Source organism: Bilophila sp. 4_1_30, from assembly GCF_000224655.1.
GTDB lineage: Bacteria > Desulfobacterota > Desulfovibrionia > Desulfovibrionales > Desulfovibrionaceae > Bilophila > Bilophila wadsworthia.
Genome location: NZ_JH114231.1, coordinates 365,283 through 406,286, shown reverse-complemented (window position 1 = coordinate 406,286; position 41,004 = coordinate 365,283). Strand labels below are relative to the sequence as shown.

Here is a 41,004-nt window from a genome sequence, read left to right as displayed (position 1 = left end):
GCCCATCTGCCACAGTTCGCCAATGGCATCTTTGAGTCGGGTCGGGATGTCCTCACGCCGCATGGCCTGCCGCTGGAGCGTTTTGATCCTGTCGCGCCATTCCTTGCCCGGATTCTCGCTGCCGCCCCCATAGACGCACCGCCGGAATATCTCTGAGTCCTTGAATCCGTCGAAGTCGTCCAGAAGGTCGCTTATGGCCTCCCGGACGGCTTCCGTGGTGTCTGATGCGCTCTGTGCCCGTATAGGTGACAGGGCAACAAGGAGCACGATAGCAAGGCAGAGTGCAAGAAAACGCATCAATCTCACCTGTGTAAATTAGAGTGCGGCCCCGAACGCCATCACAGTTTCGTCGCTATCACGCCCAGAGACGGCCTTACCCGTCGCCGCTTCAATCATGTCGAGCAACAGGATGGCCCGTTGCCGGATGAAATCGTCAAAGGCGTTTTGACGAAGCTCTTCGACCGGGATGGCATGGGAGCGGAGGCAGGCGTCCAGCGTTTCCGCCGGGACTCCCTTTTTTTCTTCAATACGCTTCAGGTAGAGGCTTGGCGCGTCACCACTGAGGTATTGATTGGTTGTGGTAGAAAGAGGTGTTTTATTGATGACACTATTCCATTTTTCGCGCGGGAGATTCTTTGCCGTACACCATGCTTTGGGAAAAACGTGATGAATATCAACCGGCGTCACGAAGTAGGCGTTGATGGCTATGGGCGTAGCGGAAATAAAATCTTTGCCGCCGCGCTGCATCAGCAAAATGGACAGCCCCTTGTAAGCTGCGGAAATACGGGTCTGTAACGAGAGCAAACGGCGAGGCGCGAAGCTGGCGTCTTTGACGGTGCGGGGAGTGTCTCCGCCGTTCACCCAGTCTACGACATCGGGAAGGTCTTGACTGAACCGCGTTTCATTGGCACCGCCGTACAATTCCCCGAAAACCCCGCACCAGTACCAGCGGAGGACTTTTTCCTTGATGGAGGCGTTATCGATCTGGTTCGAGAGCGCCGCGCAAATGCAGGACAAGGGGATGAGCTGAGTCGCGTAGGGAAGGAAGCGGGGATCAAAGATTTTTTCTTCGGCAAGAAGTTGGGCGGCTTTTTTAAAGCCATACTCCATCTCGTCCGCAAGTCTCTGGTAATCGGCGACGACCAACTCGAGGACATCCTTACGTTTGCAGGTAACTGCGGAGGACTCGGACTGGGCTTTCCGGAAACTCGCGTACAATGTGAGCGCTGTGAGGAACGCCGTGCCGTCAGCCACTTTCAAAAGGCTATGTCGTTCGCGCATCCGTTCTGAGCGTGCCTTCCAGTCTTCCGGCAAGTTGAAATGGCTGGCGGCAAAGGTTGCCGTCACGAGTTCGAATACCGTCAGGGTGACGCCACCTGTGTTGACTTTTTCAAAGACCTTGCAAACGGCTTCACGAGTGGTGTCGATTCCCAGTTCTATGGCAGGCACCTTGAACTGCTGAAAAGAACTCAGCACGTCGTCTTCAAAATCCATCAGGAAGGAGTCTTCCTGCTCGCCGTGGTACCTGCGGTATCCCTTCCGCCATTCTTTTGATTTCACAGGGTCGAAAATGATCGATGCGGGAAACATCTTCTTTTCGTACTGCTGCTCAAGGGTGGAAAGATCCAAGTCGATTTTACGCCCAAAATCGCTGAGAATTTTGAACGTGTCCGGAAGAGAGAGAATGGCTTCTTCCCGATCTGCGCGGGGATCAAGGCATTTCTTCATATCCAAAAAGTAGACGCGGTGAACCACATCATCCTTGTCCGTTTTTGTTTTAACGGGTTTGCCGCTGTACAGAGCGAGATACATGGATGTGAGGCGTTGTTGCCCGTCGAGAACGAGTTTTTTGGGGGCAGGCGCGGGGGACAGCTCGACTCCTTCAAACAAGCGCGTTTGGAACGGGACGCCTCCGGCCTCTAGGAACATGACGGCACCGATGGGGAAGGAGAGTGAGACGCTGGCAATCAGTTCGAGGATATGTCGGTCATCCCACACCCACTCGCGCTGGAAGTCGGGAAGCTGGATGATTCCGCTGTGGATGTCGGCAAGGACGTCTTTCAAGTTGGGTTCGGCGGTGCGGAAGGACATGGCGGCTCCGGTTTCGTGAAATATGATTGGTCCTCTGCATGAAATTCTCGGCATTGTATTATCAGAAAGTTGTTATAGCCTCAACAACCTTATGGAGTCTGTAGGAAAGGATACCCAAACTGGAAGGAGATTTTGGACGTCCCGCAACGGCTGGAAGAAGCTGGAGCAGGACGCCAAAGAAGCGCGGCGGGGCCTGTGGTCCCGAAAGAACCGGACCCCGCCGTGGAAGTGGCGGCAGAAGCGGAAAGGAAGAAAGCCCCCGGATGTTTTGATCTGAGAGCCTTGTTTTACTGGTTGGGCGGTGTCAGGCCGGGCGCGGGTTTCACCACATCTATGAGTTCCTGCGGGACGTCTTCCAACATGCGGTAGGGGAGAGTCACTTTCGAAGTGGGAATTCCCATGCGCTTGCCGATGGCCCTTGAGAGAGCGGCCTCATCCGTCTCACCCGCAGATGTCTGAAAATCTTTGCGCATCTCGCCCCAGAGCTGCTGCATCTCAAGTTCCTGATCGGAAAAGGGCGTTTCGGCAGCCCGCACTCCATTCCATGTCCAGTTTTCTTTGCCTGAAATGCCCTTGCCGTCGGGTACGTAATCCGCAACCGCAAGCTGGCAGGCTGCGCCATCGACATCCGGAAGGGAGTCCAGCACAACGCTGATCGAGGTCGCGCCAGTATCCTTGGCGTAATACTTTGCCGCGGCGATGGCGGTGGCCGCGAGTTGTTCTCGTGATGCAGAGGAAACCGAGGCCAAGATGAGCGTCCCGTCCTTGTCCCGCGCAGCCGGGGTAATGCGGATAAAGAGTTTAAGCCTGTTGATGGTCTTTTTCTGATCCCAGCCCGAACTGTATACGACATAGGGAACTGGCGTCGCCCGCGAAATATCCCATTTTTCACCGGAAGGCTGAGGAGCCTCCTGAACACTGGCAAGAGGGTTGAGCTGCATCCACGGATGCTTTTTCTTGGCCTTTTCCATACAGGCCAAAACGTAGGGCGTCGAATTTTCTCGTGTAACCGGTTTTTGAGCTGACTCGGCGAACTCTTTCATGCAAGCCGCCACCTCTTCCGAAGCGCGCCTGAGCTCTCCTTTCTTCAACGCGGTCAAGGTGCTGGCGTCGGTACTGGCCTTGATGTAGTCGGCAGACGAGGCGAGCATGTTTGCATCTGTGCTCATGGCCCAGCCGATGACCGTCTCATCACGCAGAGTCCCCCCCTCGTCCCAGTTTTTTGCAAACGCGGGAACGCTGATGAACAGGGCCATCAACAATGCCATCATTCGAATCATCTTTTCCCCCTCATTGATACGGCCCTACACACCACAGTCGGTAGCACCACTCGCAGATCTGTCCGAGGTGGCATGTTGAGGATTGTCCCGGCGAGTCTCGGTGGGCGTCACCACGGCGCTCACTGACCCGGCCAAGCGTTTGTTTTCTTCATGCAACGCGATGATTTTGTCTTTAGAGGCTAGGAGTTCGTTTTTGGCCTCAAGAAGTTCTCTAAGTTGTGCATTTTCGCGTTCAAGCTGGATCATTTGGTCTTCTGTGGCTAGCCGCTGTTCGGGTGCAGCCGCGATATGAGAAGGCTCGCTACTGGTAGAGCCGTCCTTGAGCATAGGTTCATCACCCATGTAAAGCCATTCACGTCGAATATTTGGAAAAAGTTCAATAATTTTAGGAAGATGTTCCCATATATTTTTTTGGCTCTTTTCATTGAGCCACTGATTAAACTTAGATGGAGATTCCCCCAAATATTCAGCTATTCTGTATAGAGGGATGCCTTGCGTAGTAGAAATGTATCTAATTCTTTCAAATAATTTCATATTTTTAAAAAACCAAAAAAATTGAAAACAGATTGACATATTCAATTTTTTTGAATATAAAACAAGAAAACTTAATACCAACACCAAACACCAACACCAAACTATCAGGAAGTGAGTATGACTACAATGGTAGATCGGGTCGCGTCCTTAAAGGCTTGGATGGACGAACATAATGTGACTATCCGTTATGTCGCTGAACAGCTTGGGGTGAGCATGACTCTGACTCGCAGGTATCTCGTACTTTGCGAAACTATCCCGACACGTTGGCACCGCCAGCTTGTCCTGCTTGGAATCCCCCCGGAACTCTTGCCCCGCGCTGAGGATAAGAAGCGTGGCCCCTCCCGGAAGATTCCAGTTCTGAACCCGCACCCGGCAGTGTGTGCCTGATTTGAGTTTAACCCGGCATCCCGCCGGAATCACGCAAACGGAAAGGAGAGTTTGGCATGAAAGAAGACACTCCGAACATCGGGGCAGTCTGCCAGCGGCTTGCCAAGCACGCCCCGTCCGGGCTGTCGGCGGAACAGATCGCCTATCGGCTCGGGCGTCCGTACAACACGCTGATGTCCGAGCTTTCGCCCCTGCGGGACACGCACAAGTTCGACGTGAATCTGTTGATACCGCTCATGCGGCTGGCGGGCTCCACGGAGCCGCTGCACGAGATGGCCCGCGCCCTTGGCGGGGTGTACGTCGACTTCCTCCCGGTGTCGGACGCCGCGCATCCGGTACATGGCCAGTGTATGGCCTCGGTGAAGTCGTTCGGGGACATGATGGTCGGCACGGCGAAGGCGCTGGAGGACAACATCATCACCAGCGAGGAAAGAAGGGAACTCGCCCGGCTCGGCTACAGGGCCGTGGGCGACATTTTGGCCCTGCTGTTCCAGATCGACGAAGCGGAGGCTCGGGATCGGGGCAGGGCGTAAAAGAACGCCCCCGGAGTTGCAGGAACAACGCCGAGGGCAAACATCCAGAATGAGGGGAACTCAAATGGATAGACAAGAAATCTACACGGGTAAGGCAAGGCTTGTCAATCGCGGCAACGGTATTGTCCTGCGCTGCGCGACGAAGGGTGAGCTTGCGGCGTTGCTGTCGCTGCTCAGGGCTCTTTTCCCGCATGGGGGACGCATGAAGGATCTCATGGGGAGGGCTGCGGCATGAGGTACGTTATCGGAGACAGCGCCCGCCTCGTGACTCCCTATCGCGGTTACTCGTGGGTGACGATCATCGGCTACGAAGGCGACGGGTATTGCGTGGAACTTACTTCCGGCCTCGAAATCGTCGTCCGGGAAGACGAGTTGGAGGACGTATGAGCCTGAAAATTCGTGAATGCGCCATCCCGAAGTACAAAAAGGACTGGCCCGGCAAGACCCTTTTGATGAAGGCAGCCTGTCCGACGACACGTATGTCTCCCTATGAATATGGCGAGAGGCTCCCCTCGCTGATTGAGGCCGGGGTATTGGTGAAGCTGGAGCGTTTCCTCTCCAAGTCGGAGGCCACTCTGAGCGGACACTCTGATTTGTATCAGTGGGCTGAGAAGGAAGGCCAGCGCGTCATCAAGATCAGCTGGCGCTGTCCGAGATGCGCCGTCTGCCATGAGGATTTCATCCCGGAGTCCTTCATCCGTCAGAAAAAGGCCATTTTCGTTGAAGTCACCGGAACCGGAGAGGAGGAAGCATGAGTGTCGTTGATCAACAGGTTAAAAAAGGCCTTTTCGCTGCGAAGCTGGCATTATCCAATACTCGGTATAACAAGGGATTTGGAGCCGTCTTGTTCGGTTTTGACGATAGCGACAATGCATGTCTTTACGCTTTCGGCGATGGGGATCTCCATCCTGAGGCAACGGGAAAGGTGCTCATTCAGGGAGCGATGGATCTTGTCGAAAAAATTGAGAAACAAAACAAGGTGAAGCAGGGAGCACACGATGGAGCGGCATGAGTTCGACGCGGCCTACGCCCGCATCTGCGAGGTCTGCGGCATGAAGACGCAGACGGAGCTTTCCGCGTATCTCGGTATCCGCCAGAGTTCCATCTCCGACGCCAAGCGGCGCGTGGCCGTCCCCGCAGCATGGCTGCTGACCCTTTTGACCCGCGAAGGCGTGAACCCTACGTGGATTCTGACGGGCGGAGGTTCCAAATTCTTGTTCCGGCCTCGTTGCCTCCGAGCGCGCCCACGCTGCTGCTGGCTCGTCTGGCAGGGCCGGAGCTGGAGCAGCGCATCCGGGCGGGGCTGATGAGCGCGACGGAATGTATCGCCGAGGAAATCCGGGCTCTCGCTGAGGGCAAGGAGGAGAAAGGGGAATGATCGACCTGCTCATTGAGTACCGCCACTGGCTTGCCGGGACGGTCATGGGCGTCGGCTTCGTCGGCCTGTTCATCCGGCAGGAGGTGGCCCGCAAGCGCCGCCTTCTCCGGATGGCGAGGGAATGCCGCCATGAGTCGGGACAGGAAGGATAGCCCCTCCGTCTCGCCGTCCGAATCCCCGGAGGCATGGCTTGAGTCCCATGCCTCCGAACTGGTGGACTGCGCGAGGATGTGTTGCCGGATGCTGGCCCGCCATTGCGGGACGCGGGAAAGCTGTTTTCGCGGCGGGCGGTGCCCGAAGGCTCCGCGAGGCGCAAGGCCCGTCCAGACCGAAAGGGCGTCCATGCCCATGTACTACGCAAACCCGGATTGTTGAGATGAAGCTGTTTCGCAAGGAAAAGAAGCCCGCAGGGGCGTACTGCTGCCCCATCTGCAAGAGGGGCTATCGGCACGCGGGCATGGCCGAACGCTGCACGCCGCGCTGACGGGCGAGGTGGCGGGGATATGGCCTCCGGGCCGTCCCGCCCACCTCGGCCATGTCGGGGACGTGATCCGCTCGGTGATCTGCGACGCGAGGGGCGAGGCCGTGGCCCGCGCCGTGCGGCCGGAGCTGCTGGACGGGATGCGCGACCTGGAGGAGAGGGTGGAAGCGCTCTATGGCGAGATCATCCCCGAAGGTGAAGCCGACTATGAGGAAGACGCCATCGAGGGCATCGTGCGCTTGAGCGATGCCGTCATCGGCCCGAAGCCCGAAGGCCGCAAGCCGTCGCTTTACCTCGTCAACGAGCGGTTTCTCGTCGTCGGGAGGGGCAGGGCGGACGTGCGCCGGGTCATGATGGGGTTCGGGCTCTCGAAGCCCCGCATCCAAGGCATCAGCCCCGGCGAGAAGTTCGAGGACGGGCGCACCGCCGAGGACATCATCAAGACAGCCGTGCGCGTCCCGGCGCTCATCGGACGCATGGAGGATTCATGAGCCGGAACCAGGCCGAAGAACTCGTAGCGGCTATCCGCCGCGCAATGATCCCGGATGACGGGTTGCCTCCCGGAGTCGGCGGGGACATCATCCGGGCCTTACGGACGGAACTGGAGCCGTTCATCCGGCTGGCGTCCGTCCCATACTGCGAGTACATGGACGAGAAGGCCGCCGCGATTTATTGCAGTACCCCTGTAGCAACCTTGCAACGTAAGCGCAGCGAAGGGAAAGGCCCGATATTCATTAAGGACGGAGCCAAAGTGCTGTATGCCCGCCGAGATTTGGACAAGTACATGGAAGCCAGAAAGGTCAGGACGTATGATGAATAGACTTGGCTGTTTTTTCAATGAGCTTCAAGGCATCCCATTTGGCGTCGTCGGTGAGTTTAGCGTACCGTTGCGTCGAGCGCAGGTTTGCATGTCCCACCAGCTTGCCGATGGTGTAAAGGGGGACATTCTGGCTGGCCAGCCACGAACAGAACGTATGGCGAAGCGTGTGGATCACCACTTTGAAGCGGGGATCGGTAACGCCGTCGTTCAGGCCAAGGATGTTTACGGCCTTGGTAAAGGTCTTGCTCAGAGAAGTGGGGTGAGGCGCAGCACCTTGGTTTGTCGTAAAAAAGAAGTCTCCATTTCGGGATGGGACGATGCTCTGCAACAGATTGGAAACCGTTTCGTCCATGAACGCCTCGCGCCTGCCCGTTTTCCCGTCGATGTAGATCAGATGGTGCTCAAAGTCCAAGTCTTGCCCGCGCATACGCAGAATTTCACCGACACGCATACCTGTGTGCAGAGAAATGACCGCAACACGATACACGCGGCAGGAAAGGATTTCGAGTACCCCGAGCAGGCGATCCGCTTCGACAGGCGTAAGAAAGCGTTGTCTCGCATTATCAACCGGGATTTGGCTTATTTTGGGAACCTGCCCCGAATACATACCCCATTCGATCATGCGTCTGAATACGTTGAGCATGTCCATCAAGATGGATTTGATGGTAGAAGGTGCAAGAGTACGCCCCAGAGTATAGCTTTTCCCCCTGTCAGTGCGGTGAATGGTTGTGGTTTTCATCAGCGTCGCCCTGAAGGTTTCAAGTTCAAGGCTCGTGATTTTGTGCAAAGGCGTATTGGCAAAAAAGGGCTCGATATGCATGGCGTAGTGGTATTTAAGTATCCGTTGACTGCCGCTCTTCAAGAATGGGAGGCGTTTTTCGCTGAAAATTTTCCACGCCTGACCGTACGTGAGGATCGGAGTTCTAGCTGTGTTCGGAAACATCTCTGGATGTCGAAACTGGCGAATGCGTTCAGCACGGAGTTCACTGGCAAGTACAGCGGTATAGCCCTCGCTCTTCCAGCCGACTTTTTCCCAGATCAGCTTGCCATCGGCCTTGTAGGTAAACTCGAAACAGGCATCAGGCTTTCCCTGATAGCGTCTCGTTGTGCTTGTGCGGACGTATACGCCGGTGTACTTAGTCTTCTCACGGATGGCCATTTGTGCTTACCTTTTGCTAACCCAAGATCAGAAATGCTAACTGAACAACTAACCAGACGCGCATATCGCAACAAAGCCTGTACAAATTGGAATGCTGTGATTGCAAGAGGTTGTATATTGCAGAAAGAGCTAGAAAAAGGCAATCAATCCTATGTTTGCAAAAAATCCTTTTGCATCCGTGTAGCTCCAGAACAAGGTGAGAGGGAAGGCTCGAAAAAACGGTCCTTTGGTGAGTGACTTTTTTCGTTTTATCCCATGCAAGGGAAGACGACAATACTGACCCCGCAAACAGTTATGACCGAAAAGAGGAGGGCACGGTGGATTCGGATAACTGAGAGTGGGAAAAACCGCAGCTGGCATGTAAGGTGAGCTCCAGCGATGATTCCTCTTGCCTGCGGGGGAAGAGACGCTTATTTAACACCTATGAATACAACCGAAACTCCACTTTTCAAGCTGCGGACCGAATACCTCCCCACAGGCGATCAGCCTGCGGCTATCGAGCAGCTCGCTTCCAACATCGAAGCGGGCGTCAGGGATCAGGTCCTGCTTGGTGTTACTGGATCGGGGAAGACCTTCACCGTGGCCAACGTCATCGCTCAGGTCAATCGGCCCGCGCTGGTGCTTGCCCCGAACAAGACCCTGGCAGCACAGCTTTACAATGAATTCCGCGCGTTGTTTCCGAAAAACGCCGTTGAATATTTCGTCAGCTACTACGACTATTATCAGCCGGAAGCCTATGTTCCCGCGTCCGATACGTATATTGAAAAGGACTCGGCCATCAATGACGATATCGACAAGCTCAGGCACGCGGCTACCCATGCCCTGCTGACGCGCCGGGATGTTATCATTGTCGCGTCCGTGTCCTGTATCTACGGCCTTGGCTCTCCGGAATACTATGCACGTTTGATCATTCCGGTCGAGGTCGGTCAGCGTGTCAGCATGGACGCTATCATCACCAAGCTTGTGGATGTTCAGTACCAACGCAATGATATGGATTTTCACCGGGGAACGTTCCGGGTTCGCGGCGACGTGCTGGAAGTGATTCCGGCGTATGAGCACGAACGCGCCTTGCGTCTGGAATTTTTCGGCGACGAAATTGAAGCCGTCCGGGAGATCGACCCGCTGACAGGTGAAATCTTGGGGAATATCGGGAAAACCGTTATCTATCCGGCAAGCCATTACGTGTCGGACAGGGATAACTTGGAACGGGCCATGTCCGACGTTCGGGACGAGCTTGGGGAGCGGCTGCGCCTGTTCCAGTCCCAGAACAAGCTGGTTGAGGCGCAGCGCCTGGAGCAGCGCACGCAGCTTGATTTGGAAATGATGCAGGAATTGGGCTACTGCACCGGCATCGAGAACTATTCCCGGCATCTGGATGGCCGCAAGGAGGGAGATCCTCCAGCCACCTTGCTCGACTATTTTCCGGATGACTTTGTGCTGTTCGCCGACGAATCCCATATCAGTATTCCGCAGGTCGGCGGCATGTTCAAGGGAGACCGTTCCCGGAAAACGACGCTGGTGGATTTCGGCTTCCGGCTTCCGTCCGCTTTGGATAACAGGCCGTTGGAATTTCATGAATTTTTGGAACGGCTGAACCAGGTAGTCTATGTTTCGGCAACGCCGGGCAAATGGGAACTGGAGCGTTCGCAGGGGATCGTGGCGGAACAGATCATCCGCCCGACAGGCTTGCTTGACCCCGAAGTCGAGGTCCGCCCCGTAAAGGGGCAGATCGATGATCTGCTTGGGGAATGCCGGGCCCGTGTGGAAAAGCATGAGCGCGTGCTGGTCACGACGCTGACCAAGCGCATGGCCGAGGACTTGACCGAATATCTGAATGCGATGGGCGTCGCGGCCCGCTATCTGCATTCGGACATCGACACGATGGAACGCATGGCCATCATCAAAGCCCTGCGGGCGGGTGAGTTCGATGTGCTGGTGGGCATCAATTTGCTGCGCGAAGGCCTGGATATTCCCGAAGTTTCCCTTGTCACTATCCTGGATGCGGATAAGGAAGGTTTTTTGCGGTCCACCGGATCGCTTATCCAGACGTTCGGACGGGCGGCACGTAATGCCGGCGGAAAGGTTTTGCTGTATGCGGACACGGTGACGGCGTCCATGAGTGCGGCTATGGGCGAAACGGCCCGTCGGCGCGCGAAGCAGCAGGACTGGAACGAAACGCACGGCATTACGCCGACGACCATCAGTAAGCCGCTTGCCACGCCTTTTGACTCCCTGTACACCTCCTCAAGTGAAGGAAAGGGAAAGCGGGGACGGGGCAAACAGGCTCAACAGCCTGCGGCGGCTTCCGCATCCGCGGACATCACGGCCCAGAACGTGGCCCGGTATTTGAAGCAGTTTGAGCGCGAGATGCGCGATGCCGCCCGGGATCTGGAATTCGAGAAGGCGGCTGCCTTGCGGGATCGCATCAAGCAGCTTCGGGAACAGTTTTTGATTGCTTAGCCTCGGCAGCGGGGCAACGAAGGATGACGCCATGAATCAAGGGACGCTGCAATCCCTTCTGGTCGAGGATGCAGATAAAAAACGTCTGGAAGAGCTCCGTGCGTTCGTGATTTACCATAATCATCGCTATCATACGCTGGATGCACCGGAAATCACCGACGACGAATACAATGCCGCCTTTCAGGAACTTCTGAGGCTGGAAGAGCGGCATCCCGAATGGAGATCGCCCGATTCTCCGACGAACAGGATCGGCGGACAGGTGTTGTCGTCGCTGGAAACCAAGGCCCATACGCGGCGGATGTACAGCCTGGACAACGTGTTCGATGCGGAGGAGTGGCAGGGCTTTCTCAAGCGCCTGGACAACGCCCAGGAAGGGCTTGAGCATGCTTTTTGGTGTGATCCGAAAATGGACGGCCTCGCCCTTGAGCTTGTGTATGAGAACGGGCGGTTTGTCGAAGCACTGACGCGTGGAGACGGCGAAGTCGGCGAACTCGTGACGGAGGCCATGCAGACGGTGCGCAACTTGCCCAAAGTGCTGCACGGCGATGCCCCTGAGCGTCTGGAAGTGCGGGGGGAAGTCATTTTCCGCAGAAGGGATTTCGCCTTGCTCAATGAGCGGCTGCGGAAGGAAAATCTCAAGACATTTGCCAATCCGCGCAATGCCGCGGCCGGCTCCATACGCCAGCTGGATACCTCGGTTACCGCGTCCCGTCCGTTGCGGTTTTTGGCGTATGGGTTTGGGGACGTCCGGTTCGGTGGGGTACAGCCGTGGAGTACGTATGAGGAGGTCATGGGACGGCTACGTGACTTTGGGTTCGAGACGCCGCCCGGAGGCCGCCTCTGCCGGGGTTCCGAAGAAGTGGAAGCTTATTACGCTTCGTTGAGTGAAAAACGGGAGTCGTTGGCGTACGAGATCGACGGCGTGGTCATGAAGCTCAATGACCTTGAGGCACAAGAGGCGCTGGGTTATACGGCGCGGGCCCCACGGTTTGCCGTTGCGTGGAAGTTTCCGGCGCAGCAGGCGACAACCCTGTTGCTGGATATTACCGTTCAAGTGGGGAGGACGGGGGTTCTGACCCCGGTGGCCGAATTGGAGCCGGTGAACGTCGGCGGTGTGCTTGTCAGTCGGGCAACCCTCCACAATGAGGATGAAATCCGCAATCGGGACGTCAGAATAGGCGATCGTGTGGTGGTCCAGCGCGCCGGGGATGTCATCCCCGAAGTGGTGCGGGCCGTACTTTCGGAACGTGCCCCGGATTCGCAGCCTTTCGTTTTCCCCCATGTATGCCCGTCCTGCGGTCAGGCCGCGTCCCGTCTGGAAGGGGAAGTGGCTTGGCGATGCGTGAATGTTTCCTGTCCCGCCATGATCCGGCAATCGTTGGCGCATTTCGTGTCCAAGGCCGGACTCGACATCGAAGGGCTCGGCCAGCGCTGGATCGAACTGCTTGTCGCTTCGGGACGGGTCAAAACGCCTGCCGATCTCTTTACGCTCAGGGTTGACGAGCTCTTGCATTATGAACGGATGGGTGTAAAACTCGCCACCAAGTTTGTGGATTCGTTGGATCGCGCTAAAAAAGAAGCGACGTTGCAGCGTCTTCTTTGCGCGCTCGGCATCCGGCATGTGGGGGAGCAGACGGCGAAAACATTGGCGGCGACGTACGCTGACATGGACGTGCTGAGAGCGGCGAGCCCTGAAGAATTGCAGAATTTGCCAGACATCGGCCCGGAAGTGGCAAGTTCCATCAAGGCGTTTTTTGACGATGAGCCCAACGTGGCTTTGTTGGCGCGGTTGCGGGAGCTTGGGCTGTGGCCTGTGCGTCAGGAGGCGACGGTGGCCTCCGTGCCTGTGGGACCGCTCGCCGGGCAGAAGATCCTCTTCACCGGATCGTTGTCCATTCCCCGCTCAAAGGCGCAGCATATGGCGGAAAACGCAGGTGCGGAAATCGTGGGCAGCGTTTCCCGCAAGCTGAATCTGCTGGTCGTTGGGGATGAACCGGGTTCCAAACGCGAAAAGGCCCAGGCATTAGGCATCCGCATCGTAGACGAAGCCGGCTTTCTGGCTCTGTTGCAGGCGGACAATGAGGTGACGGCGTCTTCTTCCGAAAACGCGCACAGGATTTTGAATAAGGAAAGAGGGTGGGGAAAATGAGTCTTTCTATTATCGTGATGGGCGCTTCCGGGCGCATGGGTACGACCATTGCCAATCTTGCGAAAGAGCAGGGCATGACGCTTGCGGCCGTACTGGAACGTCCGGAAAGGCTGGACGCGCTGGCCCATTGGGGATGCCTCGCCGGAACGGATCCCGAAGTCGTGTACCCGCAGGTTCCGGGGGCCGTCGTGATCGATTTTACGGCACCGGAAGCGAGCCTTGCCAATGCCCGGTGCGCCGTCAAGAACGGCAACCCTATCGTCATCGGGACGACGGGCTTCACCCCGGAGCAAAAGGCGGAGCTGGATGCAATCGCCCAAAACGGACGGGTGTTTTGGTCCCCGAACATGAGCGTCGGTGTCAATGTCCTTTTGGAACTGTTGCCCGAACTCGTGCAGATGCTCGGCCCGGATTATGACCTGGAAATGGTCGAGCTGCATCACAACCGCAAGAAGGATTCCCCCAGCGGCACGGCGTTGCGCCTCGCCGAGTCTTTGGCTTCGGCCAGGGATTGGGACCTCAAGGATGTTGCCTGCTACCACCGCGAAGGCATCATCGGAGAGCGCCCCAAGAAGGAAATCGGCGTTCAGGCCATCCGCGGCGGTGATGTGGTCGGCGTGCATACCGTCTATTTCATGGGCCCCGGAGAGCGCATTGAGGTGACGCACCACGCGCACTCGCGGGAAAACTTCGCTCAGGGCGCGCTGCGTGCCGCGAGCTGGTTGCCAGGGCAGCCGAGCGGCAAGGTATATGCCATGGGCGATATCTTGAAGTCGAGGTTGAAATAATGTCGAGCATCCCTGCCAAGGATTGGAAATCGGTCTGGGAACTGCTGACCTCCGGTATCCGCGATTATGTTCGGAAGAACGGTTTCACGGATGTCGTTCTCGGCCTTTCCGGGGGCATGGATTCCGCACTTGTCGCGGCGCTTGCCGTCGACGCGCTGGGCAAGGATCACGTGCACGGGGTGATGATGCCGTCCCCGTGGTCGAGTGAGGGAAGCATTACCGATTCCGAGGTACTGGCCGCCAATCTGGGGATGGAAACGTTCACGGTTCCGATTTCGCCGATGATGGAAGCCTTTGAAAAAGCGCTTGCCCCTGCCTTTGCCGGAAGGGAACGGGATGTCACTGAAGAGAACATCCAGTCCCGCATCCGCGGCGTGGTCATGATGTCGTTTTCCAACAAATTCCACTGGATGCTTTTGGCTACGGGGAACAAGTCCGAAGTGGCCGCCGGGTATTGTACGATGTATGGGGATACCTGCGGCGGTCTGGCACCCATTGCCGACTTGTACAAGACGGAAGTGTACCAGCTCGCGCAATGGTTCAATGAGCGCGAAGGGATGTGCGCCATTCCTCAGAACATCTTCGATAAGGCGCCGTCGGCGGAGTTGCGCCCGGGCCAGAAGGATCAGGATTCTTTGCCCGAGTACGATGTGCTGGATTCGATCCTTCATGCGTTGATTGAAGAATCGAAGCGGGCTGAGGATATTGATCTGCCCGGCGTCACGCCTGAAGACGTCAATCGTGTGCAAGCCCTTATGCGCAGGAGTGCCTTCAAGCGCCTTCAACTCCCCCCGCTGCTGCCTGTCGGTAACCATGCCTTCGGCGTGCACGTCCATATGTAACGCATAGATCGTTGATGCAAAAAAAGCCTCTCGAAATCCGGGAGGCTTTTTTTGATCTTATGATCCCAAAAACGGGATGCTCAAGCGCCCTTTTTGGCTTTCGCCGCTTGGCGCAGCCAAGAGTACCATTTTTCGAGCCCTTCGCCCGTGCGGCAAGAAACCTCAAAGAGGGCCAGATCCGCATTGAGGTGGCGGGCATGGCGGGCGGCAACCTCTACATCGAAATCTACATAGGGCAGGAGATCGATCTTGTTGAGGACCATCGCACTGGCACGGTTGAAAAGGAGAGGGTATTTTTCAGGCTTGTCGTCGCCTTCGGTCACGCTGAGCAGGGCGATCTTGGCGTCTTCGCCGCAATCGAATTCGACGGGGCAAACGAGGTTCCCTACGTTTTCGATGAACAGGATATCGATCTCGTTCAGATCGAAAGCACCTAGAGCTTCCATGACAAGGTTGCTGTCGAGGTGGCAGCCGCCGTCCGTATTGATCTGCACGGCCTTGGCTCCGGTGGAGGCGACGCGGCGTGCGTCGTTGTCCGTCTGGAGGTCGCCTTCAATGACGGCCATGCGAAATTCGGAAGCCAGATCCGTAAGCGTACGCTCCAGCAGAGACGTCTTGCCCGCACCGGGAGAGCTTATGAGATTCAGGGCAAGGATGCCGTGTTTGGCGAACTGCTCTTTCAGGCTTGCCGCCAGCTTTCCGTTGGCTTCAAGAACATTACGAATAACAGGTATTTCCACAATAAGCTCCTTTATTCCGCCTCGATATGCTGGACGTACAGCTCGCGGCCCGTTTCCATTGAATGCCCGTATTGCTCGCCGCAGGCTGGACACGGCGCAAAGAAATGCTCTCCCTTGACGGCCGGGAAAGTATGTCCGCATTGGGAACACTTGAGAGTGATGGGAACCTCTTCGGTTTCCAGCACAGCGCCTTCGAAGTCGGTTCCCGCCGTAAGCGCCTCAAAGGCAAAGGAAAGGGCTTCCGGGACGATGTTGGAGAGTGCTCCATATCGTACCCGTACCAGCAGCAGACGATGGACGTCATGCTTTTCCATCTCTTCGCGGACAATGGATAACAGGCTTGTAACGACAGACATTTCGTGCATGGCAGAACTTCTCTGGTTGATTCCCGGGACAAGGCTCGGCAGTTTTTGGACAGAGGCACAGGGAAGAAGTGTAGGCGAAAAAGAGTGGTGAGTCCAGCTGGACGGATGAGAAGGGGAGACTTGCTTGACCGTTGTTCCTGGCGGGCGTAGGTCACATGAAACGCCGTCGGGTGGTATCCTTTTGAGGAGGGCATGATGCAAAAGATCGACGCGCATTCGCATGTGGGCTATTTCGGCGGGTGGGCCGACGTAGGGTATACGGACGAGCAGATGGTCGCCGAGATGGATCGGTACGGTATCGAAAAGTCCGTTGTGAGCTATATGGACAATACGGTGGTGGAGCAGGCTGTGAAACGTTTCCCCGATCGCTTTGTGGGGATTACGTGGGCCAATCCCTACGAAGGGGACAAGGCTGTCGAAACGGTCGTCCGCGAAGTCCGGGAGCACGGTTTTCAGGGGATTAAGCTGCATCCTCTTCTCAATGCCTTTACCGCTAATGACGCCGTGGTGCATCCTCTGATGGAAGTTGCGCAACAGATGGATTTGCCTGTATTCATCCATTCGGGGCATCCACCTTTTTCCCTTCCCCACAGCATCATTCAGCTTGCGGAAGATTTTCCAACAGTACGGATCGTGATGGTGCACATGGGACATGGAAACGGCATCTACATTCAGGCCGCCATTGATCTTTCCAAGAAACACGACAACGTGTACCTCGAAACGTCGGGTATGCCCATGCACACCAAAATCCGCGAGGCCTACAATACGGTCGGCAGCGAACGGGTTTTCTGGGGGAGCGACGCGCCGTTCCATCATTACCGGGTGGAAATGCTGCGGACGGAAGTCTGTGGATTGCCGGAGAGCGCTCTTGAGAATATTTTTTACCGCAATATCAAGCGGTTTTTAGCACTCTAGTCAGAGCTACAAAGAAGAAAAGCCCCGCATGGCGGGGCTTTTTGTCATCTGGAAGAGAAGATAAGCAGGAGCGCCAATGCGGTGAAGATGCAGGCTGTGATCCGATTGAGGATGATCTGCCCCCTGATGGAAGCGTTGAACCATTCGGCAAGCCTGCCGCCAAGGAATGAAACACCTCCGAAGACGACCAGCGTAGCGAGCTGGAAGAGGAGGCCAAGGGTGACGATCTGAAGCGGGACATTCCCGAGTTCCGGCTTGGCAAACTGTGGGAGGAAGGCGAGAAAGAAAAGCGTGACCTTGGGATTGGTAATGTTCATGACCACACCCCGCCGGTACAGGGCCCAGTATCCGGGAAAGGTACTTTGCTCCAGCCATGCCCTGGAGGCACCGCTACGGAAAGAAAGCCATGCCAGATACAGCAGGTAGGCCGCCCCTGCACATTTCAGGACTGTAAAGGCCGTCTCGGATGTTTGAAACAGTGCCGCAACGCCGAGGGCAACGGCTGCCGTATGCCCGAAGAGCCCGGTCATCAGCCCTAACGTGGTCACGATACCGGCCCGAAAGCCATACAGGGCGGACTGGGTTAAAACAAAAATGTTATCGGGTCCGGGGGCCAGCCCCATCACTATGGCGGTAACAAAAAACGCTCCGAGGGTTTCGAGAGGCAGCATGTTCACATTCCCTATGGCATTGATGTGTATGACAGGCCGTATCTCTAATGCCTCGAAGCGGAAAAAGCAAATCCCAAACGAGCGGATCAGCCGAGCTCCATATGCCGATGCTCCACGGAAACAGTATAGTCTTGCCGCTTGAGTGCCCGCATGAGTGCCTCAGTCATCGCCACGGAACGGTGTTTCCCCCCCGTACATCCTAAGGCGATTGTGATGCGGTAGCGCCCCTCAGCATCGTAAAGGGGCAGAAGAAAAGATAAAAAATCAATAAGCCGTTTTTTGAATTCTTTACCCGAAGGTTCACTGAAAACATACTCGGCTATGGCGCTCTCTTTTCCCGTCTGTGGGCGCAGCTCTTCAACGAAGTAGGGATTGGGGAGAAAACGGAGATCAAAGACGAGATCCGCCTCGCGGGGGACGCCGTATTTGAACCCGAAGGAAATGAGATTGACCTTGATGCTACGAAGCCGCTCGTGGGTACTGTTCCATTTGCGCTGAATGATCCGCCGCAAGTCATGGATGGAAAAGGAAGATGTGTCGATGACCTTATCGGCGATTTCCCGGACGGGGGCAAGGCGTTCCATTTCTTCGCGTACGGCTTGTTCCAAACCGACACCCTCCCGTTCAAGCGGATGGGGACGGCGGGTTGTGGCATAGCGCCGCATGATGACGGACGGATCCGCCTCCAGATAAAGGATCTTTGTGCGGAATCCCATGCCGGACAGCCGATGCAGCGCCTGATCAAGTTCGCCCATGAACTCGCTGCGCCGCTGATCGAAACCGAGAGCTATGCCATGAGACGGCTCAACGGAGGAGCTCTGCAGAAGGCGCACCATTTCGGGCATGAGTTCCGGAGGCACCCCGTCCGCGGTGAACAGGCGCATGTCCTCGAAGACATGGAGCACAGTACTTTTGCCCGCGCCGGAGAGGCCGGTGATGATGAAAATCGGCTTATCCGCATTCGGTTTTGGAGATTCAGAAGCGGAGTCCGTCGACTTTTCCGCGGCATGTTCAGGAAGGAGAGGCTGATCCGTCATGGTATTTTCCGTAGTAACAGGAAGCCCGTCCGGTGGAGACTCCCCGGACGGGCTTGTTGAAATCGCTTTGTGTACCGGCACAAGCCCTAGAAGATGGGATCTATCAGTCCAAGGTTACCGTTCTTACGCCGATAGATGACATTGATGCGATCATTTTCCGAATTCAGGAACGTGAGGAATTCAAAGTCATTTGCATCAAGCTGCATGGCCGCCTCGTCGGGGCTCATGGGCTTGGGAGAAAAATGGTCTCGCCCGGTAATCGTTCGTTCTCCATCTTCTTCCGTCACTTCAAACGTATACACATCGATATCGTTAGCGCGTCCCTTACGATGGATTTCCTTGTTACGGGAAACGAACTTCTTGACCTGAGCTTCCAGCTTATCAAGAACGAGGTCGATGGAGGCGTACATATCTTCCGAGACTTCGCTGGCGGCGATGTTGATGCCGTCACCGGTAAGCTGAACTTCCACGCGCTGGCGGAACTTATCGACCGCCATATTCACCTGCGCATCAAGAGCGGGGTTCTTGCCGAAGAATCTTCCCAGCTTCTCCATACGGCGGCGGGCATACTTACGCAAATGTTCAGACGGCTCGAAATTCTTGAAAGTAAAGGAAATGTGCATGAAGCCTCCTTTGGCTGATAACCGGTCCGCACAGCGAATACCGAGATATCCGCAACGGACATTGCTTTGTCAGGCATGGCTTCTTTACAACAACCTTTTAGGGGTCCTGTCAAGGGCTCTCAAACGGCCTCGAACGGCTAAAAATGGGCCTTTCTCCTGGACGATGACGGAATATCCATTGCCATCCGGTACTTGGCTACCGTTCTTCGGGCTATATTCACTTTCAAGTGTTCCTTGAGAATTTCGCCGATGCGTTCATCGGAGAGAGGGTTTTTAGGATCTTCCTCGCTGATGCACTTTTTGATGAGCGCCTTGACGCTCTCCGAACCCACCTGGCTTCCGTCATCCAGCTCCAGCGCGCTGTTGAAAAAGAATTTGAGTTCGTACACGCCGAAGGGTGTTGCCACATATTTGTTGGTCGTGATGCGGCTGACCGTGGATTCGTGCATGTTGATATCATCGGCGATGTCTTTCAGGATAAGCGGTTTGAACTTGCTGATCCCTTCCTCAAAAAAGCCGCGCTGGTGTTTTACAATACTTTCGACGACTTTGTACAATGTCCGCTGCCGCTGGTGCAGGCTTTTGATAAGCCACGCCGCAGAACGGATTTTTTCGTTGAAGTATTCTTTTTCCTTGCTTGACGCGTTTTCCGATGCGTTATCATACACAGGGCTCAAGTGCAGATTCGGCAGGCCGTCCTCATTGAGGACAATGAGGAATTCCCCGTCCACCTTGTAAACAAAGACGTCAGGGCTGACAAAAGTGGACACGCCTTCGCCAAAACTCGCTCCGGGCATGGGATCAAGGGACTGGATGATATCCAAATATTCCTTGAGTTCATCCATATCCAGCCGGAATTTGCGGAGCAGGGGCTTGTATCTGTGGGCTTCCAGATCTTCAAGGTGATCACGCACGAGATCAACAAGCACCTGATCCCTGTCATATCCCAATGCTTTTATCTGGATGAGGAGACATTCTTGCGGGGTTCGGGCTGCAACACCCACCGGATCGAATAGCTGGATGGCCTTAAGGACCGTCGCCACCTCTTCGGCAGTGGGCCATGCTTTATCTTTCGCTTCGGCGGTCGAAGCCCCGTCAGCAAAATCCGCCCGCGCCATCTCTGCCATTTCCTCAAGAGATGCTTGGAGGTAGCCGGAAGAAGAGAGATTTCCGATAATGATTTCACCGAGTTCTTTTTGGTCATCGGAGAGAGAGGAAAGGCGGAGCTGCCACATGAGGTGGCTTTCAAGAGTGGGGCTGGAGGCATATCTGGCCTCCAGAGAACTCATTTCTTCGGGGAGCTCATAGTCTCTGGGCTGGACTTGCTGCGGGGTACTGGCGAATTCTCCGAGATAGTCTTCCCAGTCTTCGGAGCGGGCCACTTCCCGATCGTATGTAGGCTCATCTCGCGGGGATTCGGGACGGACTTCTGCGGGCGGCTCGTTGGATGGCTCATCCTGAATTTCTTCGAGGAACGGGTTTTCCAGCAGCTCGCGCTGGACCGTTTCCACAAGCTCCAAGCGGGATAGCTGCAATAGGCGGATAGCCTGCTGCAATTGTGGTGTCATCACCAGCTGTTGTGAAAGTTTAAGCTGCTGTCTGAGTTCCAATGCCATGCAAATATCCCGTTGTCATAAGAGTCTGTCCAACCCGCAGGTACACCTTGTGAGAGGAGGGGAACCGACGGTAACCGTCAGGCGAAGATCAACCGGGCATCTTTATGCCTTACATGCAGGGATTATGCCACATGCTTAGGGATGTTGCAAGAACAGGGACGCTTTTTTTCTCTGTTCTTTTCTCGGAGATGTTTATTGGATGAAAAAGAAATGAGAAAAAGACTGGTTATCTTATTCAACTCACAAAAAAAGATCGGTACCGGAGCACACGATCTTTTTTTATAATCACAGAGAATGACGGAATATGGTGTCTCAGAGCGAGAAACCTTCTCCAAGATATACGCTCCGGGCCTGTTCGTTATTGACGATGGTTTCCGGTGTCCCGGAAAGAACGACCTGCCCCTGCACCATGAGGTAGGCCCGATCGCAAATCGTCAGTGTTTCACGGACATTGTGGTCAGAGATGAGAACTCCGATCCCGCGATCACGCAAGGCGCGCACCAAACCTTGGATATCACCCACCGCAAGAGGGTCGATGCCAGCAAACGGTTCGTCGAGAAGGACGAATTTCGGTTCCCGGATAAGCGCACGGGCGATTTCCAGACGCCGGCGTTCTCCTCCGGACAGGTGCATGGCGTGGGATTTTTCCAGTCGGGTGAGACCGAAATCTTCAAGCAATACATCCGCCCTTTCTTTCTGCTCCTTACGGGAAAGGCCCGTATGCTCCAGAATAATCTGAAGATTTTGACGTACCGTAAGTTTTCTGAAGACGGAACTCTCCTGCGGGAGGTAGGAAATGCCCACACGTGCGCGCTCATGGAGCGGCCACGTGCCAATATCCTGCTCTTCAAGGAGAACCCGCCCGGAAGACGGTTTGATGATTCCGGTCAGCATATAGAACGAAGTGGTTTTACCCGCCCCGTTCGGGCCGAGCAGACCGACGATTTCCCCTTGGTTCACTTCGGGGGAAACACCGCGTACGACCTCGCGTTGGCCGTACCATTTGCGCAAGTCAACGCCGGACAATCGGGCCATCAGCGGTTCCCCCGGATCGGGCTGGAGTTTTTAGAACCGGAAAAGACAGCTTCGACGCGTTTCTTGGACCCGCCCATGACTTCGCTGCGGTTTTCTTCCGTAAAGTACTTGATGGTTTCCCCGGTAACGGTGTTTTCGCCATCAGTCAGGCGAGGATCGCCTTCCATGAGAAGAACGCCGTCATCCATCGTATAGGTTGCCTTCGCGCAAGTTCCGTTGCGGTTTTCACTTTTCATACGCACATTCCGTTCGGCAACGATGCGATCAACGTCACCGGCTGCCATTCCGGCAGGCATACCGCCTTTTTCGCCTTCTTTCTTCTGAGCGTCGCCTTTGGGTGGCTTCAAGTAAACCGTGATCCTATCGGCCCATATTTCAATGTCGGGACGTACCACATGGACGTTTTTATCAAAGATGACGAGTTGCTTTTCAGCAAGATAGGTCAATTGATCGGATGTGATCCGCGTTTCAACATTCTTGGCGGGTTTTGGGGGCGTCACCGGAGCCGCCCACAACGGGGCGGAGCAGAGCAGGCTTAAACTCAGTGTGGCTATACCTAAAAAAAGTTTTTCATGATGTTTTCCTAGCTGTAAACCGTTGGAGCTATAACGGGCTTATTTCCTTGCAGGCTGAGGCGATTCTTGCTGGGGATTGGCTTGCGGTTCACGTGGAGAAGGTGCGGCATTGGCGTTTGGGGCGTCGGGGCGGGGCTTGAGTACGACCAGCACGCCTCCCGAACCATGCATTTCGTTGGCAGCAAGATCCCAGGTAAAAAAGGCAGCCGTCCCGGATGCCGTGGGGCTTTCAAGCGCAGCGCCCTCGGGGAAGGTCATGAGGCGTTTGTTGGCGTCGTAATTCATGCGCGAACTGGTGATGACGTCATCATAGCGAGTGATGACGACATCATCCCAGAGCGTGAGAAAACGCTGGTTGTCGGTGATTCTCCCCAGCTGGGCCTGCACGTCAAGAACATCGTCGTCGGGGTTGCTTGCGGAGCCTTCGCCAAGCGCATAACGGACGACGGGTTTGTCCACATCGATCGTATCGCCGTTCTGGGACATATGGGCCCAGCTTGCTTTGAGACGCCACAGCTCCAAGCCTTTATTTCCTTGGAACAGATTGATCCCCTTGATGGCCAACCCAGCCACTTCCTCAAGCGGATTTCCGGATTGCGTGGCGTTGCCTTGAAGCTTCGCCCCGTCAAGGGACTTGATGCCGCCCTTGTTGGCGACATCAAGCAATCTGCCGATCAGCGTTGTTTCTCCGCCACGTTTCGCGACGTACCAACCTCCGGCGAGAAGCGCCACCAGCGCGGTAATAAGCAGGATTCGTGAACATTTCATTCCAAGCGCATCCAGTGCTCAAGCAGAGCTTCCCGTTTCCCTTGGCAAGTCAGCAGCAAGTCGACAAATTCCCGGACGGCGCCGCATCCGCCTTCTTTTTGCGTCACGAACTTCGCCAGTTTTTTGACGTCCGGCATGGCATTCGCGACGGCAGCGGGCAGCCCCACGCGAGACATCGGTGCGAGATCGACCCAATCATCTCCAAGGTAGGCGATTTCCTGCCACTCAAGGGACATCCGTTTGCGCATCCCATCCAGAATAGTACATTTGTTGTCGGCCCCGCCATGATACTCGGTCACGCCGAGGACTTCCAGCCGTCTCACGACGCAGGGCACATCCATGCCCGACAGGACGGCGACTTCAATCCCCGCCGTTTTGGCGAGCCGGATGCCGATGCCGTCGAGGACATGGAACCGCTTCATGGCCAGCCCATTGGCGTCATAATAGAGGCCGCCGTCCGTCATGACGCCGTCCACATCCAGGACGAGAAGCCGGATGTGCTTGGCGAGGCTTTCGATCGATTCTCGCCGGGGAGTGGGAGAGTGGCCGGATATCCCGGTCCCATCGGAATAAAGAGTATTACAAGTCATAAGGAATGTTCCATATGGCTGAAAGTTGCTTCAAGAGCGCCGGAAGCTTGGCTAGGGGCCAGCTGTTGGGGCCGTCGCACAGGGCCTTGTCGGGATCCGGGTGGCATTCCATGAAAATGCCGTCCACTCCCGCCCCTGCCGCGGCACGGGCCAGTGTGGGCACGTGATGCCGTTCACCGCCGGAGCAGCTGCCTTGCCCTCCGGGAAGCTGAACGGAATGCGTCGCGTCGAAGATCACCGGGACGCCCAATGCCCGCATGATAGGTATGGAACGGAAATCGACCACGAGGTTATTGTATCCGAAAGAGGAGCCCCGTTCCGTCAGAAGGACGCGGTCATTGCCAGCCGCGACCAGTTTATCGCGTACGGGGCCCATATCCCACGGAGCCACAAACTGGCCTTTCTTGACGTTGACGACGCGGCCCGTCCGCGCCGCCGCCAAGAGCAGGTCCGTCTGGCGGCATAAAAAAGCGGGAATCTGAAGGATATCCGCCACCTCACCTACAGGTCCGGCCTGTTCGGGCAGATGGATGTCCGTCACAACGGGCAACCCCGTTTCCTCTTTAATCCGAGCCAGCCACTCCATGCCTTTGACCAGGCCCGGACCGCGGAAACCTTTCCCTGAGGTCCTGTTGGCCTTATCCCACGAACTCTTGAAGACGGCAAACAATCCGGCTTCCCTGCTGGCTTCGGCTACGGCATGCGCCGTGTCCAGCGCCAATTCGAAACTTTCCAGGGCACAGGGGCCCGCAAAAATAAAGTGGTCCTTCCGAAGCTGACCATAGAGTTCGTCTGATGTCATCATGGGCATTCCTTAGCGTTGAGAAGGAGTTCTCGCTTGGAGACAACCTTGCGGTCATTCCGGTTTTGTCGCCGGAATGACCGCAAAGGAATAAGCATTAGGGAAGGGAAGTCTACTTCTTGCGAGCCAGGCAAGACGCACGGATGAAGTCTTTGAACAACGGATGGGGCTTCATCGGGCGGGACTGGAATTCGGGATGGAACTGGCAGCCCAAGAACCACGGGTGATCGGGGATTTCAACGATTTCCACCAGCGTGCCATCGGGGGACTGGCCGCTGAAAACCATGCCCATATCCGCAAGACGTTCGCGGTAGGCATTGTTGAATTCGTAGCGGTGGCGGTGGCGTTCGTTGATATTGGCCGTTTTGTAGGCTTCGAAAGCGTGCGTCCCTTCCGAAATGGCGCAGGGATACGCGCCGAGGCGCATGGTCCCGCCCTTGTCGCTTTCCGCATCGCGGCGCTCCACGGCCTTTTTGCGGAAATCGTACCATTCGGTCATCAGGTAGATGAGCTTGTCCTTGGCGAACGGGTTGAATTCTTCGGAGTTGGCTTCCTCGATGCCGACGACGTGGCGGGCGAATTCGATGACCGCGCACTGCATACCGAGGCAGATCCCGAAGAAGGGCACATTGTTTTCACGGGCATACCGGATGGATTCGATTTTCCCTTCAACGCCGCGGTACCCGAAGCCGCCGGGAACGAGGATGCCGTCAGCGCCTTTGAACGTCTCTGCGACGTTTTCGGCGGTCACCTCTTCGGAATTCACATAGCGCAGATCCACGGCGACCCTGTTGGCGATGCCGCCATGCACCAAAGCTTCGTGAAGGCTCTTGTAGGCTTCCTTCAGTTCGACATACTTGCCGACGATGGCTATGGTGACCCGGCCCTGCGGATTCTTGACGTTGTGGACCAGCTCTTCCCACGGCTCAAGCTTGGCGTTGCGGGCGGGCAGGCGCAGCATGATGGCGACCTTTTGATCCAACCCTTCCTCATAGAGTTTCAAGGGCAATTCGTAGATGTTGCTCACATCCACGGCGGAAAACACGGCATCCTTGTCCACATTGCAGAACAGGGCGATTTTGGCGCGGAGGTCGGCGGGGACGGGCTCTTCGCAGCGGCAGAGGATGATGTCGGGCTGGATGCCGATCGAACGGAGTTCCTTGACGCTGTGTTGCGTGGGCTTGGTCTTGTGTTCTCCGGCGGAACGGAGATAGGGCACGAGCGTCAGATGGATGTACAGGCAATTGTCGCGGCCCAGTTCGGAGCGGAGCTGGCGGATGGCTTCAAGGAAGGGGAGGCCCTCGATGTCGCCCACCGTGCCACCGATTTCGATGATGGCGACGTCGGGAGCAGGGTTTTCGGGCTCATCCTTGGCGAGGCTGAGGATGGCGCTTTTGATTTCATCGGTGATGTGGGGGATCACCTGCACCGTTCCGCCGAGGTAGTCGCCGTGGCGCTCCTTGGTGATGACCTTATAATAGATGGAACCCGAGGTCGTGTTGTTTTTCTGGGAGAGGGCCGTATTGAGATAGCGTTCGTAGTGCCCCAAATCGAGGTCCGTCTCCGCCCCATCATCCGTAACGTACACTTCACCGTGCTGATAGGGGTTCATGGTTCCGGGGTCCACGTTGATATAGGGATCAAGTTTTTGGATGGTCACGGTCAGCCCACGCGTTTTCAACAGCGCGCCGATGGAAGCCGCCGAAAGCCCTTTGCCGAGAGAGGAAAGGACGCCACCAGTGATGAAGATAAACTTGGTCTTCATGAAAAACCTCGAGTTATGATTTTCCCGCCGTGACGGAGGGGATACAGTGTACGAAACTCGCTCTGAAACAGGATACATCAGAAAAGGAGAGAACGCGAACACAAAAAGCCCGCCTGAGCGGGTCGACATGCGGCTGGTTCTGTAACAAAAACAACGCCTTTGATTGGGAAATGGTGGGGACGCTCCGTCTGTTCCAAAACCGTAATTCCTCTGCTCCTCAGCAGGCCATTCAGATGCACGCAAACAATATCCGCCAACTATAGGCCGTTTTCAGAAAAAAAACAGCCATTGACTGAAAAGAAACACCCGCATAAAGTAAATCCCCCATTCCAGACTGGCTCCCTTTTTTTCTCGGCGAGGGAACCCAACTGGATCATGCAGGCGCGTTATCGCTTTTTCAGTAAGTAAGCTTTTAATTTTTATGCAGGAAAAGGGTGGACAATGAGTCAGGTCAACACGCTGGTCATTACCGGATACGGCACCAACTCGCATCAGGAAACAGCGCATGCCGCACGTCTGGCCGGTGCGGACAGGGCTGATGTGGTGCATTTTTCCGACATTGTGGCTGCGAAGGTCCGCCTGAGCGAGTATCAGTTCCTTGTTTTCCCCGGCGGATTCCTTGATGGCGACGATCTCGGGGCGGCACAGGCCGCGGCACAGCGCTGGCTGCATCTTTCCGACGCGGAAGGCCAGCCTCTGCTGGACAGCTTGAACCGGTTCGTCGATGCGGGCGGCCTCGTGCTGGGAATCTGCAATGGATTCCAGCTGCTCGTCAAGCTCGGCGTACTCCCCGCGCTGGACGGGAAGCGTTTTGAGCGGCAGGTTTCCCTCAGCCATAACGACTCCGCCCGCTATGAGGACAGATGGGTCCAGCTCAAGCCGAACCCCGACAGCCCGTGTATTTTCACCAAAGGACTGGCTGTCCACGGTGTGCTGCCGATGCCTGTCCGTCATGGCGAAGGCAAGCTCGTGGCCCGCGATGCCGCGACCTTGCAGCGGTTGCAGGACGAAAACCTGATTGCTTTGCAGTATACGCATCCTGAAACGGGCGAAGCTACGCAGGAGCATCCTTGGAATCCCAACGGTTCTCCACTGGCCATTGCCGGCCTGACGGACCCGACCGGGCATATCCTCGGCCTGATGCCGCACCCCGAAGCGTTCCACCACGCCACCAACCATCCCGGCTGGACGCGCGGGGAAGTCGCCGTGCCCGGAACCGCACTCTTTGCGAATGCTGTCCGGTATCTGCGCGAGAACCCAGTCAACCACAGCTAGGATGCGCCTGTTTGGCAAGACAGAGGAATTGGAAGCATGAAACAGTCGGAACTCATTGCGCTCATTGAACGGACGGCACCACTAGCGATCGCCGCGCCGTGGGATAAGTCGGGCGTTCAGGTCGCTTCCGCACGGCAGGATATCAACCTCCTCGCCGTGTGCCTTGATCCGACGCCGGAATCCATCCGCATCGCGTTGTCCGGGGGGGCTGAAATGATTTTGGCCCATCACCCGTTGACGATGGAGGGGCGGTTCACCGATCGGCTGGACAGCTACCATGAAGTCCTTTCGCTGTTGTTTCGGGCCAATGTGCCGCTGTATTCGGCGCATACGTCCCTTGATGCGAATCCTTTGGGTCCGGTTTCCTGGCTGGCGGACGAGCTGGGGCTTTGCCGTATTCCTTCTTCTGACACGAAGGATGGCGAGGCAGGGCATGGAATGCCATTGCCGCTGACCGTGCTGGAACAGACGGGGACAATGGAGCGGGGCGGCGGTTCGTATGCCTGCGGCTTCGGCGTCGTCGGCGATTGTGCGGTTGACATGACCCCGGAAGATCTGAAAAAAATGTTGGCCCTATGGCTGGTGGGGAGTTGCCCCCGCTTGGCTGGGACCTTGCCTGAGCGCATCCGCCGCATTGCCATCTGCCCCGGATCGGGAAGCTCGCTTGCGCCTGAGGCCGCTGCATGTGGCGCGGACTTGCTCATTACCGGTGACTTGAAGTATCATACCGCGCTTGATCTTCCCCTTCCAGTGCTGGATGTGGGGCATTTCAGCCTTGAAGAAGAGATGATGCGGCGTTTTGCCCTGCAATTGAAAGAGAATGTGTCTGATGTCGCCGTGCAGTTCGTGCCCGCGCAGGATCCTCTTGCGCCGTTTTCCCCCACAGACTGAGGCGTAATCCGTTATCAGATTTCAGGAGAAGAGTTGTGAGCCTTTATCTCGAACAAATCCGCCAACTCGTGGCCCTTCAGCGCGTGGACGATGCCATCCATTCCGTGGAGATGGAACTCGAACAGGCCCCGAAAGAATTGGAAGATCTCAAAAACCGTTTCGCCGCCACGAACACGCAGCGCGAACGGGTGCTGGAAAAGCTTGCGCATTTGAAGGAACAGGAAAAGCGCATCACTGGCGAGCTTGATGACGACAGCAGCCGCATCAAGAAGAGCAAGAACAAGATGATGCAGGTATCCAACTCCCGGGAATATCAGGCTATGGCCCGGGAAATGGACAATATGGAAAAGGTGAACCGTTCCCGTGAAGAGGAACGCGCCGCCTTGCTGGAAGAAAAGCTGCATCAGGACAACGCGCTGCAGGAAGTCGACGCTATATGGGCCGACCTCAAGGCCGAGTTGGAAGCCAAGCAGATCAGCCTCGAAACGCGGCAGGACGAAGCCCGCAAGCGTTTGGATGAGCTGGCTCAGGTGCGTTCCGAAACTGGTTCCGCTGTGCCGCGTCCCGTCCTTGATCGCTATGAGTTCATCCGTCGCCGTCTGTCCCATCCCGTGATCGTACCCGTGACTGCCGGGGTCTGTTCCGGTTGCCGGATCATGATCCCCCCGCAGACATTCATTGAACTGCAGGGAGGCCATAAGATCATCAACTGCCCCAACTGTCAGCGCTTGATTTACTGGGTGGAGCACTTTAACGAAGAGACCAACCAGACGGCTGATGAAATGGCGCACCACGCCGAATAGTTTTTGGGTTTTCGGGAGCCGGATGGATTGTCGCCGCGTCCGTCGCGTTTCGGCGTGACGGACGGAGAGGAAAGTCCGGGCTTCACAGGGCAGGACGCTGGGTAACGCCCAGGGGGAGTGATCCTCGGAGAGCGCCACAGAAAGCAAACCGCCGCCCTCGGGCGGTAAGGGTGAAACGGTGGGGTAAGAGCCCACCAGTCGGCACGGTGACGTGACGAGCTCGGCAAGCCCCGTTCGAAGCAAGACCAAATAGGGAAGCGGATCGGCCCGATCAACGCTTCCGGGTAGGTTGCTTGAGGGTACAGGTAACTGTGCTCCTAGAGGAATGACAGTCGCCATGCCGCCCGCAAGGGCGGGGTGGTACAGAACCCGGCTTATAGTCCGACTCCCGATTTGAGGCTCCGGTGACGGTTTTTGCATCTGCAGACTTCACCGGGGCTTTCTCGCATTCAGCACACAAGTGAGGTCATTCATGGCGTGGACACTTCTTCTCGCGGCGGGGCAGGGGAACCGGTTGGCTTCGGCCACAGGGGGGCTTGCCAAGCAATTCTTGGATTGGAAAGGCGCTCCGTTGTATTGGGAATCAGCGCTCGTCTTTTCCCGATGCGCACGCGTGGATGGGCTCGTTTTCGTGTTTCCGGAAGCGTGCATTGACGAAGAGCGCGAACGGGTAGCGGGCCTGATGCGGAATGCGTCCCTAGGGATTCCTTGGAAGGTTGTCGCTGGCGGAGCGTTGCGTCAAGACTCCGTCCGAAACGGCTTGGCCGCTTTGCCGGGTGATTGCATGGAGGTCCTGATCCATGATGCGGCAAGGCCGTTTGTTTCGCCCGTGCTGGTCAACCGGATACTGGACGGGCTGCATGGTGAAGCTTCGGGGGAGTGTGTCGCCGCATGTATCCCCGGCATTCCCGTGGTGGATACCATTAAAGTGATGGATGAAGAAAAAAAGGTCGTTGCCACACCTGATCGGAAACATCTGATGGCGGTTCAGACCCCGCAAGGTTTTTCCCTCGCTTTTCTGCGGGTTGCCCATCAGCGTGCGGAAGAGGAAGGCTGGGTTGTCACTGATGACGCCAGTTTGCTTGAACTGTGCGGACACGCCGTGCATGTCGCGGAGGGAGAAGCGGGAAACAAAAAAATCACCACGCCCGAGGATTTGGAAATGTTGCGGATGACAGGAGAGCGTATCCCGTGTGTCGGTTATGGGTATGATGTCCATAAGTATGCTGATGGCAATGAAGCGAGACAGCCTGCCCGGCCTATGCGGTTGGGGGGGGTGCCCATTGCCGGTTCGCCGGATGTGCTGGCCCATTCTGATGGAGATGTCTTGCTGCACGCATTGATGGATGCCTTGCTTGGCTGCATCGGAGCGGGGGATATCGGAACATTCTTCCCTGATTCCGATCCTGCATTCGACAATGTCAATTCGGCTGTGTTGCTGGACACGGTTCTGGAGCACGTCCTGAAGGCCAATGTACATATTACCCATGTCGATCTGGCTGTCATTGCTCAGATTCCCAAAGTCGGCCCGCATAGGGAAATGATTCGGCGGAATGTGGCAAGGCTGCTCGGGTTGGACCTGGGAGCGGTAAATGTGAAGGCGACGACGGAGGAAGGGCTTGGTTTTACAGGTGAACGGCTGGGGATAAAGGCCGTCGCCGTGGTTACGGGGCTTCGTGGTAATAGAGACGCATAATACTTTAAATTATGTAAATTTTAAAATCCCAATAAGTATACTGAAAATAATAGATAACCCTCTGGGTTGAATGAAAGTTCCATGTCGTTCTTGTAAAACTTTGTATGTTGGTGTAACAAGCAGTACGGGCCCTTTCCGTGGGGTAATTCTAACCTTTTTCGCATCGTGAGCCGTTATGAGCGACCTTCAGCAGGGCATGGACTGTCCTTGGTTTTCTTCTTACGACAAAGGTGTGCCGCATGACATAGTCATCCCCGAGGGAGGGCTGCAAAATATTCTCGACACTGCGGCGGAAACATACGGACAGCGTGAAGCCATCGTCTTTCAAAATACGCATATTTCCTATAGGGAATTGAAAGAATTAGCTGAAAAACTGGCCGCTTCGCTCCGGCGGCGCGGGGTCAGGCCGGGAGATCGCGTTTCCATCATGCTCCCGAATCTCCCTCAGACATTCATCGCATTCTGGGGTGTCATGAAGGCCGGAGCGGTCGCCGTCATGACGAATCCTCTCTATATGGAATCCGAGCTGACGCATCAGATTAAGGATTCCGGCGCAAAACATCTCATCACCCTCGATATTTTTTGGCCCAAGATTGCGGCGCTGCGGGAACAGCTCGAACTGGACGTCTGTTATGTGACGCGTGTCCGTGATGCGCTGAAATTCCCCTTGAGCTGGTTGCAGCCGTTTTCGGCCCGACGGCAGGGTACATGGGTTCCTGTTCCGTTTGACGGAAAAGAGGTCGTAGCGTGGAAGGACCTTTTCAAAACGACCGAGCGCCTGAGCGTGGAAGTGACGGATGCTCACGAGACCATCGCCTTGTTGCAGTACACGGGAGGTACCACGGGGCTTTCCAAGGGGGCCATGCTGACCCATGCGAATCTATTGGCCAACCTTACCCAGCTGATGGCGATCATTCAACAGCCCCCGGAAAAGGAGCATGTGTTTCTGGCCCTGTTGCCTTTGTTCCATGTGTTCGGTTTGACGATTACATTGTTGCTACCCGCAAGGATGGCCGCACGAGTGGTCCCCATGCCGCGGTATGTCCCCGCCGACATGCTGGAGGCATTCAAAAAGTACCAGTTCACGGCGTTCATCGGCGCTCCTTCCGTCTATATTTCCCTGTTGCAGCAGAAAAATCTGGCCCAGTACGATCTGCATCATATCATATTCTGTATTTCGGGATCAGCCCCCATGCCTGTCGAATGGCTGAAGAAATTTGAAGAAGTGACGGGCACGCCCATCACGGAAGGCTTTGGGCTGACCGAGGCTTCGCCCGTTACCCATGCCAACCCCGTGTTTGGGAAGCAGAAACCGGGTTCTATAGGTGTGCCGGTTCCCGGAACCCTCGCCCGTATTGTCGACACGGAAGACGGTGAAAGGGTTTTGGCTCACAATGAGATCGGGGAGTTGGTCATCAAGGGGCCGCAGGTTATGAAGGGTTATTGGAACCGCCCGGAAGAAACCGCCCGGACCATCCGCGACGGCTGGCTGTACACCGGCGATATCGCCTACATGGATGAAGAGGGTTATTTCTACATTGTCGACCGTAAGAAGGATTTGATCATCGTTGGTGGTTACAACGTCTATCCGCGTGAAATCGATGAAGTCCTCCACACACACCCCAAAATTCGGGAAGCCGTTACCGTGGGCGTTAATCACCGCTCCCGCGGTGAAACCGTCAAGGCGTATATCGTCCCGGAGGAAGGGGCGAATCTGACCGTACCGGAAGTCGTGGCCTTTTGTCGCCAGAAACTGGCTTCCTTCAAGGTGCCTCGCTTGATCGAATTCCGTGAGGAACTGCCGAAGACGATGGTCGGCAAAGTGTTGCGGCGCATCCTGCGGGAAGAGGAGCTGCACAAGAGCGATACGGAACAGGATAAAGAACAGCTTGTCCCCGAAGAAACCTCGAAGGAAGAGGTTTCCGCTCCGGAGGCTGGAATCGGAGAAAAGGAAGCAAAAACGCAGGGCGAACCCGAGAAGACGGACGGAAACGCATGAGACTGCTTCTTCAACGGGTCCGTGAGGGAAAAGTCGCCATTGAAGGTCAGAACGTGGCATCCATCGGCAAGGGCTTGGTTGTCCTCGTTGGTTTTGGCCCGGAGGATACGCTTGATCTGCGCGGAGGCAAGCTCTGGAATACGCTGATCGAAAAGATGGTGGTTCTCCGCATTTTTCCTGATGATGAGGGGAAGATGAACAGAGGGATAGAGGAAGCCGGTGGAGAAATCATTCTGGTTTCCCAGTTCACGCTCTATGCGGATTCCCGAAAAGGGCGGCGCCCCTCGTTCCACCTGTCGGCCCCTCCGGGCGTGGCGGAACCGTTGTTTCAGCATTTTGTGGAAGATGTGCGAACCAGACTGCCGGGACGAGTCCAGCAGGGCGTGTTCGCTGCGGACATGGATGTTTCCCTCACGAATTGGGGGCCGGTGACGATCTTGCTGGACTCAGCGGATTTTTAGCGGATAACAAATACGATAGACAACCAAAAAGGACGGCTCGTTGAAACGCCGTCCTTTTTGGTTTGAGTGATTGGGAGATTGTCAGCGGTTACGCTTTGAAAAGCTGGGTGGAGAGATAGCGCTCACCGGTGTCGGGCAGAACCGTCACAATGCGCTTTCCTTTCCATTCCGGTCTGTTCGCCAGAAGAAGCGCCGCCGCGACGTTGGCGCCGGATGAAATGCCGCAGGAAATGCCCTCTTCCGTCATGACGCGCCGGGCCATCTTGATGGCTTCCAGGCCGGGGATAGGCAGCACTTCGGTCAGCAGGGAACGATCCAGCAACGCGGGAACGAAACCGGCGCCAATGCCTTGAATAAGGTGCGGCCCAGCGGGATTGCCCGAAAGGACGGCCGATTCCGCAGGCTCGACAGCGAACAGCCCCACCGAGGGAAGGTGTTCGCGCAGGTAGCGCCCTGTCCCCGTGATGGTTCCGCCTGTGCCGACGCCCGCAACAAAGGCATCCACCATTCCGGCGTCCGCGAGAATTTCCGGACCCGTCGTGCGGTAGTGCGCTTCCGCATTATCCGGATTGGAGAACTGATCCAGTAGTACATAGCCTTTCGTGGCGGCCAGCCGCTGGGCTTCCTCAACGGCCCCGCCCATGCCCTTCGCGGCGGGGGTGAGAATGAGTTCCGCCCCAAAACCGCGGAGCAGGGCTTTGCGTTCGTCACTCATGGATTCCGGCATGGTCAGGATGAGCTTGAATCCCATGCATGTGGATACGACCGCCAAGCCGATGCCGGTGTTTCCGCTGGTCGGTTCGACAATGGTTCCGTTCGGCTTGAGAGTGCCCTTTTCGAGAGCCCCCTGAATCATACGGAGGGCGGCACGGTCTTTGATGGAGCCGCCCGGGTTGCGGGATTCGACTTTTACCAGAATCTCCGCGTCAAGACCTTCGGTCAATTTGGTGAGCCGTATCAGCGGCGTTTTTCCGATGCTCTGCAACAGATCCATAACGTTTCCTTTTGCTCCGAGAGCAGGTTACAGGACGGAATGATATATTTTTTCCAATTCGACACATCGCGCTTCGACGGAGTAGCTTTGCCCTCTGCGGGCGCTGTTCGCTCCCCACAGTTTCCGGCGCTCAGGGTCAGAGGCCATTTCCTGTAAGGCTCGCGTTAAGGCTTCCGTATCATCCGGCGGGACAAGCAGCCCATTATTTTGAGCTATTTCAGGAACTCCGCCCACTGTAGCAGCCACTACGGGCAACCCCATGCGGATGGCTTCAAGAAGCGTATTGGGAGCCGAGTCCATATTCTTTGAAGGGAAGACAAATGCATCTCCTATCTGGAGGTAATCGCTGACGCGTTCGGTCTGCCCTATGAGACGGACTTTTTCTCGGATTCCCAGCGTATCGCAGAGAGGAAGCCAGAGATCGGGGTTGGCTCCCACCATGACCAGATGCGCGTCAAGGCAAGCGGAGGAAAAAGCCTTCAGAAGCGGTTCTATCCCCTTGGCAGGATTATTGTTTCCCACATAGGTAAAGATAAGGGCTTGCTCGGGGATGTCCAGTTCCTGTTTTACGGCGGAGGCGGGACGCGTGGGAATCACGCGATCATCGGGAATGCCGTTTGGGATGACGTGGATTTTGTGCTTGGGGCAACACCAGCTGATTGCCCGGGCACAGGCTTCCGAATTGGGAAGAAAGGCCTTCATCGAAGGAGAAAGGTAGGGGAGGGGATTACCCGGGCGGTATATGACGCCGCGATGTGCGACACAGGCCAGCTTCCGGTTCCGCCAAAACAGGCCCCACCATGCAACGCGTTTTACAGCCTTATTGTGAAAGGCGTGAACGATGGTCGACGTATCCGGCGAGGGAAAGAGGCTTTCCACATAGGTACGGTGTTGCGCCGGATCTTCCGGCAACATATGCCAGAGGGGATTGGATGCCGCATTGGGCAATTCCCAGAGCGTCGAATCATGGGGGAGACAGAGCGCCACATCATGGCCCCGTTCGCTCAACCCCTGGGCTTGATAGACTGCTTGGCGTGTACCGCCGCTGCGGTTACTGGACGAGGTAATGATGATTACGCGCATGACGTCCTCTCTTTCGGAGCGCTGTGTGTGAAAACGCGTTTGCTCAGATAAGATGGCGAAAGATATCGGTATAGGTGTTCCGCATGAGCAGGGCCAGCTTGAGCCGCTGTGCCGCAGTGTCTCCCGGCTTGCGCCGGAAGAGGGAAACGATATGCCCGCTTACAGTCGTAAAGTCCGTATCGCCGCGCTCCCCGAATTTGTCGATATACGATCGTACGAGGAGATCAAAGGCGTTGGCCTGTTCCCGTTCTTTATTGGTATGTGCCTGTTCGTATAGCCCAAGCATGAAACGTTCGAAGAGGAATTCGCCATCAGAGGGGAATGAGCGTTTCAGCCCAAGGCGCCAGAGGCCGATGCCCATGGCACGCAGTTCCCGGATGGCCCGTTTTCTCTGGCGAAAATGCAATTTCCGTATGCCCAGGAGCTCAAGCTCCTGGGCAAAATCCATACTTTCCAGTATGGCGGAGAAGTTTCCCAGCACCTCTTCCGTCATATCGGGCAGAGAGCCTTGAGAGACTGTTGACACAATCCGCTCCGGAATCAGTCGGAAGGTTTGTCGGAAGAACGTTTGCGCCCCTTAAAGCCGCGGCCGCCTTCACGCTTGCCTTCCTTGGAGAAGGGCTGGCCTTCGCGTCGGCCACCTTCTCGGCGAGGGCCGTTTTCCCGAGGGCCGCGCCGCCCGCCGCCGGTATGGGACTTGGGGGGCCGCGCTGCACCCTCCGATTCCTTACGCGGCGTACCCGCCGGAAGGAATGCAGTGGGGTTGAGGCTCTTCTGGTAACAATCATCAAGAAGCAACGTCAGCAAATGCCGTTGTTCCGGATCTTCCGCGATGCTTTGCACCAGCGGCTCAAAACGCTTCATGCGTTCACGCTCCAGCCCGTTGAGCTGCCGGAAACGGGCTTCGAGAAGGGCCGTAACCCGCATACCGACCGCATGGGCGACTTCTTCGTCCGTAGGGGCCATGTGTTGGGTGAGCGGTACCTTGAAATACTTGGCGATCCGCTGGAGTTCCATTTTTTCCATGATGTCGACGAGGGAAATGACCACACCGGCGGCTCCGGCGCGCCCGGTGCGTCCCGCCCTGTGGATGTAGGATTCCCTGTCGTCCGGCGGCTCGTAGAGGAACACATGGGAGAGTTCGGGAATGTCAATGCCGCGTGCGGCCACGTCCGTGGCGACGAGGAACCGGATGGTGCCTTTGCGCAGCCGGGAAAGGACATCTTCGCGGCGGCTCTGGGACAGGTCGGCGGACAACTCGTCGGCGTTGAATCCAAAACCTTGCAATACGGCGGTCACGAAGTGCACCGTAGCCTTGGTATTGCAGAAAATGATAGCGGAGGCCGGGTTTTCGACTTCCAGAATCTTGATCAGCGTGCGATCCTTTTCCATGCTCTTGCATTCGCAATAGAGATGCTGGACTTCCGCCACATGGATCTGCGTCGTGGACAGGGAGAGCATCTGGGGATCAGTCAGGAATTCTCCCGCCAGCTTGAGCACATGGGGCGGATAGGTAGCCGAGAACAGCATCGCATGGATGGACGTTTCGGGCAGATACCGCTGTATTTCTTTCATATCCGGATAGAAGCCGATGGAAAGCATCCGGTCGGCTTCGTCAAAAATCAGAGCGGAAATATGATCAAGGTTGAGCGTGCGCCGCAGGAGATGGTCAAGCACACGGCCTGGCGTCCCCACAACAACGCTGACTCCCTGACGGAGTGCCTCCATCTGCTTGCCGTAGCCGACTCCGCCATAGACGGCGGCCACGGTAAAGCCGCTCCCTTTGAAAAGCGTTTTGGCTTCCTGTTCCACCTGAACGGCAAGCTCGCGGGTCGGAACGAGAATGAGCGCCTGTACGGCGGGCATGGCCGGGTTCAGGCGGGCCATGAGCGGAAGCAGATAGGTTCCCGTCTTACCGCTGCCCGTACGGGACTGGACCATGAGATCCCGCCCTTCGAGCAGATAGGGGAGAGCGCGGGACTGCACGGGCATAAGGCTGTTCCACCCGGCCTTGGCGCAGGCTGTCTGAAGCAATTGAGGCAGATCGGCGAGGGAGACTTCCGGGAGGGCGTTTTCGGGTTCGTCGACGGAGATGATTTCAGAAGACGTCTGGATGGTGTTGGAGGAGTGAGACTTGGCTTTGGCCTTCTGGGCAGCCGGGTTGGCCTTGGCCTCTTGCATTTGTTCGGTCATGTGATGTCCAAAAGTGAAAAGGTGAAACAAGAACTCCGGGCTCCGGGAACGTCCCTATTGGAGAGTATCGGAAAGCCGAATCGACATAGCACGATGGTTACCCGGTACGGAGCGGAAATTTTCTCAAACAAAAAAACGGCAAAGGCGTTACGAAGGGTTGTCTCGTACGGTCTCCGGCAAGCAGAGCCGACGGCATGTTGGGCAGCCAGTCGAAAAAAGAAAAAGCCAAACCTCAGCAACGCAAGCGAAGAATGATAACAGACCTGCCACACAAGGCAAGATCTGAGAGAGGCCGTTTCGTGGGTATTTTCCGGAGAGCAGAGCTCATGAACGATCTCGGTTCCTATGACACCGCCTCTTCTAAGGGCTTGTTCCACCGCAACGAAGCATATTCACCCCCAACCCATTGGATGGATGAGGGCTGAATGCCGAGTTTCTCCCAGCGGGGAAGCAGGCTCCCCTTATGGCCAGAGAAAAAGCCTTGGCAATATTGGGGGAAGAAGAGTTCGTCCGGCGGCAGGAAGCCGTTCAAAGCGAAATGCGAACGGACCGTTTCGAACAGCGCTTCACTTTGGATGATACTGCCGAGTGCCGGGTGGCGAGGCCCCACCAATACGGATTCATCCAGTTCACGCTCCGGGGCGAGGCTCAAACGGATGACGGGGATTCTCCGTGCCCATGCAGAGGCAAGAGCTTTCCCAAGGGTGGTTATGGTCGTGTCCAGTTCCCAGGGCGCATATCGGCCCATCCTCCACCGTTCCGCCAGCGGCGTACCGTCCACGACGAGACAGGGATAAAAACGCAAACAGGAAGGAGAAAACGCAAGGGCCTCTTCGACATCTTCAGAGAAGCGTTGCGGAGTGGAGCCGGGCATACCGGGGAGTAGCTGGATGCCCAGTTTGAGGCCGCTTTCTTTGATCAGACGGCAGCCTTCCCGTGCCGTATCGCCATTGTAGCCGCGTTGCACCTCCAACAGGGCTTCGGTATGGAATGACTGTATTCCCAGCTCAACGAGATCCAGTCCCGCATGGCGCAATGCCTGCAACCGATCCGGGCGGAGCGTATCAGGGCGCGTCGAACACCGGACCCGGCATACGATGCCTTTTTCTTTGGCTTGCATGGCCAAGGCCAGACATTCCATCTGGAGGCGTTCGGGGAGAGCGGTGAACGTACCGCCGTAGAAGGCCAACTCGATGGGGCGAGAGGCCGTCCGCTCCATGTGATGCGTCTCTAACTCGGACAAAAGATTGGCAAGAGCTTGTGGGTATGGTAGGCAATCAGAAGGTCGCGTGTGCCCCGTCTGCTTGTCTTGAGCGCAAAAGAGGCAACGATGTGGGCAGCCTGCAAAAGGCAAAAAGAAAGGGACGATGGCGGGACGCTGTCGCGGAGCTGATGCGCCGGGGTTGCCGACCGGAAAAAGGCACTCGCGCGCATGGCGTCCCGTGGAAGAGTTTTTTTTCATACCTGTTGATTTGTTTGGTATTAGACGATAAGTGTTGGTATACCTTGGCGCTTATCGATTTGTACACAGTGTTTGGTTTAGAGACTATTCCACAGTTCACCGTGGAGGTCGAGCCCGAGGTAAGAAAAAGGAGCCGCTATGCCTGCATCGCAACATGAAAATTGTATTTTTTGTAAAATCGCACGTGGGGAGATCCCTTGCACATCCGTCTTTGAATCCGAAGAGCTGATAGCTTTTCTGGATATCAGCCCCGTCAACAAGGGACATACTCTGCTTGTTCCTAAGGCGCATATGGAAACACTGTTCGATATGCCTACTGGTATAGGCGAAACGTTATTTGCTGCTATGAAGCAGGTGGGCTCTGCCGTTATGAAGGCGACGGGTGCTGAAGGTCTGAATGTCGTTCAGAATAACTATTCCGCTGCGGGGCAGCAAGTTCCGCACGTGCACTGGCATCTTATTCCCCGTTTTGCTGATGACGGTTATACGGCGTGGCCGCAGGGAGCATATCAAGATATGCAGGAGATGGCGGCCCTTGCTGACGCTATCCGGGAAAAACTATAACCGACGGTTTCAAGGATGAGCAGAAAAGGGTCATATTCTCCCGCTGTAGGCGTGCAATCTTCTTGAACTATAGATAAATAGAGAGTATACTTAGGGACAGGCAAACCTCGTTTCGAGTGATAGTGCGTCTTTGGGGGAAGATGTGTCCGAAAAGGAGCGAGAAAAGTGGTTTTGCCTGTTTTTCTTTACAAAAAACTGTGTAGGGGCCCGATAGGAGCGACGACGGGCTGCACAGGGCGTTGAGAAAAGCATATTTGGGAGTCGGCAACAACGAAGAGTCTCCAGTTCTCCTCAAGAGAGGCCTTTCGTCAAAGGGCATTGCGACGGAATGTCTCGCGGAGGAAACGATACTTGTGGAATGCTCTGGATGCTCGAACATTTTGGGAAGTATGGAGGAACTATGAACAGAGCACTGACCAAAGCGGATATTGTAGAAGCCATTTATGAGAAGACCGACAGAAATCGCGCTGATGTGAAGAACACGGTGGAAATTCTGCTTGGTCTGATGAAGCAGGCCATCAAGAAGGATGATGCCCTCTTGGTGAGCGGATTCGGGAAATTCGAGGCTTACGACAAGGAAGCGCGCAAGGGCCGCAATCCTCAAACGGATGAGACCATTACGCTCCCTCCCCGCAAGGTGGTCGTGTTCCGTCTGTCTCGCAAGTTCCGTGCGGAATTGAACGGCGAGGAAGTTGAAGCCTAGCCCCTTTTAACGTTGAAAGATATGTATGGAGAAGGGAGGGAAAAGTTTTGAAAAAAGCTTTCCCTCCCTTCTCCCGTTCTGCCTGTGCGGAGCACGTCCCTCCCGTTGAAAGGCTTTTGTGCCTATCCCACCGCAGTTCCCGCTTCCCGGCACAGGTTGCTTTGGAGGAAACAATGAAGCGCCCTCTCATGCATCATGAGCGGGCGCTTTATTGTATAGAAAGAAAACCTCCCGCTAGGCGGGAGGTTCCGAAAAGCTTACAGCTTTGTATATGTTATAAAAACTCCTTTTGATTTGTTAGTAAAGCTTGCGGTCTGGCAACTGCAAGCGGCAACAAATCAAAAGGAGGTCACAATGAGTGACGTTCAAAGTTTAGCCCACACAAAATGGAACTGCAAATACCATGTGGTATTTGCCCCCAAATATCGCAGACAGGTTTTCTATGGGGAAAAGAAGCGTGAGATCGGCGAGATATT

At 56.0% G+C, this 41,004-nt stretch carries 46 protein-coding genes and 1 other RNA gene; 25 read left to right on the top strand and 22 right to left on the bottom strand.

Translation table 11 applies throughout. The features are described 5' to 3' along the window. From HMPREF0178_RS21865 to HMPREF0178_RS01960, 4 genes are all read right to left on the bottom strand, one after another. A partial coding sequence (locus HMPREF0178_RS21865) for a hypothetical protein (protein ID WP_009378595.1) occupies positions 1 to 297 on the bottom strand: 297 nt, incomplete at its 3' end. Positions 298 to 315: 18 nt separating this feature from the next. After that, positions 316 to 2,091 (bottom strand): DUF262 domain-containing protein, encoded by a 1,776-nt coding sequence (locus HMPREF0178_RS01970; RefSeq protein ID WP_009378594.1) that lies wholly within the window; start codon positions 2,089 to 2,091, stop codon positions 316 to 318. A gap of 287 nt (positions 2,092 to 2,378) precedes the next feature. Further along, positions 2,379 to 3,362: a DUF4875 domain-containing protein gene (locus HMPREF0178_RS01965; RefSeq protein ID WP_039958470.1), complete on the bottom strand. Its 984-nt coding sequence runs from the start codon at positions 3,360 to 3,362 to the stop codon at positions 2,379 to 2,381. Positions 3,363 to 3,395: 33 nt separating this feature from the next. Further along, positions 3,396 to 3,944 (bottom strand): hypothetical protein, encoded by a 549-nt coding sequence (locus HMPREF0178_RS01960; protein ID WP_039958468.1) that lies wholly within the window; start codon positions 3,942 to 3,944, stop codon positions 3,396 to 3,398. A 404-nt stretch (positions 3,945 to 4,348) separates the two neighbouring features. Between HMPREF0178_RS01960 and HMPREF0178_RS01950 the strand changes: the two genes are divergently transcribed. The 10 genes from HMPREF0178_RS01950 (at position 4,349) to HMPREF0178_RS01915 (ending at position 7,504) form a co-directional block, all read left to right on the top strand. Then, positions 4,349 to 4,825 (top strand): phage regulatory CII family protein, encoded by a 477-nt coding sequence (locus HMPREF0178_RS01950; protein WP_009378591.1) that lies wholly within the window; start codon positions 4,349 to 4,351, stop codon positions 4,823 to 4,825. Between the two features lie 64 nt (positions 4,826 to 4,889). Next, positions 4,890 to 5,060, top strand: a complete 171-nt coding sequence (locus HMPREF0178_RS21860) for a hypothetical protein (protein WP_009378590.1) — start codon at positions 4,890 to 4,892, stop codon at positions 5,058 to 5,060. Further along, a complete protein-coding gene (locus tag HMPREF0178_RS01940; RefSeq protein WP_005026973.1) occupies positions 5,057 to 5,212 on the top strand; it encodes a hypothetical protein in 156 nt (51 codons plus the stop codon). Before HMPREF0178_RS21860 ends, HMPREF0178_RS01940 begins: the two co-directional genes overlap by 4 nt. Further along, on the top strand, positions 5,209 to 5,580 hold the full coding sequence (locus HMPREF0178_RS01935; RefSeq protein ID WP_009378589.1) for a hypothetical protein: 372 nt from the start codon (positions 5,209 to 5,211) through the stop codon (positions 5,578 to 5,580). Before HMPREF0178_RS01940 ends, HMPREF0178_RS01935 begins: the two co-directional genes overlap by 4 nt. Continuing rightward, positions 5,577 to 5,837, top strand: a complete 261-nt coding sequence (locus tag HMPREF0178_RS01930) for a hypothetical protein (protein ID WP_009378588.1) — start codon at positions 5,577 to 5,579, stop codon at positions 5,835 to 5,837. Before HMPREF0178_RS01935 ends, HMPREF0178_RS01930 begins: the two co-directional genes overlap by 4 nt. Further along, positions 5,824 to 6,132, top strand: a complete 309-nt coding sequence (locus tag HMPREF0178_RS01925; protein WP_009378587.1) for a helix-turn-helix domain-containing protein — start codon at positions 5,824 to 5,826, stop codon at positions 6,130 to 6,132. The genes HMPREF0178_RS01930 and HMPREF0178_RS01925 overlap by 14 nt, the downstream gene beginning before the upstream one ends. A 67-nt stretch (positions 6,133 to 6,199) precedes the next feature. Beyond that, positions 6,200 to 6,355 carry a hypothetical protein gene (locus tag HMPREF0178_RS21855; protein WP_009378586.1) on the top strand — a complete coding sequence of 52 codons (156 nt, stop codon included), beginning with the start codon at positions 6,200 to 6,202 and terminating at the stop codon, positions 6,353 to 6,355. Next, positions 6,333 to 6,578, top strand: a complete 246-nt coding sequence (locus tag HMPREF0178_RS20795) for a hypothetical protein (protein WP_009378585.1) — start codon at positions 6,333 to 6,335, stop codon at positions 6,576 to 6,578. The genes HMPREF0178_RS21855 and HMPREF0178_RS20795 overlap by 23 nt, the downstream gene beginning before the upstream one ends. A 117-nt stretch (positions 6,579 to 6,695) precedes the next feature. After that, entirely contained in the window at positions 6,696 to 7,175 is a 480-nt protein-coding gene (locus HMPREF0178_RS01920) for a hypothetical protein (RefSeq protein ID WP_157134861.1), read from the top strand. After that, positions 7,172 to 7,504, top strand: a complete 333-nt coding sequence (locus tag HMPREF0178_RS01915; protein WP_009378582.1) for a DNA-binding protein — start codon at positions 7,172 to 7,174, stop codon at positions 7,502 to 7,504. Before HMPREF0178_RS01920 ends, HMPREF0178_RS01915 begins: the two co-directional genes overlap by 4 nt. Here the strand turns inward: HMPREF0178_RS01915 and HMPREF0178_RS01910 are convergent. Further along, positions 7,485 to 8,663, bottom strand: coding sequence for a site-specific integrase (locus tag HMPREF0178_RS01910; RefSeq protein WP_009378581.1), 1,179 nt, complete (start codon positions 8,661 to 8,663; stop codon positions 7,485 to 7,487). The two genes, HMPREF0178_RS01915 and HMPREF0178_RS01910, sit on opposite strands and share 20 nt — an antisense overlap. Before the next feature lie 423 nt (positions 8,664 to 9,086). Between HMPREF0178_RS01910 and uvrB the strand changes: the two genes are divergently transcribed. From uvrB to nadE, 4 genes are read left to right on the top strand one after another with little or no spacing between them, the layout of a single operon-like run. Continuing rightward, a complete protein-coding gene (gene uvrB / locus HMPREF0178_RS01905; RefSeq protein ID WP_039958466.1) occupies positions 9,087 to 11,123 on the top strand; it encodes an excinuclease ABC subunit UvrB in 2,037 nt (678 codons plus the stop codon). Between the two features lie 31 nt (positions 11,124 to 11,154). Then, positions 11,155 to 13,272, top strand: a complete 2,118-nt coding sequence (gene ligA, locus HMPREF0178_RS01900; protein WP_009378579.1) for an NAD-dependent DNA ligase LigA — start codon at positions 11,155 to 11,157, stop codon at positions 13,270 to 13,272. Beyond that, complete coding sequence (dapB, locus tag HMPREF0178_RS01895) at positions 13,269 to 14,060, top strand: 4-hydroxy-tetrahydrodipicolinate reductase (protein WP_009378578.1); 792 nt, start codon at positions 13,269 to 13,271, stop codon at positions 14,058 to 14,060. Before ligA ends, dapB begins: the two co-directional genes overlap by 4 nt. Next, the gene (gene nadE / locus HMPREF0178_RS01890; protein WP_009378577.1) at positions 14,060 to 14,902 is read left to right on the top strand and encodes an NAD(+) synthase; all 843 of its coding nucleotides are present in this window, start codon (positions 14,060 to 14,062) and stop codon (positions 14,900 to 14,902) included. The genes dapB and nadE overlap by 1 nt, the downstream gene beginning before the upstream one ends. Before the next feature lie 80 nt (positions 14,903 to 14,982). Here the strand turns inward: nadE and hypB are convergent, their stop codons facing one another. Both hypB and HMPREF0178_RS01880 read right to left on the bottom strand, forming a co-directional pair. Continuing rightward, entirely contained in the window at positions 14,983 to 15,642 is a 660-nt protein-coding gene (hypB, locus tag HMPREF0178_RS01885) for a hydrogenase nickel incorporation protein HypB (RefSeq protein ID WP_009378576.1), read from the bottom strand. 11 nt (positions 15,643 to 15,653) lie between these two features. Then, complete coding sequence (locus tag HMPREF0178_RS01880; protein WP_009378575.1) at positions 15,654 to 16,007, bottom strand: hydrogenase maturation nickel metallochaperone HypA; 354 nt, start codon at positions 16,005 to 16,007, stop codon at positions 15,654 to 15,656. Positions 16,008 to 16,202: 195 nt separating this feature from the next. On the opposite strand from HMPREF0178_RS01880, the gene HMPREF0178_RS01875 reads away from it, so the two are divergent. Further along, positions 16,203 to 16,922 carry an amidohydrolase family protein gene (locus tag HMPREF0178_RS01875; protein WP_009378574.1) on the top strand — a complete coding sequence of 240 codons (720 nt, stop codon included), beginning with the start codon at positions 16,203 to 16,205 and terminating at the stop codon, positions 16,920 to 16,922. A 44-nt stretch (positions 16,923 to 16,966) separates the two neighbouring features. Here the strand turns inward: HMPREF0178_RS01875 and HMPREF0178_RS01870 are convergent, their stop codons facing one another. From HMPREF0178_RS01870 to HMPREF0178_RS01825, 10 genes are all read right to left on the bottom strand, one after another. Then, positions 16,967 to 17,593, bottom strand: coding sequence for a LysE family translocator (locus HMPREF0178_RS01870; RefSeq protein WP_009378573.1), 627 nt, complete (start codon positions 17,591 to 17,593; stop codon positions 16,967 to 16,969). 86 nt (positions 17,594 to 17,679) lie between these two features. Further along, positions 17,680 to 18,630: an RNase adapter RapZ gene (gene rapZ, locus HMPREF0178_RS01865; RefSeq protein WP_009378571.1), complete on the bottom strand. Its 951-nt coding sequence runs from the start codon at positions 18,628 to 18,630 to the stop codon at positions 17,680 to 17,682. An 86-nt stretch (positions 18,631 to 18,716) separates the two neighbouring features. After that, complete coding sequence (gene hpf, locus HMPREF0178_RS01860; RefSeq protein WP_005026779.1) at positions 18,717 to 19,253, bottom strand: ribosome hibernation-promoting factor, HPF/YfiA family; 537 nt, start codon at positions 19,251 to 19,253, stop codon at positions 18,717 to 18,719. Between the two features lie 137 nt (positions 19,254 to 19,390). Continuing rightward, complete coding sequence (gene rpoN, locus HMPREF0178_RS01855; protein ID WP_009378569.1) at positions 19,391 to 20,869, bottom strand: RNA polymerase factor sigma-54; 1,479 nt, start codon at positions 20,867 to 20,869, stop codon at positions 19,391 to 19,393. A gap of 312 nt (positions 20,870 to 21,181) precedes the next feature. Then, complete coding sequence (gene lptB / locus HMPREF0178_RS01850; protein WP_009378567.1) at positions 21,182 to 21,904, bottom strand: LPS export ABC transporter ATP-binding protein; 723 nt, start codon at positions 21,902 to 21,904, stop codon at positions 21,182 to 21,184. After that, positions 21,904 to 22,404 (bottom strand): LptA/OstA family protein, encoded by a 501-nt coding sequence (locus HMPREF0178_RS01845; RefSeq protein WP_009378565.1) that lies wholly within the window; start codon positions 22,402 to 22,404, stop codon positions 21,904 to 21,906. Before HMPREF0178_RS01845 ends, lptB begins: the two co-directional genes overlap by 1 nt. Before the next feature lie 114 nt (positions 22,405 to 22,518). After that, positions 22,519 to 23,247 carry an LPS export ABC transporter periplasmic protein LptC gene (gene lptC / locus HMPREF0178_RS01840; protein ID WP_009378563.1) on the bottom strand — a complete coding sequence of 243 codons (729 nt, stop codon included), beginning with the start codon at positions 23,245 to 23,247 and terminating at the stop codon, positions 22,519 to 22,521. Further along, positions 23,244 to 23,837, bottom strand: coding sequence for an HAD family hydrolase (locus HMPREF0178_RS01835; protein ID WP_009378561.1), 594 nt, complete (start codon positions 23,835 to 23,837; stop codon positions 23,244 to 23,246). Before HMPREF0178_RS01835 ends, lptC begins: the two co-directional genes overlap by 4 nt. After that, positions 23,827 to 24,648 carry a 3-deoxy-8-phosphooctulonate synthase gene (kdsA, locus tag HMPREF0178_RS01830; RefSeq protein ID WP_085962695.1) on the bottom strand — a complete coding sequence of 274 codons (822 nt, stop codon included), beginning with the start codon at positions 24,646 to 24,648 and terminating at the stop codon, positions 23,827 to 23,829. Before kdsA ends, HMPREF0178_RS01835 begins: the two co-directional genes overlap by 11 nt. Positions 24,649 to 24,751: 103 nt before the next feature. After that, complete coding sequence (locus HMPREF0178_RS01825; protein WP_009378557.1) at positions 24,752 to 26,404, bottom strand: CTP synthase; 1,653 nt, start codon at positions 26,402 to 26,404, stop codon at positions 24,752 to 24,754. Between the two features lie 441 nt (positions 26,405 to 26,845). Between HMPREF0178_RS01825 and HMPREF0178_RS01820 the strand changes: the two genes are divergently transcribed. The 7 genes from HMPREF0178_RS01820 to dtd all read left to right on the top strand — a co-directional run bounded on the left by HMPREF0178_RS01820 (position 26,846) and on the right by dtd (position 33,529). Continuing rightward, the gene (locus tag HMPREF0178_RS01820) at positions 26,846 to 27,679 is read left to right on the top strand and encodes a phosphoribosylformylglycinamidine synthase subunit PurQ (protein WP_005026795.1); all 834 of its coding nucleotides are present in this window, start codon (positions 26,846 to 26,848) and stop codon (positions 27,677 to 27,679) included. A gap of 36 nt (positions 27,680 to 27,715) precedes the next feature. Beyond that, complete coding sequence (locus tag HMPREF0178_RS01815) at positions 27,716 to 28,570, top strand: Nif3-like dinuclear metal center hexameric protein (RefSeq protein WP_009378555.1); 855 nt, start codon at positions 27,716 to 27,718, stop codon at positions 28,568 to 28,570. 35 nt (positions 28,571 to 28,605) lie between these two features. Beyond that, entirely contained in the window at positions 28,606 to 29,373 is a 768-nt protein-coding gene (locus tag HMPREF0178_RS01810) for a zinc ribbon domain-containing protein (RefSeq protein ID WP_005026798.1), read from the top strand. Between the two features lie 14 nt (positions 29,374 to 29,387). Then, an RNA gene (gene rnpB / locus HMPREF0178_RS20410) (RNase P RNA component class A) lies at positions 29,388 to 29,766 on the top strand. A gap of 79 nt (positions 29,767 to 29,845) precedes the next feature. After that, entirely contained in the window at positions 29,846 to 31,069 is a 1,224-nt protein-coding gene (ispD, locus tag HMPREF0178_RS01805) for a 2-C-methyl-D-erythritol 4-phosphate cytidylyltransferase (RefSeq protein WP_009378553.1), read from the top strand. A gap of 175 nt (positions 31,070 to 31,244) precedes the next feature. Continuing rightward, the gene (locus tag HMPREF0178_RS01800; protein WP_005026802.1) at positions 31,245 to 33,068 is read left to right on the top strand and encodes a long-chain fatty acid--CoA ligase; all 1,824 of its coding nucleotides are present in this window, start codon (positions 31,245 to 31,247) and stop codon (positions 33,066 to 33,068) included. After that, positions 33,065 to 33,529, top strand: a complete 465-nt coding sequence (gene dtd, locus HMPREF0178_RS01795; protein WP_009378549.1) for a D-aminoacyl-tRNA deacylase — start codon at positions 33,065 to 33,067, stop codon at positions 33,527 to 33,529. Before HMPREF0178_RS01800 ends, dtd begins: the two co-directional genes overlap by 4 nt. 88 nt (positions 33,530 to 33,617) lie before the next feature. Here the strand turns inward: dtd and cysK are convergent, their stop codons facing one another. From cysK to HMPREF0178_RS01770, 5 genes are all read right to left on the bottom strand, one after another. After that, positions 33,618 to 34,523: a cysteine synthase A gene (cysK, locus tag HMPREF0178_RS01790; protein WP_009378547.1), complete on the bottom strand. Its 906-nt coding sequence runs from the start codon at positions 34,521 to 34,523 to the stop codon at positions 33,618 to 33,620. Between the two features lie 27 nt (positions 34,524 to 34,550). Then, a complete protein-coding gene (locus HMPREF0178_RS01785) occupies positions 34,551 to 35,606 on the bottom strand; it encodes a glycosyltransferase family 4 protein (RefSeq protein ID WP_009378545.1) in 1,056 nt (351 codons plus the stop codon). A 43-nt stretch (positions 35,607 to 35,649) separates the two neighbouring features. Continuing rightward, entirely contained in the window at positions 35,650 to 36,132 is a 483-nt protein-coding gene (locus HMPREF0178_RS01780) for a hypothetical protein (RefSeq protein ID WP_005026809.1), read from the bottom strand. 14 nt (positions 36,133 to 36,146) lie between these two features. Beyond that, complete coding sequence (locus HMPREF0178_RS01775) at positions 36,147 to 37,799, bottom strand: DEAD/DEAH box helicase (RefSeq protein WP_009378541.1); 1,653 nt, start codon at positions 37,797 to 37,799, stop codon at positions 36,147 to 36,149. Between the two features lie 343 nt (positions 37,800 to 38,142). After that, a complete protein-coding gene (locus tag HMPREF0178_RS01770) occupies positions 38,143 to 39,261 on the bottom strand; it encodes an elongator complex protein 3 (protein WP_232281164.1) in 1,119 nt (372 codons plus the stop codon). A gap of 138 nt (positions 39,262 to 39,399) precedes the next feature. On the opposite strand from HMPREF0178_RS01770, the gene HMPREF0178_RS01760 reads away from it, so the two are divergent. The 3 genes from HMPREF0178_RS01760 to HMPREF0178_RS01750 form a co-directional block, all read left to right on the top strand. After that, positions 39,400 to 39,825, top strand: coding sequence for an HIT family protein (locus HMPREF0178_RS01760; protein ID WP_009378537.1), 426 nt, complete (start codon positions 39,400 to 39,402; stop codon positions 39,823 to 39,825). Positions 39,826 to 40,225: 400 nt separating this feature from the next. Beyond that, positions 40,226 to 40,528 carry an integration host factor subunit alpha gene (locus tag HMPREF0178_RS01755; protein ID WP_005026817.1) on the top strand — a complete coding sequence of 101 codons (303 nt, stop codon included), beginning with the start codon at positions 40,226 to 40,228 and terminating at the stop codon, positions 40,526 to 40,528. Between the two features lie 354 nt (positions 40,529 to 40,882). Then, positions 40,883 to 41,004 (top strand): transposase (locus HMPREF0178_RS01750; protein WP_009378534.1); only part of this gene is annotated, 122 nt, incomplete at its 3' end.

What these genes read in the sequence shown, in the direction of transcription:
- HMPREF0178_RS01775 (WP_009378541.1), bottom strand. Translation starts at nt 37,799, where the DNA reads ATGACCGAACAAATGCAAGAGGCCAAGGCCAACCCGGCTGCCCAGAAG.
- HMPREF0178_RS21855 (WP_009378586.1), top strand. Translation starts at nt 6,200, where the DNA reads ATGATCGACCTGCTCATTGAGTACCGCCACTGGCTTGCCGGGACGGTC.
- rapZ (WP_009378571.1), bottom strand. Translation starts at nt 18,630, where the DNA reads ATGACGGATCAGCCTCTCCTTCCTGAACATGCCGCGGAAAAGTCGACG.
- hpf (WP_005026779.1), bottom strand. Translation starts at nt 19,253, where the DNA reads ATGCACATTTCCTTTACTTTCAAGAATTTCGAGCCGTCTGAACATTTG.
- lptC (WP_009378563.1), bottom strand. Translation starts at nt 23,247, where the DNA reads ATGAAATGTTCACGAATCCTGCTTATTACCGCGCTGGTGGCGCTTCTC.
- HMPREF0178_RS01950 (WP_009378591.1), top strand. Translation starts at nt 4,349, where the DNA reads ATGAAAGAAGACACTCCGAACATCGGGGCAGTCTGCCAGCGGCTTGCC.
- HMPREF0178_RS01925 (WP_009378587.1), top strand. Translation starts at nt 5,824, where the DNA reads ATGGAGCGGCATGAGTTCGACGCGGCCTACGCCCGCATCTGCGAGGTC.
- HMPREF0178_RS01870 (WP_009378573.1), bottom strand. Translation starts at nt 17,593, where the DNA reads ATGCTGCCTCTCGAAACCCTCGGAGCGTTTTTTGTTACCGCCATAGTG.
- HMPREF0178_RS01930 (WP_009378588.1), top strand. Translation starts at nt 5,577, where the DNA reads ATGAGTGTCGTTGATCAACAGGTTAAAAAAGGCCTTTTCGCTGCGAAG.
- uvrB (WP_039958466.1), top strand. Translation starts at nt 9,087, where the DNA reads ATGAATACAACCGAAACTCCACTTTTCAAGCTGCGGACCGAATACCTC.
- HMPREF0178_RS01800 (WP_005026802.1), top strand. Translation starts at nt 31,245, where the DNA reads ATGAGCGACCTTCAGCAGGGCATGGACTGTCCTTGGTTTTCTTCTTAC.
- dapB (WP_009378578.1), top strand. Translation starts at nt 13,269, where the DNA reads ATGAGTCTTTCTATTATCGTGATGGGCGCTTCCGGGCGCATGGGTACG.
- ispD (WP_009378553.1), top strand. Translation starts at nt 29,846, where the DNA reads ATGGCGTGGACACTTCTTCTCGCGGCGGGGCAGGGGAACCGGTTGGCT.
- HMPREF0178_RS01815 (WP_009378555.1), top strand. Translation starts at nt 27,716, where the DNA reads ATGAAACAGTCGGAACTCATTGCGCTCATTGAACGGACGGCACCACTA.
- dtd (WP_009378549.1), top strand. Translation starts at nt 33,065, where the DNA reads ATGAGACTGCTTCTTCAACGGGTCCGTGAGGGAAAAGTCGCCATTGAA.
- nadE (WP_009378577.1), top strand. Translation starts at nt 14,060, where the DNA reads ATGTCGAGCATCCCTGCCAAGGATTGGAAATCGGTCTGGGAACTGCTG.
- HMPREF0178_RS01940 (WP_005026973.1), top strand. Translation starts at nt 5,057, where the DNA reads ATGAGGTACGTTATCGGAGACAGCGCCCGCCTCGTGACTCCCTATCGC.
- HMPREF0178_RS01915 (WP_009378582.1), top strand. Translation starts at nt 7,172, where the DNA reads ATGAGCCGGAACCAGGCCGAAGAACTCGTAGCGGCTATCCGCCGCGCA.
- HMPREF0178_RS01825 (WP_009378557.1), bottom strand. Translation starts at nt 26,404, where the DNA reads ATGAAGACCAAGTTTATCTTCATCACTGGTGGCGTCCTTTCCTCTCTC.
- HMPREF0178_RS01965 (WP_039958470.1), bottom strand. Translation starts at nt 3,362, where the DNA reads ATGATGGCATTGTTGATGGCCCTGTTCATCAGCGTTCCCGCGTTTGCA.
- HMPREF0178_RS01770 (WP_232281164.1), bottom strand. Translation starts at nt 39,261, where the DNA reads ATGAAAAAAAACTCTTCCACGGGACGCCATGCGCGCGAGTGCCTTTTT.
- HMPREF0178_RS01820 (WP_005026795.1), top strand. Translation starts at nt 26,846, where the DNA reads ATGAGTCAGGTCAACACGCTGGTCATTACCGGATACGGCACCAACTCG.
- HMPREF0178_RS01785 (WP_009378545.1), bottom strand. Translation starts at nt 35,606, where the DNA reads ATGCGCGTAATCATCATTACCTCGTCCAGTAACCGCAGCGGCGGTACA.
- HMPREF0178_RS01755 (WP_005026817.1), top strand. Translation starts at nt 40,226, where the DNA reads ATGAACAGAGCACTGACCAAAGCGGATATTGTAGAAGCCATTTATGAG.
- rpoN (WP_009378569.1), bottom strand. Translation starts at nt 20,869, where the DNA reads ATGGCATTGGAACTCAGACAGCAGCTTAAACTTTCACAACAGCTGGTG.
- cysK (WP_009378547.1), bottom strand. Translation starts at nt 34,523, where the DNA reads ATGGATCTGTTGCAGAGCATCGGAAAAACGCCGCTGATACGGCTCACC.
- kdsA (WP_085962695.1), bottom strand. Translation starts at nt 24,648, where the DNA reads ATGCCCATGATGACATCAGACGAACTCTATGGTCAGCTTCGGAAGGAC.
- HMPREF0178_RS01835 (WP_009378561.1), bottom strand. Translation starts at nt 23,837, where the DNA reads ATGACTTGTAATACTCTTTATTCCGATGGGACCGGGATATCCGGCCAC.
- HMPREF0178_RS01875 (WP_009378574.1), top strand. Translation starts at nt 16,203, where the DNA reads ATGCAAAAGATCGACGCGCATTCGCATGTGGGCTATTTCGGCGGGTGG.
- ligA (WP_009378579.1), top strand. Translation starts at nt 11,155, where the DNA reads ATGAATCAAGGGACGCTGCAATCCCTTCTGGTCGAGGATGCAGATAAA.
- HMPREF0178_RS01935 (WP_009378589.1), top strand. Translation starts at nt 5,209, where the DNA reads ATGAGCCTGAAAATTCGTGAATGCGCCATCCCGAAGTACAAAAAGGAC.
- HMPREF0178_RS21860 (WP_009378590.1), top strand. Translation starts at nt 4,890, where the DNA reads ATGGATAGACAAGAAATCTACACGGGTAAGGCAAGGCTTGTCAATCGC.
- lptB (WP_009378567.1), bottom strand. Translation starts at nt 21,904, where the DNA reads ATGGCCCGATTGTCCGGCGTTGACTTGCGCAAATGGTACGGCCAACGC.
- HMPREF0178_RS01880 (WP_009378575.1), bottom strand. Translation starts at nt 16,007, where the DNA reads ATGCACGAAATGTCTGTCGTTACAAGCCTGTTATCCATTGTCCGCGAA.
- HMPREF0178_RS01970 (WP_009378594.1), bottom strand. Translation starts at nt 2,091, where the DNA reads ATGTCCTTCCGCACCGCCGAACCCAACTTGAAAGACGTCCTTGCCGAC.
- HMPREF0178_RS01910 (WP_009378581.1), bottom strand. Translation starts at nt 8,663, where the DNA reads ATGGCCATCCGTGAGAAGACTAAGTACACCGGCGTATACGTCCGCACA.
- HMPREF0178_RS01760 (WP_009378537.1), top strand. Translation starts at nt 39,400, where the DNA reads ATGCCTGCATCGCAACATGAAAATTGTATTTTTTGTAAAATCGCACGT.
- HMPREF0178_RS20795 (WP_009378585.1), top strand. Translation starts at nt 6,333, where the DNA reads ATGAGTCGGGACAGGAAGGATAGCCCCTCCGTCTCGCCGTCCGAATCC.
- HMPREF0178_RS01960 (WP_039958468.1), bottom strand. Translation starts at nt 3,944, where the DNA reads ATGTCAATCTGTTTTCAATTTTTTTGGTTTTTTAAAAATATGAAATTA.